This window comes from Natronorubrum texcoconense, assembly GCF_900100335.1.
GTDB lineage: Archaea > Halobacteriota > Halobacteria > Halobacteriales > Natrialbaceae > Natronorubrum > Natronorubrum texcoconense.
On sequence record NZ_FNFE01000001.1, the window covers coordinates 57,672 to 112,105 of the forward strand.

At 65.6% G+C, this 54,434-nt stretch carries 59 protein-coding genes (2 of these 59 cut by a window edge); 33 read left to right on the forward strand and 26 right to left on the reverse strand.

Annotated elements, in window-relative coordinates; all coding sequences use genetic code 11:
• Both folP and BLT08_RS00230 read left to right on the forward strand, forming a co-directional pair.
• Nucleotides 1-2,211 carry the 3' portion of a dihydropteroate synthase gene (gene folP, locus BLT08_RS00225; protein WP_090302805.1) on the forward strand. The gene continues 342 nt to the left of window position 1, outside the view, so 2,211 of the gene's 2,553 nt are visible here — the last part of the coding sequence; the start codon falls outside the window, past its left edge; the stop codon is at nt 2,209-2,211.
• 122 nt (nt 2,212-2,333) lie between these two features.
• On the forward strand, nt 2,334-3,116 hold the full coding sequence (locus BLT08_RS00230; protein WP_090302806.1) for a hypothetical protein: 783 nt from the start codon (nt 2,334-2,336) through the stop codon (nt 3,114-3,116).
• Nucleotides 3,117-3,197: 81 nt separating this feature from the next.
• Here the strand turns inward: BLT08_RS00230 and BLT08_RS00235 are convergent, their stop codons facing one another.
• Nucleotides 3,198-3,473 carry a hypothetical protein gene (locus tag BLT08_RS00235; protein ID WP_090302807.1) on the reverse strand — a complete coding sequence of 92 codons (276 nt, stop codon included), beginning with the start codon at nt 3,471-3,473 and terminating at the stop codon, nt 3,198-3,200.
• A 154-nt stretch (nt 3,474-3,627) separates the two neighbouring features.
• Between BLT08_RS00235 and BLT08_RS00240 the strand changes: the two genes are divergently transcribed.
• A complete protein-coding gene (locus BLT08_RS00240; protein ID WP_090302808.1) occupies nt 3,628-4,737 on the forward strand; it encodes an aldo/keto reductase in 1,110 nt (369 codons plus the stop codon).
• Between the two features lie 66 nt (nt 4,738-4,803).
• On the opposite strand, the gene BLT08_RS00245 is transcribed toward BLT08_RS00240, so the two are convergent.
• Together BLT08_RS00245 and BLT08_RS00250 are read right to left on the reverse strand one after the other, a co-directional pair.
• Nucleotides 4,804-5,073, reverse strand: coding sequence for a hypothetical protein (locus BLT08_RS00245; RefSeq protein ID WP_090302809.1), 270 nt, complete (start codon nt 5,071-5,073; stop codon nt 4,804-4,806).
• A gap of 163 nt (nt 5,074-5,236) precedes the next feature.
• The gene (locus BLT08_RS00250; RefSeq protein ID WP_090302810.1) at nt 5,237-6,025 is read right to left on the reverse strand and encodes an SDR family oxidoreductase; all 789 of its coding nucleotides are present in this window, start codon (nt 6,023-6,025) and stop codon (nt 5,237-5,239) included.
• Nucleotides 6,026-6,362: 337 nt separating this feature from the next.
• Between BLT08_RS00250 and BLT08_RS00255 the strand changes: the two genes are divergently transcribed.
• Nucleotides 6,363-6,503, forward strand: coding sequence for a DUF7560 family zinc ribbon protein (locus BLT08_RS00255; RefSeq protein ID WP_090302811.1), 141 nt, complete (start codon nt 6,363-6,365; stop codon nt 6,501-6,503).
• 138 nt (nt 6,504-6,641) lie between these two features.
• Nucleotides 6,642-7,100, forward strand: a complete 459-nt coding sequence (locus tag BLT08_RS00260) for an NUDIX hydrolase (protein ID WP_006089815.1) — start codon at nt 6,642-6,644, stop codon at nt 7,098-7,100.
• Nucleotides 7,101-7,132: 32 nt separating this feature from the next.
• Here the strand turns inward: BLT08_RS00260 and BLT08_RS00265 are convergent, their stop codons facing one another.
• The 3 genes from BLT08_RS00265 to BLT08_RS22770 form a co-directional block, all read right to left on the reverse strand.
• The gene (locus BLT08_RS00265) at nt 7,133-8,572 is read right to left on the reverse strand and encodes a ribonuclease FAU-1 family protein (protein WP_090302812.1); all 1,440 of its coding nucleotides are present in this window, start codon (nt 8,570-8,572) and stop codon (nt 7,133-7,135) included.
• A gap of 55 nt (nt 8,573-8,627) precedes the next feature.
• Nucleotides 8,628-9,005: a DUF7532 family protein gene (locus BLT08_RS00270; RefSeq protein WP_090302813.1), complete on the reverse strand. Its 378-nt coding sequence runs from the start codon at nt 9,003-9,005 to the stop codon at nt 8,628-8,630.
• Between the two features lie 115 nt (nt 9,006-9,120).
• The gene (locus BLT08_RS22770; RefSeq protein WP_175529199.1) at nt 9,121-9,285 is read right to left on the reverse strand and encodes a hypothetical protein; all 165 of its coding nucleotides are present in this window, start codon (nt 9,283-9,285) and stop codon (nt 9,121-9,123) included.
• Nucleotides 9,286-9,413: 128 nt separating this feature from the next.
• On the opposite strand from BLT08_RS22770, the gene BLT08_RS00275 reads away from it, so the two are divergent.
• The 3 genes from BLT08_RS00275 (at nt 9,414) to BLT08_RS00285 (ending at nt 13,211) form a co-directional block, all read left to right on the forward strand.
• Nucleotides 9,414-10,421, forward strand: coding sequence for a PrsW family intramembrane metalloprotease (locus BLT08_RS00275; RefSeq protein ID WP_090302814.1), 1,008 nt, complete (start codon nt 9,414-9,416; stop codon nt 10,419-10,421).
• 91 nt (nt 10,422-10,512) lie between these two features.
• Nucleotides 10,513-12,762 (forward strand): midas domain-containing protein, encoded by a 2,250-nt coding sequence (locus tag BLT08_RS00280; RefSeq protein ID WP_090302815.1) that lies wholly within the window; start codon nt 10,513-10,515, stop codon nt 12,760-12,762.
• Between the two features lie 98 nt (nt 12,763-12,860).
• Complete coding sequence (locus BLT08_RS00285; RefSeq protein ID WP_090302816.1) at nt 12,861-13,211, forward strand: hypothetical protein; 351 nt, start codon at nt 12,861-12,863, stop codon at nt 13,209-13,211.
• A gap of 9 nt (nt 13,212-13,220) precedes the next feature.
• Here BLT08_RS00285 and BLT08_RS00290 read toward each other — a convergent pair whose 3' ends face one another.
• Nucleotides 13,221-13,826, reverse strand: a complete 606-nt coding sequence (locus BLT08_RS00290) for a riboflavin synthase (RefSeq protein WP_090302817.1) — start codon at nt 13,824-13,826, stop codon at nt 13,221-13,223.
• 136 nt (nt 13,827-13,962) lie between these two features.
• On the opposite strand from BLT08_RS00290, the gene BLT08_RS00295 reads away from it, so the two are divergent.
• Nucleotides 13,963-14,217: a DUF7533 family protein gene (locus BLT08_RS00295; RefSeq protein ID WP_090302818.1), complete on the forward strand. Its 255-nt coding sequence runs from the start codon at nt 13,963-13,965 to the stop codon at nt 14,215-14,217.
• Between the two features lie 281 nt (nt 14,218-14,498).
• Nucleotides 14,499-15,956 carry a sodium/proline symporter gene (locus tag BLT08_RS00300; protein WP_090303882.1) on the forward strand — a complete coding sequence of 486 codons (1,458 nt, stop codon included), beginning with the start codon at nt 14,499-14,501 and terminating at the stop codon, nt 15,954-15,956.
• An 81-nt stretch (nt 15,957-16,037) separates the two neighbouring features.
• Here BLT08_RS00300 and BLT08_RS00305 read toward each other — a convergent pair whose 3' ends face one another.
• The 4 genes from BLT08_RS00305 to BLT08_RS00315 all read right to left on the reverse strand — a co-directional run bounded on the left by BLT08_RS00305 (nt 16,038) and on the right by BLT08_RS00315 (nt 19,721).
• Entirely contained in the window at nt 16,038-17,186 is a 1,149-nt protein-coding gene (locus tag BLT08_RS00305; RefSeq protein WP_090302819.1) for a M24 family metallopeptidase, read from the reverse strand.
• Nucleotides 17,183-19,054 carry a UvrD-helicase domain-containing protein gene (locus tag BLT08_RS00310; protein WP_090302820.1) on the reverse strand — a complete coding sequence of 624 codons (1,872 nt, stop codon included), beginning with the start codon at nt 19,052-19,054 and terminating at the stop codon, nt 17,183-17,185. The genes BLT08_RS00305 and BLT08_RS00310 overlap by 4 nt, the downstream gene beginning before the upstream one ends.
• A 105-nt stretch (nt 19,055-19,159) precedes the next feature.
• Nucleotides 19,160-19,318 carry a DUF7563 family protein gene (locus BLT08_RS23800; RefSeq protein WP_440770752.1) on the reverse strand — a complete coding sequence of 53 codons (159 nt, stop codon included), beginning with the start codon at nt 19,316-19,318 and terminating at the stop codon, nt 19,160-19,162.
• Nucleotides 19,319-19,535: 217 nt separating this feature from the next.
• The gene (locus tag BLT08_RS00315) at nt 19,536-19,721 is read right to left on the reverse strand and encodes an HVO_0416 family zinc finger protein (RefSeq protein ID WP_090303883.1); all 186 of its coding nucleotides are present in this window, start codon (nt 19,719-19,721) and stop codon (nt 19,536-19,538) included.
• Between the two features lie 168 nt (nt 19,722-19,889).
• On the opposite strand from BLT08_RS00315, the gene ubaA reads away from it, so the two are divergent.
• Entirely contained in the window at nt 19,890-20,732 is an 843-nt protein-coding gene (ubaA, locus tag BLT08_RS00320; protein WP_090302821.1) for an SAMP-activating enzyme E1, read from the forward strand.
• Between the two features lie 44 nt (nt 20,733-20,776).
• Here ubaA and BLT08_RS00325 read toward each other — a convergent pair whose 3' ends face one another.
• Complete coding sequence (locus tag BLT08_RS00325; protein ID WP_090302822.1) at nt 20,777-21,733, reverse strand: hypothetical protein; 957 nt, start codon at nt 21,731-21,733, stop codon at nt 20,777-20,779.
• A gap of 155 nt (nt 21,734-21,888) precedes the next feature.
• On the opposite strand from BLT08_RS00325, the gene BLT08_RS00330 reads away from it, so the two are divergent.
• Both BLT08_RS00330 and BLT08_RS00335 read left to right on the forward strand, forming a co-directional pair.
• Nucleotides 21,889-22,668, forward strand: coding sequence for an endonuclease/exonuclease/phosphatase family protein (locus tag BLT08_RS00330; RefSeq protein WP_090302823.1), 780 nt, complete (start codon nt 21,889-21,891; stop codon nt 22,666-22,668).
• Between the two features lie 76 nt (nt 22,669-22,744).
• Entirely contained in the window at nt 22,745-23,401 is a 657-nt protein-coding gene (locus BLT08_RS00335) for a phospholipase D family protein (RefSeq protein WP_090302824.1), read from the forward strand.
• 5 nt (nt 23,402-23,406) lie between these two features.
• Here the strand turns inward: BLT08_RS00335 and BLT08_RS00340 are convergent, their stop codons facing one another.
• The 3 genes from BLT08_RS00340 to BLT08_RS00350 form a co-directional block, all read right to left on the reverse strand.
• Nucleotides 23,407-24,192 (reverse strand): SDR family oxidoreductase, encoded by a 786-nt coding sequence (locus tag BLT08_RS00340; protein WP_090302825.1) that lies wholly within the window; start codon nt 24,190-24,192, stop codon nt 23,407-23,409.
• A gap of 85 nt (nt 24,193-24,277) precedes the next feature.
• Nucleotides 24,278-25,753 (reverse strand): sodium:solute symporter family protein, encoded by a 1,476-nt coding sequence (locus BLT08_RS00345; protein ID WP_090302826.1) that lies wholly within the window; start codon nt 25,751-25,753, stop codon nt 24,278-24,280.
• Complete coding sequence (locus BLT08_RS00350) at nt 25,750-26,046, reverse strand: DUF3311 domain-containing protein (protein ID WP_090302827.1); 297 nt, start codon at nt 26,044-26,046, stop codon at nt 25,750-25,752. The genes BLT08_RS00345 and BLT08_RS00350 overlap by 4 nt, the downstream gene beginning before the upstream one ends.
• A gap of 175 nt (nt 26,047-26,221) precedes the next feature.
• Between BLT08_RS00350 and BLT08_RS00355 the strand changes: the two genes are divergently transcribed.
• The 4 genes from BLT08_RS00355 to BLT08_RS00370 all read left to right on the forward strand — a co-directional run bounded on the left by BLT08_RS00355 (nt 26,222) and on the right by BLT08_RS00370 (nt 29,903).
• Nucleotides 26,222-27,082, forward strand: coding sequence for an ArsR/SmtB family transcription factor (locus BLT08_RS00355; protein WP_090302828.1), 861 nt, complete (start codon nt 26,222-26,224; stop codon nt 27,080-27,082).
• 221 nt (nt 27,083-27,303) lie between these two features.
• A complete protein-coding gene (gene dnaG / locus BLT08_RS00360) occupies nt 27,304-28,731 on the forward strand; it encodes a DNA primase DnaG (RefSeq protein ID WP_090302829.1) in 1,428 nt (475 codons plus the stop codon).
• 140 nt (nt 28,732-28,871) lie between these two features.
• A complete protein-coding gene (locus tag BLT08_RS00365) occupies nt 28,872-29,153 on the forward strand; it encodes a hypothetical protein (RefSeq protein WP_245724121.1) in 282 nt (93 codons plus the stop codon).
• Nucleotides 29,154-29,507: 354 nt separating this feature from the next.
• Nucleotides 29,508-29,903 (forward strand): hypothetical protein, encoded by a 396-nt coding sequence (locus BLT08_RS00370; protein WP_090302831.1) that lies wholly within the window; start codon nt 29,508-29,510, stop codon nt 29,901-29,903.
• 450 nt (nt 29,904-30,353) lie between these two features.
• On the opposite strand, the gene BLT08_RS00375 is transcribed toward BLT08_RS00370, so the two are convergent.
• Nucleotides 30,354-31,706 carry a DUF92 domain-containing protein gene (locus BLT08_RS00375; protein WP_090302832.1) on the reverse strand — a complete coding sequence of 451 codons (1,353 nt, stop codon included), beginning with the start codon at nt 31,704-31,706 and terminating at the stop codon, nt 30,354-30,356.
• A gap of 256 nt (nt 31,707-31,962) precedes the next feature.
• On the opposite strand from BLT08_RS00375, the gene BLT08_RS00380 reads away from it, so the two are divergent.
• Complete coding sequence (locus tag BLT08_RS00380) at nt 31,963-32,568, forward strand: undecaprenyl diphosphate synthase family protein (protein WP_090302833.1); 606 nt, start codon at nt 31,963-31,965, stop codon at nt 32,566-32,568.
• Between the two features lie 75 nt (nt 32,569-32,643).
• Here BLT08_RS00380 and BLT08_RS00385 read toward each other — a convergent pair whose 3' ends face one another.
• On the reverse strand, nt 32,644-33,090 hold the full coding sequence (locus BLT08_RS00385) for a DUF7344 domain-containing protein (protein WP_090302834.1): 447 nt from the start codon (nt 33,088-33,090) through the stop codon (nt 32,644-32,646).
• Nucleotides 33,091-33,180: 90 nt separating this feature from the next.
• Nucleotides 33,181-34,137: a polyprenyl diphosphate synthase gene (gene uppS, locus BLT08_RS00390; RefSeq protein ID WP_090302835.1), complete on the reverse strand. Its 957-nt coding sequence runs from the start codon at nt 34,135-34,137 to the stop codon at nt 33,181-33,183.
• A 145-nt stretch (nt 34,138-34,282) separates the two neighbouring features.
• On the opposite strand from uppS, the gene BLT08_RS00395 reads away from it, so the two are divergent.
• The 4 genes from BLT08_RS00395 (at nt 34,283) to hemA (ending at nt 37,965) form a co-directional block, all read left to right on the forward strand.
• Entirely contained in the window at nt 34,283-34,687 is a 405-nt protein-coding gene (locus BLT08_RS00395; protein ID WP_090302836.1) for a DUF5778 family protein, read from the forward strand.
• 115 nt (nt 34,688-34,802) lie between these two features.
• Nucleotides 34,803-35,906 (forward strand): siroheme decarboxylase subunit beta, encoded by a 1,104-nt coding sequence (gene ahbB / locus BLT08_RS00400; RefSeq protein WP_090302837.1) that lies wholly within the window; start codon nt 34,803-34,805, stop codon nt 35,904-35,906.
• 29 nt (nt 35,907-35,935) lie between these two features.
• On the forward strand, nt 35,936-36,592 hold the full coding sequence (locus BLT08_RS00405; protein WP_090302838.1) for a precorrin-2 dehydrogenase/sirohydrochlorin ferrochelatase family protein: 657 nt from the start codon (nt 35,936-35,938) through the stop codon (nt 36,590-36,592).
• Nucleotides 36,589-37,965 (forward strand): glutamyl-tRNA reductase, encoded by a 1,377-nt coding sequence (gene hemA / locus BLT08_RS00410; protein ID WP_090302839.1) that lies wholly within the window; start codon nt 36,589-36,591, stop codon nt 37,963-37,965. Before BLT08_RS00405 ends, hemA begins: the two co-directional genes overlap by 4 nt.
• Nucleotides 37,966-38,046: 81 nt before the next feature.
• Here the strand turns inward: hemA and BLT08_RS00415 are convergent, their stop codons facing one another.
• The gene (locus BLT08_RS00415; protein WP_006089840.1) at nt 38,047-38,226 is read right to left on the reverse strand and encodes a hypothetical protein; all 180 of its coding nucleotides are present in this window, start codon (nt 38,224-38,226) and stop codon (nt 38,047-38,049) included.
• Nucleotides 38,227-38,346: 120 nt separating this feature from the next.
• On the opposite strand from BLT08_RS00415, the gene BLT08_RS00420 reads away from it, so the two are divergent.
• The 4 genes from BLT08_RS00420 (at nt 38,347) to BLT08_RS00435 (ending at nt 40,059) form a co-directional block, all read left to right on the forward strand.
• Nucleotides 38,347-38,628, forward strand: a complete 282-nt coding sequence (locus tag BLT08_RS00420) for a 4a-hydroxytetrahydrobiopterin dehydratase (RefSeq protein WP_090302840.1) — start codon at nt 38,347-38,349, stop codon at nt 38,626-38,628.
• Between the two features lie 19 nt (nt 38,629-38,647).
• Nucleotides 38,648-39,031, forward strand: coding sequence for an LWR-salt protein (lwrS, locus tag BLT08_RS00425; RefSeq protein WP_090302841.1), 384 nt, complete (start codon nt 38,648-38,650; stop codon nt 39,029-39,031).
• Between the two features lie 72 nt (nt 39,032-39,103).
• Nucleotides 39,104-39,751, forward strand: a complete 648-nt coding sequence (locus BLT08_RS00430; RefSeq protein ID WP_090302842.1) for an HAD family hydrolase — start codon at nt 39,104-39,106, stop codon at nt 39,749-39,751.
• A gap of 104 nt (nt 39,752-39,855) precedes the next feature.
• Nucleotides 39,856-40,059, forward strand: coding sequence for a hypothetical protein (locus tag BLT08_RS00435; protein WP_006089844.1), 204 nt, complete (start codon nt 39,856-39,858; stop codon nt 40,057-40,059).
• 91 nt (nt 40,060-40,150) lie between these two features.
• Here the strand turns inward: BLT08_RS00435 and BLT08_RS00440 are convergent, their stop codons facing one another.
• The 5 genes from BLT08_RS00440 to BLT08_RS00455 all read right to left on the reverse strand — a co-directional run bounded on the left by BLT08_RS00440 (nt 40,151) and on the right by BLT08_RS00455 (nt 45,121).
• Complete coding sequence (locus tag BLT08_RS00440; RefSeq protein ID WP_090302843.1) at nt 40,151-41,710, reverse strand: glycosyl hydrolase family 28-related protein; 1,560 nt, start codon at nt 41,708-41,710, stop codon at nt 40,151-40,153.
• Nucleotides 41,711-41,712: 2 nt separating this feature from the next.
• Nucleotides 41,713-41,853, reverse strand: coding sequence for a hypothetical protein (locus BLT08_RS22775; protein WP_175529200.1), 141 nt, complete (start codon nt 41,851-41,853; stop codon nt 41,713-41,715).
• Between the two features lie 139 nt (nt 41,854-41,992).
• Nucleotides 41,993-42,256, reverse strand: coding sequence for a glutathione S-transferase N-terminal domain-containing protein (locus BLT08_RS00445; RefSeq protein WP_090303884.1), 264 nt, complete (start codon nt 42,254-42,256; stop codon nt 41,993-41,995).
• A 105-nt stretch (nt 42,257-42,361) separates the two neighbouring features.
• A complete protein-coding gene (locus tag BLT08_RS00450) occupies nt 42,362-43,015 on the reverse strand; it encodes a helix-turn-helix domain-containing protein (protein ID WP_090302844.1) in 654 nt (217 codons plus the stop codon).
• Nucleotides 43,016-43,138: 123 nt separating this feature from the next.
• Nucleotides 43,139-45,121 carry a molybdopterin biosynthesis protein gene (locus tag BLT08_RS00455; RefSeq protein ID WP_090302845.1) on the reverse strand — a complete coding sequence of 661 codons (1,983 nt, stop codon included), beginning with the start codon at nt 45,119-45,121 and terminating at the stop codon, nt 43,139-43,141.
• A gap of 189 nt (nt 45,122-45,310) precedes the next feature.
• Here BLT08_RS00455 and BLT08_RS00460 point away from each other — a divergent pair, with 189 nt between their 5' ends.
• From BLT08_RS00460 to BLT08_RS00470, 3 genes are all read left to right on the forward strand, one after another.
• Entirely contained in the window at nt 45,311-46,789 is a 1,479-nt protein-coding gene (locus tag BLT08_RS00460; RefSeq protein ID WP_090303885.1) for an MATE family efflux transporter, read from the forward strand.
• Between the two features lie 127 nt (nt 46,790-46,916).
• Nucleotides 46,917-47,240 (forward strand): hypothetical protein, encoded by a 324-nt coding sequence (locus BLT08_RS00465; protein ID WP_090303886.1) that lies wholly within the window; start codon nt 46,917-46,919, stop codon nt 47,238-47,240.
• A 104-nt stretch (nt 47,241-47,344) separates the two neighbouring features.
• On the forward strand, nt 47,345-48,472 hold the full coding sequence (locus BLT08_RS00470) for a serine hydrolase domain-containing protein (RefSeq protein WP_090302846.1): 1,128 nt from the start codon (nt 47,345-47,347) through the stop codon (nt 48,470-48,472).
• Nucleotides 48,473-48,483: 11 nt separating this feature from the next.
• Here the strand turns inward: BLT08_RS00470 and BLT08_RS22780 are convergent, their stop codons facing one another.
• Complete coding sequence (locus BLT08_RS22780) at nt 48,484-48,624, reverse strand: hypothetical protein (protein WP_175529201.1); 141 nt, start codon at nt 48,622-48,624, stop codon at nt 48,484-48,486.
• A 135-nt stretch (nt 48,625-48,759) separates the two neighbouring features.
• On the reverse strand, nt 48,760-50,082 hold the full coding sequence (locus BLT08_RS00475; protein WP_090302847.1) for a molybdopterin molybdotransferase MoeA: 1,323 nt from the start codon (nt 50,080-50,082) through the stop codon (nt 48,760-48,762).
• 102 nt (nt 50,083-50,184) lie between these two features.
• On the opposite strand from BLT08_RS00475, the gene BLT08_RS00480 reads away from it, so the two are divergent.
• From BLT08_RS00480 to BLT08_RS00495, 4 genes are all read left to right on the forward strand, one after another.
• Nucleotides 50,185-51,003 carry a GIDE domain-containing protein gene (locus BLT08_RS00480; protein ID WP_090302848.1) on the forward strand — a complete coding sequence of 273 codons (819 nt, stop codon included), beginning with the start codon at nt 50,185-50,187 and terminating at the stop codon, nt 51,001-51,003.
• Nucleotides 51,004-51,123: 120 nt separating this feature from the next.
• Complete coding sequence (locus tag BLT08_RS00485; RefSeq protein WP_090302849.1) at nt 51,124-51,486, forward strand: Hsp20/alpha crystallin family protein; 363 nt, start codon at nt 51,124-51,126, stop codon at nt 51,484-51,486.
• 73 nt (nt 51,487-51,559) lie between these two features.
• Nucleotides 51,560-53,248 (forward strand): ABC1 kinase family protein, encoded by a 1,689-nt coding sequence (locus tag BLT08_RS00490; protein WP_217636373.1) that lies wholly within the window; start codon nt 51,560-51,562, stop codon nt 53,246-53,248.
• 93 nt (nt 53,249-53,341) lie between these two features.
• Nucleotides 53,342-54,434 carry the 5' portion of an enolase-like domain-containing protein gene (locus BLT08_RS00495; RefSeq protein WP_090302851.1) on the forward strand. It continues 8 nt past the right edge of the window, so the window shows 1,093 of its 1,101 coding nt (coding positions 1-1,093); the start codon lies at nt 53,342-53,344; its stop codon lies off the right edge, out of view.

Genomic DNA, 54,434 nt, shown 5'->3' on the forward strand with positions numbered 1-54,434 from the left:
TCGCCGACGTTCTTCGAGACGATGACCGCGATGGCCATCTGGCACTTCGGCCGCGAGGACGTCGACGTGGCCGTCCTCGAGGTCGGTATCGGCGGCAAGTACGATGCCACGAGCGTCGTCGATCCAATCGCGAGCGCGGTGACGAGCGTCACGCTCGAGCACACGGGCATTCTGGGCGACACCGAGGAAGCGATCGCCCGCGACAAGGCACACGTCGCCCCGGACGACGCGCCGCTGGTGACAGGCGTTTCGGGGGACGCGCTCGAGGCGATTCGGGACGTTGCCGGCGACGTGGTGACCGTCGAGAGCGCGTCTGCCGCGCAGGACGGCGAAGCCGACCCCGACGTCACCGTCGAGTACGGGGGACGAGCGAACCACACCGAAGCCGCCGTCGCCATCGAGCGCGACGAGTGGCATCTCGAGACCAATATTCCGCTTCTCGGCACGCACCAGGCCGAAAACGCCGGTATCGCCGCCGTGATCGCGAGGCAGGTGACCGACATCGGGGACGACGACCTCGCACGGGGGCTGCGAAGCGCCCACTGGCCGGGCCGCTTCGAGGTGATCGACACGGCGCCGCTGGTGATTCTGGACGGCGCCCACAACCCAGGCGCCTGCGAGCAACTCGCGGAGACGCTTTCGACGTACGCCTACGACGACCTCCACCTCGTCTTCGGCGCGATGCACGACAAGGACCACCGCGAGATGGCCGCGACGCTCCCGACGCCGGATTCGGTACTCGTCGCCGAGCCGTCGCTCGATCGGGCCGAGGATCGGGACGTCCTCGCGACGGTGTTTTCCGATGCCGGTGCCGACGACGTCCGGACGAGCACGACGGTACAGGGCGCGCTCGAGACCGCACTCACGGACGCCGGAACCGACGACTGCGTGGTCGTGACCGGCTCGCTGTTCGCCGTCGCGGAGGCTCGCTCGCGTTGGACCGCTGCCGGCGTGCCGAAGCGGATTCGGAACCTCGCGGACGCCCGCGACGCGCTTGCGACGGCAAACGTCCCTGAAACCGAGAGCGATCGATCACAGAGCGACGCCGTCCATCGCGTCGTCACACTGACGGTCGACTCCAGTCAGGCGACCGCGCTGAAGACCGAACTGGTTCGCCTCGGCGGCGAGTGCGCTCTCTCGGGTCTCCAGCAGCACGCCGAGGCGGTCGAGGCGGTGCTGATGGGGACCGTCGCGCAGTTCGAGGCGCTCGTCGCGACCCTCGAGTCGGACGCGGACGGGCAGTCGAGCGGGCTGGGGGACGTCGCTCGAGAGATCCGAGAGATCCTCGAACTCGACGCGGCTACTGCAGCCGCGAACGAAGGGGAATCGGGCGATTCGGACTCGAGGGAGTCAAACGCACCGGTCTCCGACTCGACTACGGAACGCAGCGACGACCGCTATCCCTGGCACGACCGCACCGCCGTGATGGGCATTCTGAACGTCACGCCGGACAGCTTCCACGACGGCGGCGAGTACGACGCGCTCGAGGACGCTCTCGCCCAAGCCGAGGCGATGATCGAGGCCGGCGTCGACGTGATCGACGTCGGCGGCGAGTCGACCCGACCGGGTGCCGACCCCGTCTCGGTCGAAGCGGAGATCGACCGCGTCGTCCCCGTGATCGAACGGATCGCGGATCTCGACGTCCGGATCTCCGTCGACACGCGCAAGGCCGCCGTCGCGGAGCCGGCACTCGAGGCCGGCGCCGACATCGTCAACGACGTCTCGGGGCTCGAGGATCCCGAGATGCGCTTCGTCGTGGCCGACCACGACGCGGGGCTCGTGGTGATGCACAGCATCGACGCGCCGGTCGTTCCGGATCGGGACATCGAGTACGACGACGTCGTCGAGGACGTGATCGACCAGCTCTCCGAGCGCGTGCTGCTCGCCGAGAAGGCCGGGATCGATCGCGACGATATCGTCGTCGACCCCGGTATCGGGTTCGCCAAGTGCGCCCACGAGAGCTTCGAGATCCTCGGTCGTCTCGACGAGTTCCGCGCGCTCGGCTGTCCGGTTCTGTTCGGCCACTCCCACAAGTCGATGTTCGATCACGTGGACTCGGCGGCCGGCGAGCGCGGTCCGGCGACGGTCGCGGCGAGCGCGCTCGCGGCCGACCGCGGCGCGGACATCGTCCGCGTTCACGACGTTCCGGAGAACGTCGCCGCGATCCGGACGGCGCTCGCGGCGCGCGATCCGGACCGGTTCGAGTGGTAACGGGTACAACCGTTCTGTGCGCGTCCCGCCCCGTTTTCAACGAGCGTTCAGGTGCCGGTCCAACCTTCAACCGTCCGGCCCGTGTAGCTCCTCCGAGCGCAGCGTGCGCGACGGACCAACTCATGTCTGAGGAACACGACTCCGACCTGGCGGCGAACATTCCGACGGAGAAACTCGAAGAGTACGACGTCGAAAAACCGGTCGAGACGGCCACGTCGATCGTCGACAACCCACAGCGCGTGTTGCTGCCGTTGCTCGGCGGCGGTGCGTTGCTCCTCTCTGCGCTGCGGTCGCTCAAACGGGGGCAGTTTCGCGCGATTCCCAAGGGCGCCGTCGGTGCCGGACTGCTGAGCTACGGTCTCCGAAACCAGCGCTCGAGCGAGTCGCCCACGTTCGAACCGAGCACGGTCGAAATCGAAGGGGGAACCGATGGGAAGGAGACGTCGGACGAGGCCAGCGCCGCCGCCGAGCGCAACGACTCCGGACGAGAGTCACAGATCGATGCGGCGGGTAACATCGACGAGTCGGCACAGCTCGGCGAGGAGGGCGAGACGGGCTCACGGATCGAGTTCACCGACGACGCGGAACAGGACGAGCCGCGAACGAAACCCGAACACGGCGGTGACGAGGAGGACCCCCGTCGCAGTACCGACGACGATGACGGGCCGGTCGAGGTCGACGTCTCCGATACGGCGATGGCCGAAGAAGTGGCCGAAGCGACCGGGCCCGACCCCGAGCAGGCGCAGCCGTCCCAGACCGATGCGACCGAACCCGAGGAGACGCCCGAAGAGGACGCCTCGGACATGAAAGTCGAGCCGGACGAAGACGCCGACTCGACGAGCGACGAGTCGGAGGCCGGTGTAAGCGACGAGGACGACGAAACTGACGAAGACGACGACCGGTAGCCCCGGTACGGCTCCGACGGACGCTGGCTTCTCGAGGCGAGGTGCGATCGTTCGAGAGGCTCGAGGCTCTCGAGCGGTTCGTTATTCCGAGCGACGGGAACCGCTCTCGGCCGCCTCCTCTTGGGCCGACTGCCAGCCGGAGAGCACGTAGGCGGGCAGCGCGATGGCACCGACCACGAGTAGCGTGCCGGCGACGATCGTCCCGATGGTAACGTAGCGCGGACTCAGAGTTAGCGACGCCGGTAGGTCGAACTCGAGGAGCGTGAGGGCGCCGAGAGCGGCGACGCTCGCGAGGGCGACGACGGCGATCGCGAGCAACGGGAGTGGAGACTCGAGCTGACGAGACTGGTCGTCCATACGATGGCTCGTTAGCGACCGTGCATGAGTCATTCGCCTCGCGGACCGAATCCGCGCCGCGATCCAGGTTTCTGGACCCGATACCGAACACGTTCCCGTCCGGCCTTCGACGCGTTCCGGACGCAATAAGTCCCCTCGCTTCCAAGAGCCGGACATGCACTATCAGGAACTCGGCGACTCCGGCGTCGAGGTCAGCGAAGTCGGCTTCGGCGCGTGGGTCGTCGGCACCGACTGGTGGGGCGACCGCTCGGAAGACGACGCCCTCGAGATGGTCCGGTACGCTATCGATCAGGGAGTGACGTACATCGACACGGGCGACGTCTACGGTCACGGCCGCAGCGAGGAACTCATCGGCGAGGCAATCGCGGACGTCCGGGACGACGTGACGCTCGCCTCCAAGGTCGGCTACGACTTCTACAACAACCCCCAGGCCGGCCACGGCGAGTTGCCCAAGGAGATGGATCCCGACTATCTCCGGGACGCCGTCGAACAGAGCCTCGAGCGACTCGACGTCGACCAGATCGACGTGCTTCAGCTTCACAACGCCGACGTCGAGGAGATCACCCCCGACGTGCTCGAGTTGCTCGACGAACTCGAGGAAGAAGGGAAGGTTCGCGCGCGGGGTCTCGCGCTCGGTCCCTCGATCGGCTGGCTCGCGGAGGGCGACCTCGCCATCGAGGAGGAGTTCGACTCCCTCCAACTCGTCTGGAACGTCCTCGAACAGGAGGTGGGCAACCACTTCCTCGAGACGATCGAGCGGACGGGCTCGTCGACCAGCCTGATCCCCCGCGTCCCCCACTCCTCGGGCATCCTGAACGAGCAGGTCACGCCAGAAACCGAACTCGGCGAGGGCGACCACCGCGGCTTCCGACCCGACGCGTGGTACGAGACCGGCTGGGAGAAACTCGAGACGTTGCGGTTTCTGGAACGAGGCGGCGTCTCCGCGAGCGAAGCGAGCGGACGGCAGGGAGCGACCAGCGGGAGCGACCGTGAACGGACGATGGGGCAGGCCTCCATCGCGTGGCTCCTCTCCCACGACCCGGTCGCAAGCGTGACGCCGACGTTCCGCACGAAAGGCGATATCGACGAGTGGGCGGCCGCGAGCGACGTGCCGAAACTCTCCGACGAGGAGCTGGCTCGCGTCGAGGAGTTGTACGAGAACGACTTCGACATCGACCGCGACGACGGGATGGACTCGCTGCGCTCGTCGGTCGGCGGCGAGGACATCGAGTCGGCGGGACTCGACAAGCTCGCGGCCGACTAACGGATCGTCGGCCTCTTTCTTCGCGTCCGGCGGCCGATCGACGGATACGACGCTTCTGGTGGCGACTCACTCGGTATCGGTCGTCGTCACTCTGAACTCGAACTCGAGCTGGCCGCTCGTTTTTACGTTCACGCCGCCGAGTTGCTCCGAGATCTGTTCGCGCGCTCGAGAGCTCGGTTCGACGGTAACGGAGACGCTGTCGCTGTTCGTGTTGTAGGAGATGTTGCCCACCGTTACGTCGAAGTCGAAGAGCGTCGGCACCTCCGCCCTGAGCTGCTCGCGGACGTCTTCGACCTCGGACCGAACGGTTGCCATCTCCTCGTTTAACGTCGTCATCGGCGGAGGTAGCTGCTAGTCGCGCTTAACCGTGTTCCTTGCCCACGTGCCGCATTCATACGCTTGGGGTCGCTCGAGGTCGGCGGCCGTCGACTATAGTAACAACTGAAACGATTTACACACCGATCGCAACGCTATCCTGCGATCGGGTGCGCAGTGACTTTCAGTGGCTACGATACCCCCGCTGCGTCGCCAGCCACTCCTCCCACGTTATCGTTCCGACAGCTCGATCGGGACAGGTCGCTCCGCCCGCCCGAAACCCGGAGGCGACCGCACCCGGAATCGGAATCCGGACGACGGGACGGCAACTCCCTCGAGCGTCGCGGTACGTTCGAGCTAAACTCCCGACGGTTCGGCGCTCGGGACCGCCGACGTCGGGGACGCGACCGGACGCCTCGAGCGCCGCGTAGTCCACGATCGCGTCTGCGACCTCGCCGACGTCGATCGGTTGGAGCGGGACCTCGGCCGGTACCGGCCAGATCGGGAGCCAGGAGATCGTCTCGAGCAACTCGAAGACGAACGAGTGAAACTGCGTCGCGCGGACGACCGTCGACGGAACGGCGCTCGCTTCGACGGCCCGTTCGGCTGCCAGCTTGTGCTCGTAGTACGTGTACGGAATCTCGTCGACCCCGACGATCGAGACGTAGACGAAGTTTGTAACGCCGGCGTCGGCAGCCGCTTCGAGGAGTCGCTCGGTGCCGCGGAGATCGACGCTCTCACTGTCGCCGCGGGGAGCGGTTGCCGCGTGGACGACCACGTCGACGTCCGCGAGGGCTGCTCGAACCCCCGTTGCGTCCGCGAGATCCGTCGCGACCCACTCCACCTCGTCGTCGGTGTCCTCCGGTGGGGATCGACTCGTCGCGCGAACCTCGCGTCCCGCACCGAGCAGTCGGGACCGAAGGGCGCTGCCGAGCGTTCCGGTCGCGCCGGTGAGGAGAGTCCTATGAGTCATTCTGTGTGACACTTCGAACCTCCCGTTCAAATCTGTGTTGGCGGATTCGTTCGTGAAGTTACGTCGGGCGAAGGGTGACACGCGCGAAACATGCGGCCCGCAACGGTGACGGGGACGAGACCGGTACCCACCCAGACACACCGCCCTCGTTGGCGGGCGGGACCTCAGTTGAGTGGGTACCAGATGCCGAATTTTCCGGCGGTAACACTCCACGGTAGTGAGGACCGTCTCGAGCCGTTTCGGGCGGTGATCCGATCACTCCGTATATACGTCCCTCTATATCTGGGTACTTCCCCTATCCTGAGCAAGTGCGTACGTTGTAACAGGAGCGAGACCCATGTCCACCCAAACCTACGAGTTTACCTGTCCGGACTGCCAGCGAGCGATTCCGGTGACCGGCCCGATGCGCGACGCGACGCTGTCGAGCGGGTGTCCGATCTGTGGTCGATCGGTTGCCGACGTTCACTTCGGAACGTGACTCCCGACGCGTTCGACTCTCCACGACATATTCGGGGAGAATCACGGCCCGATCGAATCGGAGCGGAAAGACCCTTAGTCCCATTTAACACCTTTTGGGAGTGGCTTTTTATATGGCGTCGATGTGTATTTCTACGTCATGAATAACGTTACGTACGTCCAAAAAGCGTGTGCGTACATCACGCGCCAGACGGGCGAACTACTGGTCTTCGACGGACCGGGCCACGACGGGTTACAGATTCCAAAGGGAACGCTCGAGCCCGGCGAATCGCCGCGTGAGGCGCTGTTTCGGGAGGTAATCGAGGAGAGCGGTCTCGGAACGCTGAGTTCGACGAGCCATCTGACGACCGACGTCTGGACGCGCCGCGAGTCGCCGCCGAAGCGCTACGTCCGCCATTTCTTTCACTCGACGGTTCACGAACCTCGAGATCAGTGGACTCACACGGTGACCGACGGCGGCGAGGAACACGGGGCCGAGTTCGATCTCCACTGGGTCCAGCCGACGACCGCCCGGGAGTTCGCGCTCGACCTCGACGACTACGTCCACCTGCTACCGAACGTGACGCCGGCCAACGACGTCGCGACGGTCTCCGACTGAGGTCGTTCTGTCTTTCGTTTGCCCGTTCTCCGTCACTTCGAGAGCGCACGCTCGACGGCTTCGGCGACGCTCCTCGCTTTCTCGGCCAGTTGCTCCGAAACCTGCCCGTCCGCTACTGCGGCCTCGAGTTCGTCTGCATCGACGATCTCGACCGTCCCGTTGGGGGTCCGGACGACGTCGATGTAGAGGTCGACGTACCGCGCCGCGTCGGGGAAGAGTTCGACCGGCGTACAGACGTTGACGTAGGTGCCCTTCGCCGAGCCCTGTTCGTCTCTGTACGTCGTTGGATACCACCACCGACCCTCCCGGAACTTCGTGACGGCGACGTCGCCGTCCTCTTTAGGGACGCCGAGCGCGTCGTACGTGCCGCCGCCGCGCATCGAGCGCTCGAGGGTCACCGAGCCGTCGCCGTCCCAATCGGTCACTTCGCCGCGACCCAGCGAGATCAGTCGGCCGTCGGGCTTCCCGTGGCCGATCCCGATCCGATCGCCCGCCACCGGGCCGAACTGTTCGGCGACGGCGGCGAACGGGAACTCGCCGTCGGCGAGATCCGTCTCCGAGCCGGTGGAGCCGCAGACGGCCTCCGCGAAGTCGACCGCCGCGCTCGCGGCTCGATCGGCAGCTTTGGTTCGGTGGTGGCCCGGCATCGTCGTCTCCACCTCGCGGCGAACGGCGTCCAGCGCAAAGCGCGTTTCTCGGCCGAACCAGCACCACGTCGTCGTCCGCGGTGCGGCGAGTTCCTCGGGCTCGCCCGGTTCTTCGGACGTCTCCGCGAGCGCGCCCTCGAGCGCCTGCACCCGTTCGACCGCCTGCTCGAGCGCGGTTTTCATCGCCTCGAGATCGGCGTCGGCGGCCGCGCGCTGCCAGCGCAGGCCCCAACCGTCGGGAATCTCGACCGAGAGCAGGTCGGTCATACCGACGAGTTCGTCGGCTCGCTCACCCCGGAGTGCCGCAGAAACGCCGGTCCGATCCCGCGAGAGCGTACAGAGTCCGCCTCGAACCTCGAGCGTCGGAACGACTCGCGGATCGTCGTCGCTCCACGGCGGCGTGGGCTCGCGGACCTGCACGCGGTAGCGGTTTCCCGCATCCACGTAGCCGTCGACGTCGTCGTAGTGGAGGTAGCCGCGTCGACCGTCTCCGAGGTCGACCGTCGCGCCGCCTCCGCCCCCGGCGTCGAGCACCTCGCAATCGAAGACCGCGCCGCGCGAGACGGCGTCCGCCCAGCGGAAGGTGTCGATCGCGAGTTCCTCGAGTTCGTTCGCGACCGCATCGACGGCGTCGGACTCGCCCGATAGTTCGACGCCCTGTCTGTCGCGCGTCGTCTCGATTCTCACGTTCGCCGGTGCGGCGTCGAACGAGTCGTCGAATCGCTCCCGAATCGGCTCCGAGGCCTGTACGACCTCGAACCCGTTCTCGCCGAGCAGTCGCGTGATCGCGGTGGTGTAGATGCCGCGGACTCGGACGGTCGTCATCGATTCGTCCCCCCGTACGGTGTGTCGAAAGATTCCTCACGTGCAGACACGGGGATCACTCCAGCGTCTCGCGGTCGGGTGCGAACCGAACTCGAGCGTTGATCGTCGGTCCCAGCGTCAGTTCGACCGTTTCGTCCGGCAGCACTCGGCCGTCCTCGACGGAGACGCCCCACGTGTCGAATCGGAGCCAGCCGCGCATCTCGTTCGCGTGCGTCGTGAGATCGAGGTAGTCGACCGCGTGCTCGGGGTACTCCGAGGCCGAGTGGGCCATGTCCATGTCCGAGTAGACGGTGTCGTGAGCGTCGAAGAACTCCTCGAGCGCCGTCGCATCGGTTTCGACCGCTTCGACGACCGCCTCCGAGGCGGCCCGAAGATCGTCGGTCTCGAGGCCGACGTCCCGGAGCGCCTGCTGCGTTCGCTGATCGAAGTGCATGGCCGTCGGTTGGGCGGGGAGGCCTTTGTGGATTCCGAGTCCGCGCCGGCGCGACGGCTCGGCGGGAGTTCGGCTTCGGGTGGCAGAAATACGTTGCTCGAGTTCGGTAATCGGCTCAGTCGTCGGCCGCGAGACTCTCGGTGCTCTCGGCGGACAGCACGGCGTCTTCGGCCTCCGTGCTGGCGTTCGGGGCTGTCGCGTCGGCTTCGGATGTATTCTCGTCCGTTTCGTCCGGTCCCGGCGGCGCGGTGTAGAGGATCCCTCGGCTCGAATTGTACATGGTTGTCGGTCGAGTATCGCAATCGGACACTGATAAGCACGATCCTTATATGGATCTTGACAGTGAATATCATACTAGGTTCGTTTCCCCGCCGAACGCTTACCGGAGCGGACGTCGTAGCGACGCGCATGGATCAGCGACGAGATCTGGTCGAACGGGCTGACGAGAAGTCTCGAGACCTCCAGGAGGTCTCGACGTGGGAACCGCGAACGGTAGTTGATCGACTCGCGTGCGTGATCTACGACGCGATCAACTACGGGTTACAGACGATCGTGCTCGCCGTCGCACTGGGGATCACCCTCCTCTTGCTCGTTCAGCCGGCGGTCCTCGTCCTCGAGGATCCGTCGCTCTCGCTCTTCTTCGGGCTATCGGTGGTCCCGGCGGCGTTGCTCGCGGGATTCATCTGGTACACGGACATCACCTCGAGCGAACCGCTGTCGCTGTTGGTCGCGACGTTCGTCCTCGCCGTGCTCTTCGCGACGTTCGCGGCGGTCGTGAACTCCACCGTGGGACCGGTTCTGCAGGCGATACCGGTGATCGGCACCGTCCTCTTTTTTTACCTGATCGTCGGCCCGGTCGAGGAGGCGGTGAAGCTCCTCGCGGTTCGCGTCTTCGCCTACCGTAGCGACACGTTCGACGCGGTCATCGACGGCGCGGTGTACGGCGCGATCGCCGGACTCGGATTCGCCGCGATCGAGAACGCGATCTACATCGCCAGCACGGTCGCGACGGCCGAGGTCGGAACGATCACCGCCGCGACCGGCATCGCGACCGTCCGGGCGCTCGTCGGTCCCGGTCACGTCATCTACTCCGCCATCGCGGGCTACTACCTCGGACTCGCGAAGTTCAACCCGGAACACGCCGGGCCGCTCGTCGCGAAGGGCCTCTTGATCGCCGCGTTCGTCCACGCGACGTACAACACCACGGTCGGCATCGTTCCCGGCCTCGTCGCGGAGACCTACGCCGTCTCATTCGAACTCGCGTTCGTCGGCTACGTTATCCTGTTCGACCTCGTCGTCGGCTACTATCTCTACCGGAAGATCGCGCGCTATCGTCGGACCTACCGCGCGGTCAGGGACGACACGGGTGCACCCCCGAATCCGGAACTGACCGAGTTCGACCCGCCACGCCGCTGACGGCCGATTTCGGCCGCAATATCGTCTGCCGCGCTCGTTGCCCGCTGGTGCAGGCAGCACCGGCTTGTCTCGCAGTGGCGCACTGTCCGGTATGAGCGCGACCTTTACAGACGACGATCTCGAGAAGTCCGTCGAGAACGCCAACGGCGAGGTGATCGGGACCGTCACGGAGATCGAAGCGGATACCGCCCACGTCGAACCCCGCGCCGGGCTCGTCGACTCGATTAGAGCCGCACTCGGCTGGAACGAGACCCACGAGGACACGCTCGAGATCCACGAGGAGTCGGTCGACGAAATCTCGAGCGAGGCGATCCGACTCGAGTCGGAGTCGATGGCGGATCTCGAGAACGACCGCTCGACGGAGGAATCGACCGGAATCGACGAAACAACGTCGACGGATGCCGACGCTCGGGACGCGACGGCGTCCGCTTCGGCCGACGAACCGGACGGGCGGACGAGCCAGAACGCGGCCGAGCGCTCCCCGGAATCCGACCGGACGGTTCCGATCGAAGAGATGGACCAGCCCGCGCTCGACGAGCAGCGCTCAGAAACGAGGGCGGGACAGACCGAGGAGACGCCCGACGATCCGGATCAGGGCGATCCAACTGACGCGTTCAAGGACCCCGAGGAGATTCCGTCGACCGGAATAACGGGTGAGGACGGAAGCGACGGCGAGAGCGACGCACTCGACGAAACGGCTGGAGCAGCCGAAGTGGAATCATCGGCCGAAGCGGACGACTGGGGCGACACTGAGCCGGCGACCGGATCGGCGGGATCGAACGACCAGTCCTCGGCGGATTCGATGAGCGGCACTCGATCGGTCGAGTCGCCCGGCGAGACGGACCGATCCGGCGCCCAGGATGTGCCGGCGAGCGAGACTCCGGAACCGATCGACGAGGAGGAGTTGCTCGATGATATGGGAGCGAGCGAGGATTCGGGCATCGATGTCGCCGACGATGCCGACAACGCCGATAGCGCTGCTGGCGGTCCGAGCACGGAACGGGCCGCGGACCTCGAGAGCGCGGACGACGTGAGCGTCAAGGATCCGAACGCCGACGACGTGAGCGAGGCTTCCGGGTCCGAATCTGAATCCGAAACCGTAGCCCGAGATTCGACCGACGAGACGGGTTTGATCGACGAGTCCGACGTACCCGACGAACTGGACACCGGAACGGACCTCGAGTCGGTCGCAGACGCCGACGAGTTCGACGGGTCGGACGACGGCGAGACGGAGGGTCCGACGGAAACGGACGACGTGGCCGACGAGATGGATCCGGGCGTCGATCTGGCGGCGGCCGCGGAGCTGGACGACACCGACGACCTCGAGGCCGCCGGCGGAGGGAGCGAAACCGGCGAGATGAATCTGGCCGACGAACTCGACACCGGAACGGACCTCGAATCGGCATCAGAGCCGGAATCCGGTGGGGCGAGCCCGGGGACGGAATCGAGTGCGGACGGGCGGCCGGAGACGGAACTCGATCCCGACGTCGACGACCACGCCTCGAGCGAGGCGGACCCGCGGCCGGAAACCGAACTCGAGTCGGCTGCGAGCGACGAGTCGGCGGAATCCGCTGTCGGCGAGACGACAGCGATCGAGGAAAGCGAGGAGGCGGCCGGCGAGATCATCCCGGGAGTCGATATCGAATCGGCCGTGGAACCGGACGACCAGCCGGCGGCCGAGATCGATCCAGACGCGCTCGGCGGTCGAGACGCCGGTGAGGAATCGACAGCCGACGACGTCGCTCGACGGCGAGTCCCCGACGACGAGGCCGACTCGGACACGCTGGTCGATCGGGTCGCACGAGAGCGAGTGGACGACGATGAAACGACTACCGCGACCGACGCAGAGAGCCACGATCGAGATCGGTCCCGATCGAGTACGCCGCTCGCAGCCACGCTCGCCGCACAACGGGCGGCGATGACGAGCGGACAGGAACTGGTCAAGCAGGGTCTCACCGCCCAGCAGCGAGCCGCTCGAGCCGCGATCGAAGCGCCGCTGCTCGCCCAGCGTCGGGGCGTCGAGAACGTCCAGTCGGCCACGCAGCGCTACTTCGACACCGTTGGCGAGTTGATGAATGCAGAGTCCGGTGACTCCCACGAGCAGCAGTCACTGAGCGAGGCGATCGACGAACTCGAGGCGGCACACAGCGACCTCCCGGACGAGGACCTCGCCCAGCAGCTCGCGGATCACCTCGAAGAGCTCCGATCGCTGCAGGAGCAGTTCGGCGACGACGTCGAACGCGAGAGCGAACGGATAACGGAACTGCTCGAGCGACAGGCCGACCTGCTCGAGCGCTGTCGGGACTCGCTCGAGACGGACAGCGAGCAGACGGAGCGATAGCTCACTCGCGGTCGGCCGAGTGCAGGACGCGATACGACTCGCGGTCGTCGCGGACCGGAGCGCAGTCTATATCCCAGCAGGAATGGTACGATTCCGTGATGGTCGCAATCATCGGATCGGTCGTCGCGTTCGTCGTCGCACTGCTCGTCGGTGGATTAGCGATCTACGCCGGAGCATCGATCGTCGCCGACGTCGACAACTACTCCTACGCGGTCGTGACCGCACTCGTCGGTGCGATCGCGTGGGCGCTGACGGTCTGGATTCCGCTGTTCGGGCCGCTGTTCGCGCTGCTCGCCTGGATCTGGGTCATCAACTGGCGGTACCCCGGCGGCTGGATCGACGCCGCTCTCATCGGGCTCGCAGCCTGGATCTCCGCCCTGGTGATCCTCTTCGTGCTCAACAGCGTCTTCGGACTCGGCGTCAGCGCGTTCGGCGTTCCGGGCGCGTAGAACCGTTTCTCAGTCGAACCGCGCCTCGAGCAGCCGTTCGACGTACTTCGCGAGCACGTCGACCTCGAGGTGGACGTGATCGCCGATCTCCTTCTCCGAGAGCGTCGTGAGATCGTACGTCGTCGGGATGATCGCGACGGTGACGCGATCGGTCTCCTCGTCCAGGTTCGCGACGGTCAGACTGATTCCGTCGAGCGTGATCGATCCCTTTTCGACGACGTAGCGGCCGTACCCCTCGGGGAGTTCGAACTCGAAGAACCAATCCTCTTCGACGGATTCGATATTCGAGACCGTCGCGACCGCGTCGACGTGGCCCTGCACGACGTGGCCGTCGAACCGGCCGTCGGCCGGCATCGCGCGCTCGAGGTTGACGGCGTCGCCTTCCTCGAGATCGCCCAGATAGGTCCGGTCGACCGTCTCGGTCGCGAGGAAGACCTCGAACCACGCTCGTTCCTCGAAGCGCTCGACGGTGAGACAGACGCCGCTGACGCTGATACTCTGGCCGTGCTCGAGTCCCGCCGCGACTTCGTCGGCCCCGATCCGAAGCCGCAGGCCGTCCACGGTGCGCTCCCGCGCGACGATCTCGCCGGTCTCCTCGACGATTCCCGTAAACATACTCGAACGTACCAGCCGACGGATAAAGGCGTTCTGAACCCGTCATGCGTCTCAGTTCTGATACGCCATTCTCCCGACTACCGATGGACGAATTCAGTCGCCGTCCTTTTGTCCGCACCCGCGCTATCACCGCGCAATGACCGGTATCATCGACACGATCAAACTCGCGGGGACGCTCGTGCTCGCGATTCCCGCCGCGCTCGCCGGCCTCGAGTTCCTGCTCGTTCGCGGGGAGACCGCGACCGGGGGGATTCTGCTCGTGCTCGCCGTCACGCTCGTGATCGTCCAGCACCGCGTGACGCTCCCGACCGATCTGCCGGGCATGGCCGCCAAGCGAGTAATCGGATCGATGGCGAGCGAGCCGGAATCCGAACCGGACGACGACGAGTAAGGGCCGTTTCCGCTCGCGATCGAGCGGGAAACAGCGTCGGCGCGGAAGACGCGTGAGGATAACGGGTTTCCTCTCCCCCTTCCATGGTCGACTTTCGGTTTATGCAGATTGACACTCACCAGTATGGATATGGTTCACATTGCCCTGTCCGGACTGCCGATTGGCACGACACTCGCAGTATTGGTAACGATGCTGATGCCAGTCGTAGCGTACCTGTTGTATCGAATCGACGCTCAGCGCGGAGACGGGCGCGTAACCGTCTTCGGAAAACGGTGATCGCGATGGCGGAATTTCAACTGCAGTTGACGTTCGGGCTGTTCCTCCTGTCCCTGATCGCGATCGGCATCTACTTTTTCGTGACGACCGAGACGAAGCAGCTCTCGGAGTACATGCTAGCGGATCGAGACGTCGGTACGTGGCCGATCGCGATCTCCGAAGTCGCGTCGGTCGCCAGCGGTTGGACGTTCTTCGCGTGGGTCGGCGTCGGCTTCACAGTCGGCCTCAGCGGGCTCTGGTTTTCGATCACGATGCTCCTGATCGTCCTCTTCATGTACCGATACATCGCGCCGACCTTTCGGCGCGAATCCGAGCGCATGAACAGCCAGACCGTCGCCGACCACCTCGCGTTATTTTTCCGTGACAACTGGTACGGGTCAGCCATTCGCCTTGTCGCGACCATCTCGGTTGTCGTGTTCATGGTGTCGTATATCGGCGCCCAGATCATCGCCGTCGGCGAGGCGATGGATATCGCTCTCGGCATCGACTACACGACAGCCGTGTTAGTCGGCGGCGTCGCGGTCGCGCTCTACACTACGCTCGGTGGATTCAACGCGTCCGTTTGGACGGACATGCTCCAGGGCGGACTCGTGTTCTTGGCGGTCATCGCACTCCCGATTGCGATGGTCGCCGAGATCGGCGGCTGGTCCGCATTCGTTACTGAGACAACAGCGACGGACCCGTCCCTCCTATCGATGACGGCTGGAGACACGGGGATGGCCCTCACAGTTGCGGCGCTCGCTTGGATCACATTCGCGTTCGGCGCGATCGGGCAGCCCCATGGATTAATGCGATTTCAAGCGATCCGATCCGAGCGCATCGTTAGTGCTGCGTCGGTCATCGCGGTCACGTTTCAGGCCCTGCGACTGACCGTTCCGCTCATCATGGGAGCTGCTGGTCGGGTCCTCTACGAGGGAGTGATTGACGACCCAGAACTGGTCGCGATGCACGCTATCGTCGACCTCTTTCCCGGCTGGTTCGCCGGCCTGCTGCTCGCGGGGATCATCGGTGCGATCCTCTCGACGTCGGATTCGATGATGCTCGTTACGTCCGCGGACGTCACACGGCTGTACGAGGAGTACGCTGACTCTGACGTCTCGGAGCGCACGTTACTTCTCCTCGGGAGGGGAGTCGTCCTCGCAGCCGCGGCCGTTGGTATCGGGCTCGCGTACGTCCGTCCGGGAACGATCTTCGAAATCATTGAATTCGCGTTCGTCGGACTCGGCGTTTCGCTGGGGCTGCCGCTGTTCGCGCTCGTGCTCTGGGAGCGGACCACTGCGGCGGGCGTGCTCGCCGCCATCGTCGTCGGCCTGGTCAGTTCGATCGGGAACCTGTATTTTCTTCCGGAGTACTTCCCGATCTTCGTCTGGCCGGTAACGCTCGCGGTACTGGTGATCGTCAGTCTCCTCACGGCCGGAGAGGAGACGGCGAGAAAGATGGACGCGGCCGCCTCCGGCGACTGACGATCGATGACAATATCGACCGCATAGCACGCTCATTTTCGGCTCCAAACCGAACCTCGGCGCTCCGGGAGACAACTGGCCTCACTCGAGCAGTGCCGACGGTTCGAGCGACCGCGACGGAGCCTCGAGATACGTCGCCCGCTCGCCGTCCTCGGCTTTGACCAGCAGGTCGGCGATTCGAAGCCACGCCCCGTCGCCGACGCGGACGGCGGACTCGAGTCGCACGACGCTTCCTGGCTCGATCGCATCGCCGCCCTCGAGCGGGCGTTCGCAGGGCTCGAGACCGACGCCGGACGCACGCGTCCGGATGTCGTCACCCTCACCGAAGCCGAACGCGCGTACTTCGGCCTCGAGGTCGGCTTCGACGGCAGTGACCGACTCCGTGTCTGCAGTCAGCATCGCGGCCGCGGAGCGAAACGACTGCGTCGCGCCGACGTGGGCGCGGCGCTCGCTGCCGCCGTCGCCGTCGACGACGAGCGTGCGGACGAGCCCGGCGTGGTAGCCGTCGGGGCCGCGAGGGGCCGTCTCGATGACGATCGGTTCGCCCGCTCGAAGGGGCTCGTGTTCCGTATCCGGTGTCGAGGGCGTATGCTCGGGATCGGGGTTAACGACCGTGTTTCCCGCGGGAAACGCGCCCGCCGAGACGATGGCTCGGTCGATCGTCGTTCGGAGTCGGTTCGACGTCACCGGGTCGCCGTCGACCACGAGCGTGCCGTCGTCGAGCGCTGCGTCTGCGAGTAGCGACGCTGCGCCTCGAATGCCGGCGCTCGCGGCGGCCTGTGCATCTGCGATGCGGTCGCGCTCGGCGTCCGTTTTCCTCGCTCGAGCGCGCTCGAGAGCGTCCGTCGAGGCGAGGGCGAAGCCGGCCTGCTCGAGGTAGAGCGCGGCGTCGTGTGGCACTCGTGTGGGCGTGAGGGCCGTGCCCGATTCGGTCCGTTCGGCCAGTCGAGTCGCGAGCGCGTTAGCGGGGTGAGTCGCCGCGTTCTGGCTCGACTCGAGGACCCACTCGTTCCCGTCGAACGCGACTGCGACCGTGGACGTGCCACAGTCGGTGCGCAAATCGTGCTCGAGGGTCGACAGGCAGTATCGAACGGCTGCATCGTCGTCGGTCCCGACGTGAACGAACGCATCCGCGTTGCGGCGCTCGAGCGTGTCGCGAATCGTCGACTCGAGGTGCGAGTCGAGAGTCTCGCTCTCGAACCCGCCTGCAGGTCGTTCCGCGTCAGTCACGGCGCTTCGGCTTCGATCTCCTCGCCGTCGGCGTCGGTGTCGACCGGCTGCTGGGCCTCCTCGATCAGGTCCTCGAGCGGCGTCTCGAGGCGTTCGTTGTGGAGCAGGACGTCGATCGGAAGCGTCGGCGCGCCGTCGACGAGGTTCTCGAGCAGGACGAGTCGTTCACGAGCCCGGGACATGCCGACGTAGAAGACGCGGCGTTCGTTGTCCGTGAGGACGGGAACCGGCGAGGTCGTCTTGGTAAACTCCTTGCAGCCGGGGATGGCCGTCGGATCGTCGACGGTCGCGACCATCTGCTCGACGACCTTCTCGGTGAGGTCGGTGCCGACGATGACGTGGTCGGCCTCACGTCCCTTCGCGGAGTGGATGGTGCCGACGCGGACGCGGTCGGTCTCCATCTTCGAGTACTCGCCGATGGCGAAGTAGGACTTGACGCTCTTCTTTTGGAAGTTGGTGACCTTTCGGAGCATGTCCGAAGCGGATGCTGGGCCGGGCATGAACGGGACGTGACCCTGGATGACCTCAGCGGGGATCATGAGCTCCTCGAGATCCTCGATGCCGGACTCCTCCTGGCGCTCGTCGATCTCGTCGAAGAGCGCGTCGCGGTCGTTGGTGCCGAAGGCCGACTCCTGGAGCATATCCGCGAGGCGTCGGGCCTGCAGGCCGGTGACGTCCTCGCCCGCGTCGATCGCCTCGATGGCTCGGACGTACTGGGTGAGTCGGTCGGTCCACATTCGCTGGTCGGTCAGGGACGTAAACGGCATCCCCTCGGTGATGAACTCGTCGATGAACTGGAACATCTGGTAGCGCGCTCGGAAGAGCACCATGACGGTTCCCTCTTCGACGATGGATCGCCGAACCAGGCGCACGACGTCGAGCATGGAGGCGTTGCGTCGAGCCTCGACGGACCCGCCCTCCGTGCGCGGTTTGAGGTCCTTGTCCTGGCGCTTGTCGATGTGGCGGATCTCCTTGTTGACCGCGTTGAGCACGTTCGAGGGGAGCCGATAGGAGTTCGGCAGAATCACGTCGTCGTCGACCTCCTCGTCGAGCAAGAGCGCGGGGTCGGCGCCCTGCCAGGAGTAGACGACCTGATCGTCGTCGCCGGCGATCAGGACCTGCTTCATGTGGGGTTTCCACTCCTCGTAGACGTCGTACTGCAGCGTCGTGATGTCCTGAAACTCGTCGATCACGAGGTAGTCGACGCTCGGGAGGAGAGAGCGCTGTTTCACGCGCTCGAGCATGTCCGCGAAGCCGATCTTCCCGTTCTCGCCCTTGTAGGCGCGCCAGGCGCGGATCGCTTCGGGGACGTCGATGCGGTCGTCGTCGGAGGGCCACGTCGGCGTGTACTTGTTGCCCTCCTGGGCGTTCGGATCGATTTCGGGCGGGAGTCGAACCTCCTCTTCGTCCCACTGGAAGGGGACGTCGTACCAGTCGGCGACGTCGCGACTGGTCCGCTGGAGCCACTGACTCGTCGCGATAACCTTGTTTCCGATCGTGGTCGATCGGGCCGTCCGCCGGCCGGCGCCGCTGTACTCGTCTTCGTACTCGATGCCGAACTCGTCGCAGAACTCCTCCTTGTCGGACTCGCCGATGACGTCGCTTCGAGAGAGATCGAGCAGCTCGTAGGCCTTCGCGTGCATCGTACAGACGTTGCCCTGCAGCGCGCGCGGACTCTCGTCGAGTCGCTCGGCCAATCGTTCGCGAACCTCCTGTGCAGCCGCTCGCGTGTACGAGACGACGAGGATATCCCGGAACGTCACGCCATCCTGTTCGAGGATTTCTTCGACGTGGTCGAGCAGGGCAGTCGTCTTGCCGCTGCCCGGACCACCGAACAACCGGGTCACCTTCGTCTCCGTGGTAGCCATTGTAGCTGTTCAAGGGCGCAATACCCATAAGTCACGTGGATTTTCGTCGGCAAAAATGCCGATGTAGGTACCGATTTCGACTGCGAGCGACCGAAGCTAACCGTTTCAGGGGTTTCGCGGGGAGCGGGCGGTTCGTACCTCGGCACCGTCGCGAATTTTGTCCTGGCAGTCCGGACAGACCCGCGGATTCTCGACACCGCGTGGGGTGAACACGCGAGCGTACGCGTCGGTGACGAACGCGTCGCAGTTTTGGCATTCCGGCATAGTGGTTCTCACTGAACTGTTGGCAATTCATACATTATAATTCTATCGTGCGTTCGGGAAGGAAAATACCGCAGGGCAGCCGATAATCGCTGGCATGCTGGTACCACGGTGGCGTCGACGAGACCGTTTTCGAGGCCGTGGTCTCGTGGGCCGAGCGACGGCGTCCGCTCTGGGGCTCGAGTGCGCTCGATACTGCGTGAAAACGAGCTGCGGTCGTTCAGACCGTGGGCTCCCAGCCGCAGACGGTGCAGGTGCTGGCGGACGTATCGTGGAGGCCGCCACAGTCCGGGCACTGCTTCTTGTTATACTCTTGGTCCCACCCGACCCGTTCTACCGTGTGACCGCGGTCCGTAAGGAATTGGTCGATGACGTCGTCACCGGCGTCACTGGGTGAGGTTGCCATAGGTGTGTCAATAGCACCCACACTATTAAACTGTGTGGTCGCCCCATATTTCTGCCTCGACCCGATCGATACCCGCTATCGGGTGGCTGTTTCTATCGATCCTCGGTCGGTTCCAGCGTCGCTGTGCCGACCAGCGGACTTTTCTCGGTCTCGGCCGAATAGCTACCCATGAGCGACCTGCGCCTCGATGCGACCCAGCTCGATCGCTACTCGAGACACGTGATCATGGACGAAATCGGGCCCGAGGGCCAGCAACGGCTGCTCGAGAGTTCGGTGCTGGTCGTCGGCGCGGGCGGACTCGGCTCGCCGGCGATCCAGTACCTCGCGGCGGCCGGGATCGGCCGCCTCGGCATCGTCGACGACGACGTCGTCGAACGGTCGAATCTGCAACGACAGATCGTCCACGGCGACGACGACGTCGGCCGGCCGAAAGTCGAGAGCGCGGCCGACTACGTCGGCGCACTCAACCCCGACATCGACGTCGAGCCACACGAGACTCGCCTCACGGCGGACAACGTCGCGACACTGGTCGACGACTACGACGTCGTCCTCGACGCCAGCGACAACTTCGGGACACGCTACCTGCTCAACGACCACTGCGTGCTCACCGGCACGCCGCTTTCCCACGGCGCAATCTACCGCTTCGAGGGCCAGGTGACGACGTTTACGAACGAACGCGGCACGGAATCCGATACCGACTCGCCGTGCTATCGCTGTCTCTTCCCAGAGGCGCCCGAGCCCGGCACCGTCCCCGACTGCGCGACGACGGGCGTTCTCGGCGTCCTCCCCGGCACCGTCGGCTGCATTCAGGCGACGGAGGTCGTGAAGTACGTCCTCGGCAAGGGCGAACTGCTCGAGGGACGGCTCCTCATGTACGACGCGATGGACATGACCTTCGAGACGGTCGACGTTCTGTCGAACCCGTCCTGTCCGGTCTGTGGCGACGAGCCGGCTATCGAGTCGGTCGAAGACGTGAGCTACGAGGGCAGTTGCGAAATTTCGGCGGATTAGTCGGCCGGTTCGCCGGTTCGGCCGCCTCTTCTCGACTCAGTTCGTTATCGGAACCGTTCAACCGCGACCTCCCGAAGCTCGAGTGCGCCGAGAAGCCCGATACAGGAAATGAACGCGATCGTCCCGAGTTTCCCGCCGGAACCCTCGAACGCCGGTGCGACCAGCAGGAAGACGACTCCGGAGAGCCCGCCGGCGATGCCGATCGCGAGCGCTCCGTCCAACCGATCCGCGCTCGACATTCCGACGAAAGAGGCACAGAAGGCGACAGCTGCCAGCGTCGCCCCGACTTCCGGAACGGCGAGCGGAAACGCGACGCCCGCGACCACGCCGACGACGCCGGAGCCGACGACGGCACCCCACTCGAGGCGGACGCTCAGGACGACCGTCGCGACGGCTCCGGCGACGGCCACCGGGACGATGAGGTGGGCGAGCTCCCACTGCGGGGCTCCCGCCTCGGCGAAGTCGAGCCCCAGCAGCGCCGCGGTCGCGAGACAGCCGAACATCGCGAGCGTCCCCAGCTTACCGCCGACGCCGCCGAACGACTCCGTCGTCGCGACGAATCCGAGTCCCGCGACGACGCCCGCGACGGCGACCGACTCGAGCGACCCGAACACCGCCGGTGAGGCCATGCCGACGAACGACCCGCAGTAGACCGGCGCGCCGACCTTCGGGACGGCGAGTCCGGCGGCCAGCCCCACCAGCGCGGAGGCGAGCACGGGCCCGACGCCGGCGTGGACGCTCAGGGCGTAGGTGACGACGGCACCGATCACGACGGCGACGGCGTCGACGGCGTCAGTTCGGCCGAAGGCGGCCGGTTCGAACGCCTCGAGTTCGCGTCGGTGTTCGATCGCGCCGGCGACGGCGGCGGTGAGGATGATTCCGAGCTGGATCCCGATCGTTCCACTCGGCATTTCGGCCGGAGCGAGGACGGACCCTACGAGCAACGCGCCGGCCGTCAGAAGCAACGCGAGGTAGCCCGCAAGCTGTGCCGGACGGTACACGAATCGAAAGACGAGAAGGTGAACTGAGAGGGTTACGGTTCGACTCGAGACCAGCGCCGGAGAACTCGACGCTAGTATCGTCGGAGAAATAGTTATATCGGATACCCCCTGAGTACGACCGAACGAGCGGTCGATACGTCCGACGCTCGACGCCTATGAAAATCCTCTCCTGTAACGCCGGCTACCTGCTCGGATACCAGAACGTCCTCTGGGGGTACGTTCCGCCGCCGATCACCTCGCTGCTCGGCGACACCGACGTGGAACGGCGGAAACTCGACCAACTCGTCTCGCTCGTCGAGCGCGAGCGTCCCGACGTGGTCTCGCTCGTCGAGCTCGACCGGGGCTCACACCGGACGGAGACCGACGGCCAGTTTCGCACGCTCGTCGAATCGCTTCGCGACCGGAAGCTCGCCTACGAGGGCGACGTCGCCAACAAGTACGGCAACGGCGGGATCGTCGACTCGCTGCCGTTCTACGGTCACCTCGGAAACGCCGTGCTCTCCCGTTCGGGCCGTCCGACCACCGCTCACTACCTGTCGACGGGACGAAAACGACTCGTCCTCGAGGTGTCGCTCGCGTCCGACATCGTCCTCTTCGTGGTCCACCTCTCGCTGCGCGCTCGAAGCAGGACGCTGCAGTTGCGGGAACTCGCTGCGCTGATCGACGAACGGGCCCGCGGGCGGGACATCGTCGTGACCGGCGACTTCAACACGTTCGACGGCACGGACGAATTGACCGAACTGACCGATCGAGCGGGACTCGAGCCGCGAGTTCCCGGCGAGACCGTCCCGTCGCGCCCGCTCGACGAACTGTTCGTCGACTCGCGAAGCCTCGACCTGTTCTGTTGTTCGCCGACGATCGACGTCGCACGTTGTGACGTACTCGACGTCCAACTCTCCGATCACCGCCCAGTCGTCCTGGAAATCAACCGGTAGCCGGGTCGCGAACCGCCCGTTCTAGGGTCACCCGGCGTACCCGCCATTCAATAGCGACTCGATAGTGTACCCACCGATGAGCGAGTTTCAGACCGAACCGGCCGTTTCGTTGTTGGGAACCACCGACTCCAACCGGCGGGTTCAGGAGGCGCTGGCCGATCTGTTCGCCGGCGACGGAACGATCTACATCGTCAGCGGCTATTTCACCTACCAGGGGTATCTGGCGATACGGGACGAGGTCGTCTCGTTCCTCGAGCGCTCTCGCGAGAACGAACTGGTGGCGATCGTCGGCCCCGCCTCCGACCAGTTTTCGGCCCGGATCGCCCACGACCTCTGGGCGCTCGACGACCACGATCAGGTGCGGCTGTACAAACAGCCGCGAGGACTCCACGCGAAACTCTACGTCCGCGACGGTCCGAACCCGCTCTGCATCCTCGGCTCGGCGAATATCACGCAGGTCGCCTTCGAGTACAACATCGAACTGGGTCTCGAGATGACCAGAGAGAGCTGCGACCACCCGGACCTGCGGCCGTTCCTCGAGTGGGTCGACGAGATCGTAGCGATGTCCGAGCCGTTGCGACGACGAGACCTGTTCGTTCCCGTGCAGATCGGCTGCTCGTTCGTCAACTGGTCGCACAAGGCGCGGTTGCTTCCGACGCGTAACGTGATGCTCAGAGTGGTGCCTGTGGTAATCGGTATCGTGGTGCTCGCGACCCTCTTTCGACTCGTTTGATGCGGTTAACTGCGCAACAGCCCGCCGTCGATGGGGACGGCGACACCGTTGACGAAACTCGAGCGCGGACTCGAGAGCACGGTCACGATATCGCCCAGCTCCCGGGGATCGCCGATACGATCCATCGGAATCTCGCTCGCGAGGTCGGTCAGTCCCTCCTCGTAGTCATCGTAGACGCCGCGCTCGATGTTCGCCTCGATGAGCTCCTCGATACGGGGCGTCTCGATCGTTCCCGGCAAGACGGCGTTGACGCGAATTTCGGGAGCGAACTCTCGCGAGACCGTCTTCACGAGACCGATTACGCCTCGCCGGACGGCGTTCGACAGCAACAGGCCGTCCGCGACTTCGCGGACCGTGCGGGACGTGATACAAGTGATCGAGCCGTACTCCGACTCGAGGAGGTGCTCGTGGGCTTCCTCGATCGTCCAGACCGCGCTCATCACCAGCAGGTCGTAGGCCTGGTACCAGTCCCGTTCGTCGGTCTCGAGGAAGGTCGTACTCGGCGGGCCGCCCGCGGACGTGACGAGGTGGTCGAGTCCGCCGAACGCGTCGACCGTCTCGCTCACGAGATGGGACACGTCGTCCGGATCGGTGATGTCGGTCGGCGTGGCCCGGACCTTCCCTGCGGCCGTCTCGCTGATCGCCTCGCGGGCGTCCTCGAGACGTTCCTCGTCGCGACCGCAGAGCATCACGTTCGCCCCCTCTTCGGCGAGCGCCTGCGCGCTCGCGAAGCCGAGTCCGCTCGAGGAGGCCGTTACCAGTGCGCTGTTTCCGCCGAGATCGAGATCCATGCTCGAGTGCACGACGGCGTGCTACTAAGTCCCGATGTCACTGGCAAGGTGCTCGTTCGGGTCCGATATCGGTGAAAACCGTCGATCAGTCCGCGCCCAGCCCGTCGAAGTAGATCGTCCGGCGTTCGTCGTCCGCGGGCGTCGTGATCAGCGAGACGGCGACGGTGACGAGCAGACCGAGCCCCATCCCGACGAGTCCGGCCGTCCAGCCGGCGTACGCGCTCGGGACGGTCGCGAAGAAGAGACTCGAGAGGTAAAAGCCCTGGCTGCAGACGATGCCGGCCGTGATGCCGGCTCGAGTCGTCCGTCGCCAGTAGAGCGCGACGAGAACGGGCAGGGCGAGTTGGGCGAAGCCGCTGAACGCCGCGTCGCCGAGTTCGAACAGCGTGGCTGGGTTCCAGAGGCTGGCGACGAACGCCGCGGTCGCGAAGACGACGACGCCGACTCGGGCCAGCAGGTCCTCGCGGCGATCCGAGACGTTGCGGTCGACGAACGGTCGGTACAGGTCCCGCGTGAAGTAGGACGACCCCGACAACAGCATCGAGTCCGAGGAGGACATCATCGCGGCCATCGCCCCGGCGATGACGAGCGCGGCGAACCAGACGGGCGTGTACTCGGCGAGGATCACCGGCAGCACGTTCTCGCCCTCCGGAATCGCCACGTCGAGCCCGCGGGCCCACGCGCCGAGCATGAACGAGGGAACGAACAGCAGGACACAGAGAATCGGCCACAGCGCGAACGAGCGCTTGAGCACCGTTCTCGAGCCCGCGGCGAAGAAGCGCTGGTTTACCTGCGGGAACATCGCGACGCCGAAGCCGATCGTGATCGCCGTCGAGAGCATCCACTGTGGCGTGTAGTAGGCGCTGCCGAGCGAGAGGAACTCCGCGGTCGCCTCGTTGGACGCCAGTGCGTCCGTCGCGGCGCCGGGACCGCCGACGACGGCGAGCACCCAGAGCAGGGCGACCCAGGTCGCGACGAGCATGAACGCGCCCTGGAGCGTGTCGGTCCACGCGATTCCCCGAAAGCCGGCGACGACGACGTAGAGGATCATGAACACGGTGATCAGTCCCGCACCGGCGGCGTAGGGGACGGCACCCTCGGTCAGGGCCTCGAGTGCGGTGCCGGCGCCGACCTGCTGGAGCATGACGTACGGAAAGAGCCAGAGCAGGCTGACGCCCGCGACGAGACCGCGGAGGCGCCTCGAGGCGAACCGGTCGCCGAGCATCTCGCCGAGCGTGACGTACTCGTAGCGCCGGCCGAGCAGCCACTGTTTGTAGCCGATGACGTACCAGAGGACGGCGAAGATGATGCCGTCCATCAGCCCCATGACGAGGATCCACTCCGGGCCCTGGGCGTAGGCGATGTTCGGTCCCGCGAAGAACGTAAACGCCGAAAGCAGCGTCGCGAAGGTCGTAAACAGCAGCACGACCGTTCCGACCGTCCGACTGGCGAGGTAGAAGTCCTCCGCCGTCCGGTCGGTCAGCCGGTAGGCGACCAGCCCGACGGCCAATGCCAGGAGCAGATAGCCGACGATAATGCCGAGTTGGAGGGCGAGGCTCACGGCCGATCACCGTTAGTTGCCGATCGAGCCGAGCGGTTCGTTCCGCCGTTCCCGTTCGACGTTCCGTCCCCGCTCGAGTCTCCCTCCGGTTCGGTTTCGATGCCGATCCCCCACGCTCGCCGGGTGAACAGGTAGAAGACGACCGACGCGAGCCCCATCCAGCCGATATGCCACCAGAGCCACACCGGCAATCCGGCGACGACCGTTGCGTCCCCCCAGAGGAACCACGGGATCGCGAGCGCGCTGAGGACGACCGCGACCGCGATCCAGCCCACGAGTTCTAGCCGGCGCATATCCGGAGGTTGGGATCGACGCTGATACTCGTTTCCATTCAACAGCCCCGATTGAAGAGAATCCGTTATCGATCCCTCGAGCCCCGCTCAGTCGCACGCTTTTCCAAGGTAAAATCGCTCTTTCAGGGAGGAGAAAACGTATAGGTACTGCCAGACGAATGCAACTCGAACTGATATGGCCCGGCTGTTCCCGTTCCGTTCCGAACCCGCAGAACACGAGGGCCAGCCACGCATCGTCGACCTCGAAGGCGAGGACGCCGATGCCGTCTTCAGCGCGCTCTCGTCGACGACTGCGCGACAGATCTACGCCCGACTGGACGAGGAGCCCGGAACGCCGAGCGACGTCGCCGAGGCGATCGACTCTTCGATTCAGAACGTTCGCTACCACTTGGAGAAACTCGAGGACGCCGGTCTCGTCTCGGTCGTCGATACGTGGTACTCCTCTCGCGGCAACGAGATGAGCGTCTACGCGGCGACCGACGGCCCGCTGATCGTCACGGGCGACGAGTCGGCGGCGAGCCGAATACGGGAGGCGCTATCCCGGTTCGTCGGCGGTATCGGCGCACTGGCCGGCGGGAGCCTGTTAGTCCACCACGGACTCACGCGGTGGGCCGAGTCGGCGACGGACTCCTCGGGGGCGGGGACGGCTCCTGCAGGGACGGAACCTGACGACCGCGACGGAGCGGACGCCGGCGAATCGGCCGATTCGACGGACGACGCTGGAACGGACGATTCGGCGACGGACGAGGACGCGTCCGACGACTTCGGCGCCCAACAGACGGATTCGGAAGACGAGGAGATGGATGAGGCCGCGTCGGACGATGCCGACGTCGCGTACGACGACGAAGACGCCGGCGAGACGATCGACGCCGACCCGACGGCCGGCGACGGCGCCGTCGAACCCGCCGACGGTACGGCCGAGGTCGCCCAAACGCTGTTCGAGACCGTACCACCTGGGCTCATCTTCTTCCTCGGCGGCCTGCTCGTGTTGACTGCAGTCACCCTCTACTGGTACTGGTACCGGCCGGCGTACTGACGGCGTCCGCCGGCGACCGGGCGCTTCCGGCACTCAGCGGCGCCCCGCTGACCGACTACGGTGGTAGTCAACGTCGCGCCGTCGGTCAGCGAGCGTGGTACGAAACACCGGATCGCAGGAACGGGGCTCCAACAGGTCAACAGCTATTTCCCCGTCACGATCCAAAATCTACATAACCGACCGCGGCACCGCGTCTGCGGTGCCCCTCGAGGGGATTCCCCATGGAAGACACGTCGAAATACCTCATCCACGCGAACGTTACGGCTGACGGGGTCGTCGAGCGGAGCGACGTCGTCGGCGCGATCTTCGGCCAGACCGAAGGCTTGCTCGGCGACGAACTCGACCTCCGCGACCTCCGCCAGTCGCAGAAAGTCGGCCGTATCGACGTCGAGATATCCAGTACCGCCGGCCAGTCACACGGCCACCTCACCATCGCGACCAGCCTCGACAAGGTCGAGACCGCGACGCTCGCCGCCTCGCTCGAGACCATCGACCGCGTCGGGCCGTGTCGGGCCGACCTCGAGGTCACCGAGATCGAGGACGTCCGCGCGGCCAAGCGAAAGGAGGTCGTAAATCGAGCGAAGGAACTCCTGCAGACGGGGTTCGACGACAGCGTGATGAGCTCCGAGGAGATCCTCGCCGAGGTCCGCCAGCACGTCCGCGTCGAGGACATCACCGAGTACGAGGGACTGCCGGCCGGCCCGCGGGTCACCGACAGCGACGCGATCATCGTCGTCGAAGGTCGCTCGGACGTGCTCACCCTGCTGAAGTACGGCGTCAAGAACGCCATCGCGGTCGAGGGAACGAACGTCCCCGACGCGGTCGCGGAACTGACCCGACACCGCACGGTCACGGCCTTCCTCGACGGCGACCGCGGCGGCGATCTCATCTTCGAGGAGCTCTCGCAAGTGGGCGACATCGACTACGTCGCGTTCGCACCCTCCGGCACCTCCGTCGAGGATCTCGACCACCACCAGCTGTTCGCGTCGCTGCGCAACAAGGTTCCCTACGACAACGTCTCCGGATTGAACGAGCCTCGGGAGGCCGTCGCGGCGACCGACGGGAGTTCGACCCCCGCCCCGGCGCCGGACGCCAGACGCACGCACGGATCCGAAGCCGCGTCCCCGACGTCGATCGACGAGTCGTCCGGTTCGGCCGACCGATCGACGGGGGCCTCGAACGCGGCTACCGACGCGACGGTCGCTGGCGAAGCGGCGACCGAGAGCGAGGCTGCTGGTCCGGCAGACGGCTCCGCGAGCGCGCAGTCGGCCGCGAGCACCGACGCGGGGTCGACACCAGCGGCGGACGCCGACGCGACGACCGAACCCGCGGACCCGGAGACCGTCTACGGCCACGCGTCGGCGGTCATCCGAGACGGCACCGACCGCGTTCGATTTCTCGACGCCGACGGCGACACTATCGACGAAACCGACGCGAACGACGCCTACGACGCCCTCGACTCGCTCGAGCCGGCACCGACGACGGTCGTCTTAGATGCGATCCTCAGCCAGCGACTGCTCGATCTGGCGGCCGACCGCGGCGTCGACCGAATCGTCGCGCGCTCGCTCGGTCAGTTCACCAAGCGGCCGACGGGCGTTCGAATCCACGCGATCGACGACGTAGCGGCGGAACGTCCCGATTCGGGCTGAGCGGAGACTGGCTGACGGACCGATTTCGAGTCGTGGGGAGGCGGTTCCGCAGCACTACGTATTGACGTGAGTGCGTTCCACTCGCAAACGCGGCTCGGACCGAGATGTTGATAATCGGCTCCCCTCGAGTTCCGCTCGAGATGTCACCACCACCAATGGCCGCGCTCGTCCTCCTCGCCGGCTGGGTGCTCGTGTTGTTCGCCGCGACGAACGCGGCGGCGTACAGTCAGTGGCGAGCGACCCGCGACGATGCTGTCGACTCGACGGGTCCGTCGTGTGACGACGCGGCGGATCCGTCGTCCGACGGTTCGCCAGGTCGGATCGGTATCGACTCTCAGCCACCAGAGTCGGCGGAGCGGGCTCGAGACGATCGACGGGCGTACGGGAGGCGGGACGATGTCGGTGCGGTCGCGGACGATTAATTGTCTAGTTGTCGCCGCTTTGAATCTAGTCGGTGTAGGTTGTTCGGTTACTTTGTGAGCGAACTGACGGCTCTACTAGTTACTAAGGTGTCAGTAGTGTTCGAGACCGTGCTGAATACAGGGCGCGAACGTGGCACGAGCCGAGGGTCAATCTCCCAAGGGCGGTGACGGTCAGTACGGGTAGTACAGTTTCCGCACCCCGCAAAATGAGCTACGGCTGAACGAGACGATTGCGAACGCTACACCGACGTTGCAGCTAGAACTACGAGATATTTTGAGAGAGACCGTTGCAAACATGAGGTCGGCTTGCGCTACGAGAAAAAGTTATCCGAGTAGACCTGTTACCGTCGAGTAATGATCACCGGTTTGTCGGAGGGGTGGAACCGGCTGCGGATTCGGAGCCCACGGACGACCGACTGGATCATCAATTTTTTCTGGGCGTTTGTGTTTTTAAGTGCCATTAGCTGGATCCCACAGGGAAGTACTGCGTTCCGAGGCGACGTTCTGGGTGCGGTTTACTTGCTCGGTGTGTTGTTCGGACTGGGAATGAACGTCCTCATTCACCGTAGACAACTACTTGGGTTAATTGGAGGATTACTTTTCATCGGCGTTAGCTTCGCAGAAACCACAGTAACCAACCCTGAATATTCGACAGCGGGTGAGTTAGCCGGTGTCATCACCCTGTATCTCGTCGGCTGTGGCGTCGTCCTTCTGTGCCGTGACGAGTTTTCACCTGATGACGGTCAGTGAGTCAGCCGTCGGTTCGTCGAAATTTGTGTCAACTATCAACAACGAATACTAGTGTGGTTTCGTTATTCAGAGTTACCTGTGAAAGGCACGTTCAGTATGGAGTTATCTCACTCGATGCATCCTTCAACATCGACGGATACCGTCCCTGGGATTCCGCGTTTTGTGTCAGTAATTCTGATGAGAGGCGAGTGAGTGATATGAGTATCATCGACACCAAACCTCGGAGAAGGTATTGATATTCCAATCTTGATTCATCCCAATGGGTATGATTGCACCTAACTCGAGGTCTGTCTCTGATCGTATTCCACTTGAATCGTCGCGCTGCATCCATCCTCTGCATTCAGCAGGCCGTTTCTGACGCCTCGCCTGGGAGCAGGTGGCTACTCCAGTAACGCCTTTCCCGTACGTACCGCCGGTCGTGATCTCTCACAACGCGGTCAGCAGCGCCAGTTACCCGAATAGTGTGAACGACAGCACCACGAGGGCACAGAACAGCGCGCCCGACAGCGTCGCGAGGAAGTTCACGCCCTGATTGCCGAGCACGTGGCCCTCAAGCGTCGCCCCTAACAGGCTGTCGACGGTCATACCGACGATGCCGGCGGCGACGATGACGGCCGCGCCGACGACGCCGACCTCCGGGAAGAGGACGTAGGAGATGCCGGCGACGACGGTGGCGCCCGCGATACCGGCGATCTCCCCCTGCCAGGTGACGCCGCCGTCGGTGCCAGGTTCGACGGGCTCTAGGGTGGTGATCAGCCGCGGCGTGTCGAAGACGCTCCCGATCTCGCTCGAGAGCGTGTCGCTCATCGCGGTCGAGACGGAGCCAGCAAAGGCGAACAGGAAGAGCCCCGGCTCGGGATTACCGGGCAGTATCGTCGCCGAACTCGCCGCGTAGCCCAGCACGGCGACGATCGCGACGGCGGCGTTGCCGAGCACGTTGCCGCTGCCGCGGGCGCCGTTGTTATCCTCGGCGACGCCCAGTTCTTCCTTCTCTTCGTAGCGGAACTTCGAGGAGAGGCCGCCGATGGCGAAAAAGGAGATGAGGACGACGAACCAGCCGTAGCCGCCGAGGACGATGGTCAACAGTCCCAGCAGGATGCCGGTGAGCATCCCCGCGATCGAGGCCGTCTCGAGGGCGTACGAGGCGTAGCCGAGGGCGATGGTGATCCCCAACGCGGCGACGATCTCCACGCCGTCGAGCGTCAGCGCCGGTTCGAGTTCCGCGAGCAGCCAGCCCAGCAAGCCGACCGAAAGCATGACGATGGGGTCGTCGCGGGCCAGCAGGACGTCCCGGAGCAAGGCCGCGAGCAACGCGGCGCTCGCGCCGAGGAAGAGCATCGTCGGGACGGTGGTTCCGATCGACTCGAGCGAGTCGGCGCCGTCGGTCAGCGACTGCGTGATCGCCTGCCCGCCGACGGCCGCGACGGTCGCGACCAGACAGAAGACGGCGACGAGGACGACGTCGTGGTCAGTCCGACGGCTGGCGAGTTGCTCCGCGGCGTTTCCGTAGCCGACGAGGAGTACGGCGGCGACGAAGACGGCGACCGACATCGAGGCGGTGACCGCGATGAGACCGAGCGTGACGGCTGCGAGGACGAACGTGATGAGTCCGTAGAGGCGACCGTCCTCGTAGTCTCCCGGATACGCGAGGAGGTCGAAGAGCGGACCGTCGGTCACGGCGAACGCCCCTCCGATCACGACGGCCGCGATCGCGGCCCCGACCCAGGGGCCGCCGAGGGGCACGGCGAGGACGAGCGTACAGAGGAGCGCGAACGCTCCTGCTCGCCGAACGGGTGCTGTCACGATACCGAGTCCTTTCTGTGGCGTTTACTTGAAGGTTCGTGAACCACGCCGCGGCCGTTCTCACCGGCGTCAACGGCGCTACCCGGAAAACGTGTAACTGAACAGAAAGGCCGTCAACTCCGTACAACCGACTGTCTCAGGCCGAATACACTCGCCGTAACCGGCAGGAAACGTGAGCGCCAGCGGTCCCACCGAAGCGGGGCGATTCCGCTGACGCTTCGTAACCGGTATACCAACGCACCGGAAACGCAAGGCCGTGGGTCTGTACGAACGGTACCTCGCGTTGCGAATCCGCCGCCACGACGGCACGCTGCCCGACCACGTCGCGCTCGTCATCACCGAGCGCGACCTCCTCGAGCGCGGCGCCTACGAGACGCTCACCGAGTTTTTCGCGTGGGCGTTCGAGTACGCCTCGCAGGTGACGGTCTACGTGAGCGTCCTCGACGCCGCTGCGGTTCCGGCGCTGCGACGCGAACTCGAGACGATCGACGCGCCGCGAGCGGTGGCGGTTCGAGGGCCGGACGATCAGACCCGTGCGGACGCGCCGATCCGGATCGGCATCGGACTCGGCGGCAAACACGAGTTCACCAGCGCCGTCCGGACGCTCGCGGAACGCGTCGACGACGGCGAACTCGCTCCCGACGAGATCGACGACGAGCGGGTCGAGGAACACCTCATCTTCCCGACCGAACCCGATCTCGTGATCAAGACCGGCGCCGAACGACTCTCGGACTTCATGATCTGGCAGTCGGTCTACTCGGAGCTCTACTTCACGGACGTCAACTGGCGGGACTTCCGCAAGCGAGACTTCTTGCGGGCGGTCCGGGAGTACTGCAACCGGTCGCGACGCTACGGTCAGTAAACTGCTCTACCCCGTTCTCCTGCCCGACAAATCCGAACCCCCGTCTCGGCCACCGGTAGTGGGACGACCGAACGGCTATTTTTTCGGGTCGCGGGCGTCGATCGATCCGGGTCCGTCGCTGCCAGTCGTCGGCGTGCGAGTATCGGTCCTCGTCGTCGGTCCGCGACCGTCCTCACCCGTCGCGTCCGGCGCCGTCCCGATGGGCTCTTCGAGACCGACGATCGGGCCGTCGAGGTGGACGGCCTCCTCCCCCAATTCATACTCGAGAATCCCGTGAGCCTCGAGTTTCGGCAGGACGACGTGAACGAGCGAGATCCGGGCCGACGTCGGCGAGGCTTCGGGATCCAATCGAGCGACCGCCGTCGCCAACCCCTCGAGGGAAGAACGCGGTCCTGACGTCGAGAGGACGTGCAGGACGATCCGAGTACGGGTACTCGCGAGGAGCGCGTAGGCTGTCTCGGTCGAAACCTCAGCGACTCGCGTGAACCGATCGACGTCGACAGGGATGCGGGGCGTTGGCATACCAACTACAAGTGCGAGAATGACCGATAAAATCCTTGTGGTGAGTAAACATGTTCGGCCGACCCCGTCGTCGGATGCCGGTCGTCGCGCTCAGTCTGCGGCCTGTCCGCTCGAGTCGAGGTCGTCCACCTGTCCAGTGTCGACGCCCTCGAGGTCGTCGGGATCGGGCTGTTCGGCCGTCGGGAGCGAGTCCCGGAAGCGCTCGACGACCGACTTGGCTTCGACGAGTTCGGGATCGCTGACGGCGCCGAGCAGGGCCATCGCCCGCCGGGCGCGGGTTCGTCGCCAGGACTCCTCGCGGTGTTCGTACGTTCGAATCCCTCGAAGGAAGTCGGTCTTCGAGAACTCCGGCCAGTAGGGCGTACAGAAGAAGACGGCGGCCTCGTTACCGTTGGCGTGCCACGGGAGGAAGTTCGACGTTCGCTCGTCGCCGCCGGTTCGGATGATCAGGTCGACGTCCCGAACCGGCTGGTCGTAGAGTCGGTCCTCGATCGTCTCGACCTCGATCGCGCCCGGCTCGAGGGTTCCAGTTTCGACGTCACTGGCGACGCCTTGTGCGGCCTCGAGCAGCTGCGAGCGTCCGCCGTAGGCGAGCGCGATGTTGAGGACGAATCGATCGTAGCCGCGGGTGCGGCGTTCGGCGTAGTCGACGGCGTCGCGAACCCGTTCGGGAAGACGTTCGACCTCGCCGATCACCCGGATGCGGACCTCGTTCTCGTGGACTCGTTCGGCGTCGGCGAACTCCCGGAGCTTCTCACAGAGGAGGTCGAACAGCGCCTGATTCTCCTCGTCCGGGCGATCGAAGTTCTCCGTCGAGAACGCGTACAGCGTCAGCTCCTCGACGCCGATGTCCTGACACCACTCGAGGACGCGCTCGGTCGTCTGGGCCCCCTCTCGGTGGCCGCCGGACCCGTAACAAACAAAGCGGCGAGCGTATCGCCGGTTTCCGTCCTGGATCACCGCGACGTGCGTCGGTGCACCGGAAATCTCTCTCGAGAGCACCTCCTCGTAGACCGCGTCGACGCGCTGCCGGAGCCACCGCTTCATTGCTCGGCAAAAGGTCACCTATCCCTATGTGTCTTGTGTGGTGTGTACCACCATGAGAATTCGAGTGTCACGCCGCGAGCGTGGAGTTCGGTCGGTCTCCCGGAAATCGTGACGGCTATCCGTTCGGACGCCGTCGGCTCGACCAATGGCAGACGCGATCGACGACGACCTCTATCAGCGGACCAAACGGCTCCTCGAACCGGGCGAGATCGAACTCAACGGCGCGATCGTCCACACCGATCACGACGGACAGGAGGACGTTCAGATGATGCAGGCCACCCTCGACGTCGGCGATATCATCGCCGAGCACTCGGGCCACGAGCCGGAGGACTGCTACGTCTACTCGGGCAACGACGACCCCGACTTCTCCTCGAACCAGCACCAGGGGCTCACCCTCGAGGACGAGTCGTTCGTCTGGGAGTGCCAGCAACTGCTGCGCCAGGGCAGTTTCGACATCGTCATCTACTACCGAGCGAGCGCCGACCACGAGGCGATTCTCGAGGACGTCCGCGAGCTCGGCTACGAGGTTACGGGCGTCGAGGGCGACTGAACGGCCTGTTTCTGCGGAGGAAACGGCCATCGGTTTCGGCAGTCCGACGTTCGGATACCGCGCTCGAGCGCCCCGTCCCGGTTCGCTTATGCCACGGGACTTCCGAACGACTAGTATGAACACGGACGTCGACCTGTCGGAACGCGAACGGGCGGTCGTCAACGCCTTTCAGGGCGGCTTTCCCGTCGTCGAACGCCCCTTCGAACCCGCCGCCGCGGCCATGCGCGAACGCGGGGTCGACATCGACGCGGCCGAACTACTCGAGACGATTCGCGACCTGGACGAGCGGAGCGTCCTCTCGCGCTTTGGTCCGCTGGTCAACGCCCAGGAGATCGGCGGCGCGGCGACGTTGGTCGCCATGCACGCCCCCGAGGACCGCTTCGACGAGGTCGTCGACGCCGTCAACGCCCACCGGGAGGTCGCACACAACTACGAGCGCGAACATCCACACCTGAACGTCTGGTTCGTCGTGAGTGTGGCTGAGGAGGAGCGAGTCGAGGAAGTATTGGCCGAGATCGAGGACGAAACCGGCCAGGAGACGTACAACCTCCCCAAAGAGCAGGAGTTCCGCGTCGAGGCGAAGTTCTACGTCGACGGCCCGCTCGACGGCAGTGAGAACGATTCGAGCGATGCACCTGACGACGCGGCCGCCGGCGTCGACTGCACCGATCTCGGTCCCGACGTTACCCCGACCGACGAATCGACACTAACGCCGGCCGAGCGCGACCTTATTCTCGAGATCCAGGACGGACTGCCACTGACCGAAACGCCGTACGCGGACGTCGCAGCGGCGATCGATCAGGATCTCGAGTGGGTCCTCGAGACGATCAAGCGGTTCGAGCAGGAGGGCAAGATTCGGCGCATCGGCGTCGTGCCGAACCACTACGCGCTCGGCTACACGGAAAACGGGATGACGGTCTGGAACGTCCCGGACGACCTCGTGAGCGAGGTTGGTCCCGAAGTCGCGGGGCTGTCGTTCGTCACGCACTGCTACCGGCGGCCGCGCCACGAGGGCGTCTGGCCGTACAACTTCTTCGCGATGACCCACGGCCGCAGCGAGGAAGAGAGCCAGCGACGGATCGAACAGGTTCGCGAAACGATGGCCGCCCACTGGGACGTCGGCGACGACGACTGGGACTCGCTGTTCTCGACGCAAATATTGAAGAAAACGGGTATCCGTATGGCGGAGCGCGCCGAAGCCAACACCGAATCCCGGTAACCAACGGCGTTTGCAATCCAACTCACAGGATGATTCCACTCTTGCACGATTTTACGGGCGCGACGGTGCTCGTCTTCGGCGGCGGCCCGGTCGGGGCGCGGAAAGCGCGTCGCTTCGCCAGCGAAGCCGAGGTACTTGTCGTCAGTCCCGCGTTCGCCGATCACGAGTTCGGCAGCGCTGAACTGGTGCGGGCTGCTCCCCAGCCCGACGATATCGACGACTGGCTCGAGCGAACCGCACCCGCGCTGGTCGTCGCCGCGACGAGCGACGAAGCGATCAACGAGGCCGTCGCAACGTCCGCTCGAGACCGCGGCATCCTCGTCAATCGCGCGGACCGATCGGGCGAGCGCGACCCGGGCAGCGTCGTCGTCCCGGCGACCGTCCGCGAGGACCCCGTCGTTGTCTCGATCTCCACGGGTGGGACCGCACCCGCGCTGAGCAAGCATCTCCGGCAGGAACTCGAGGAGACGCTCGCCGGAGCGGGTGAGATGGCACGCGTCTGTGGCGAACTGCGGACGGAGCTGAAATCGCGGGACGTCGATCCCGACCGACGACGCAAGATCGTCGTCGATGTCGTCAATTCTCCGGCCGTTTGGACAGCTTTACGTACGGGTGCTTCCAACTGTGGTCAAGTGATCGAGGACGTGCTGGACGAGGAACTGCCTGCCGGGGGTGACCCACCGTGATTCCGGCAGGGGTCGTGACTGCCGGACGAGTAACGCACGAAAGCGGGAGCGTCGACGATCTCGCCGACGCGAGCCCCGAGAGCCAGCGGGCCGGCGTCGCCGACCTGCTCACCGTTCCGGCGGTCGAAGAGGCGTACGTCCTCTCGACGTGTAACCGAGTCGAGGCCTACGTCGTTGCGACCGACGCCGCCGTCGGCCGGGCTGCGCTCGAAGAGTTTTTCGCGAACGTAGCCGACGACGCGGTCGTCGTTACCGACCACGACGAGAGTCTGCGCCACCTGCTGTCCGTTGCGAGCGGCCTCGAGTCGGTCGTCCTCGGCGAGGATCAGATCCTCGGACAGGTTCGGACCGCCTACGAGGATTCTCGGAGCGCCGGCGGCATCGGTGAGATGCTCGAGGCCGCCGTCACGAAGGCGATTCACGTCGGCGAACGCGCCCGCACCGAGACCGAAATCAACGAAGGCATCGTCTCGCTGGGCTCGGCGGCGACGAAACTCGCTGCCGAGAGTATCCCGCTCGAGAACGCGACCTCGCTCGTCGTCGGCGCCGGCGAGATGGGGCGACTCGCGGCCCGCAGCCTCGCCGACGCCGGCGTCGAGGAAGTCGTCGTCGCGAACCGAACCGTCTCCCGCGCCGAACACCTCGCGAGCGAACTCGAGACCGACACCGACGCCGCACCGTTGTCGGCGCTCGACCAGTTCGCGAGCGACGCCGACGTCGTCGTCACGGCGACCGGTAGCGAGGATCCGATCCTCGATGCGCAACACTTCGAATCGGACGGCGGTGTCGACGCGCCCGGCCGTGGAGACGTGGACGGGACCGACGGTGATTCCACCCGAGTCGTGGTCGATCTCGGCCAGCCACGCGACGTCGCGCCGACGGCAGCCTCGCTTCCGACCGTGACCGTCTACGATCTGGACGATCTCGAGTCGATTACGGCCGAAACTCGCGAACAGCGCGCCGACGCGGCCCGCGAGGTCGAGTCGATGATCGACCGCGAGTTCGACCTGCTCTGCGAGCAGTACAAGCGCGCTCGCGCCGACGAGGTCATCGCCGCGATGTACGAGTCCGCCGAACGAATGAAAAAACGGGAACTCGAGACTGCGCTCTCCCGACTCGAGGGGGAGGAGTTCTCGGCGGAGCAACGCGAAGTCGTCGAGTCGATGGCCGATGCGCTGGTCAGCCAGTTGCTCGCCCCGCCGACCAAGAGTCTGCGGGAGGCGGCCGCGGAGGACGACTGGAGTACGATCAGTACGGCGCTTCAGTTGTTCGATCCCGACTTCGGCGGCGACGACGGGCCGATCGCACCGCCGCTTCCCATCGGCGGCGCGACGGCCACCGAGACCCACCTCGAGGCGACGGACGACGATTAGTCGGCTCGAACGAGCACGGAACGTACGTCATCACGACCGTTTCTGACGACGCTCCCCGACGAGTCAGTGATAACGACGGCGTCAGTGCCAAAGCTTCGTCGCGTCGACGACCTCGAGGTCGTCGTCGGCTTCGACTTCCCAGATCCGGACGACGAGGTGTGCCTTGCAGTAGTACTCGGTGGTCTCGATCCCGGTGTGCCCGTTTCTGAGGACGAGCTGGCAGGTATCGTCGTTCGAACAATCGCCTGTCCGATCACACATTACACTGCCAGCACGTACTCCGCTCGTCGATAAGTCCCTGTCGGTGGTGCAGGTCCGTGTTCCGGCCGGACGACCTCGCGCGGCACAATCATTATTTAATTGGGTTGCGTTCGGCCGACTATGGCCGATCTGCTTTCCGACGACGAAATCGACGACCAGCTCCCCAGCGGGTGGACTCAGGAGGGCGACGAAATCGTTCGACAGTACGGGTTCAGCGACTACCTCCGCGGCGTCAACTTCGCCCAGATGGTCGGCGAGATCGCCGAAGCGCAGTTCCACCACCCCGAGATCATCATCCGCTACGAGGAAGTCGAGATCCGGCTCACCTCCCACGAGGAAGGCGGTATCACGGACAAAGACACCGAGATGGCGGAGCTGATCGAGTCCGAGAAGAACGCCTGAGATGCGGACACGGTGAGCGATGGAAGCCCGATACGTCTTCCGCGCGACGATTCGCCTCGAGCCCGACCAGCCCTCGGTTCGGCTCGACCCGTCGACGGCCGAGACGACGGTTACCGTCTTTCACGAGGCTCCCGAGCCGGGGCGCGAGGGATGGCTGTTCTTCCGGGACACGCTCTGGCGGGGCGAGGTGAGCGACGCGGCGTACGGTCGCGGACTCGTCGAGGAGTGGCTCGACGAGCCGGTCGAGTCGGTCTCGTTTCGGGAACTCCAGGTCGACCAGGAGTACTTCGCGGCCATGAAAGACGCGATCGCGGCCGATCTCGAGACGTTCAACGCCGAGAACGTCTCGGAGGCGCTCTCGAAGTATCTGGGCTCGAGTATCCGAGTTACCGACAAGGAGTGAACGAGTAATTCCGTGACCAACGAACACACAGCCGACACATCTTTAGCCGAGACGCACGTATCTCGGCGTCCGATGGACGGCGAGATGGACGACGACGATCCGTACGATTTCTGGCTGCTCGACCTCGACGGGACGCTCGTCGACGTCGAATGGTCGTACACCCGCGACGTGTTCGACCGGGTCGGCGACCGGGTCGGCCACGAGTTCACCGACCGCGAAGCCGATATCATCTGGAGCGGTCTGACCGGCTCTCGAGACCGCCAACTCCTAGAGTGGGGCCTCGATCCGCAGGCGTTCTGGGAGGCTTTCCACGACGAAGAGGATCCGCTGGTGCGGGCCGAACAGACCTACCTCCACGAGGATGCCGAGTTCGTCACTGACCTCGACGTGCCGGTCGGTCTCGTCACGCACTGCCAGCAGTTCCTCTGTGAGCCGGTGCTCGACCACCTCGACATTCACGACTGGTTCGACGCGCGCCTGTGTTGTACCGAACAGACCGGCTGGAAGCCCGACCCGGCGCCCGTCCAATCCGTGATGGACGATCTCGGAGTTGCGAACAACGGTCATCGAGGCGTCCTCGCGGGCGACGGCGCCAACGACGTCGGTGCGGCCTGGAACGCCGGCCTCGACGCTATCCACGTCGAGCGCGTCGGCCACGACCGGCGCGGGCTGTGCGTCCTCGGCGATTACCGAGTCCGGTCGTTCGACGAACTGTTCTAACGTCGGCCGTCGACTCCCGTACGTCTCGAATCGGGTCGATTCTCGAGTCATGCAATACCAAAAAAGATTCAGGAGGCGACTCTAAGCTGGAAGCAGAGACGCGAATGAAATACTGCCTCACCTGCGACTGGCACACGAGCGAGACCGACGAGCCCTCCAGCAGCGCTCGCTCGCGCCGAGCGATCGAACACTACGTCGAGACGGGGCACACGATCGACTCGAGCGACGGCGTCGTCCCGCCGCAGCTTCCCGACCTCCCCGACGAGGTCTTCGTTCGGGATCTGCTCCCCTCGCCCTCGAGCGACTGATCGACGGCGTATCGGTCGCGCTATCTGCGACGGTTTTTCGAGCGACTAGTACGGAGCCGTGCCCTCGAGGCGACAGGGCGATCGCCGACGATCACGACGACTTCCACTCCCGTAGCTCGCCGTCGACGACGACCTCGCTGCCGACGTCGTCGAACGTGACGCCGCCGTAGGCGACGCGACTTCCGGGACCCGAGTAGATCCCTGCAGTGCCACAGTTGGCCGCGCGAGCGGTCGTGAGCGTCGCGTCGACGTTCTCTCGGAATCGGAACGACTGGTGTCTGGCTCCCGTCGTTGTAACAGTGCTCAGCTTCAGATCGTCCATATCGTCGAACACCATCGCGTTCGTAAACGCGCCATCGACGATGACGTTCGTGATTTTCGCGCCGTCGAACCCGCTCGCGTAGAGCCCCGATCCGGCGGCCAACCCGCCGTCGTCGGTCCTGATCGTGACGTTGTCGATGGTCAACTCCCGTCGACCGCTCTCGACGTGACCCAGCGAGATCCCCCTCGCGTTTTCGATACAGGAGACGCGGTCGATCGTCAGATCCGCGATCAGATCGCCGGTGTCGGCCCTGATCGCCGAGTGCTGGCAGCCGGTGACGTAGCCGTCGCTGACGGTGATCGACTCGTTTCCGTCGCGGTGGATGTGAACGCCGTAGTCGGGCTCGTTCTCCGGATCGATCTCGAAGTTCGTCAGCCGGCAGTGTTTCGTCGGCGTGTCGTCGGCCGTCGCTGGGCTGTGATCCTTGCCGTTCCACACGCTGTTCCAACCCGTTCCCGCGTTCTGGTTGTCGAACTGAATCGGGGCGTCCGAACTCCCCTCGCCGCCGCGGGTCGCCCGGTAGCCGTCGACGACGACGTTCTTCGAGGAAACGATATCGATGTGGTGGTAGTAGACCGCGTCGCCGTAGATGTTCTCGAGTCGGACGTTTTCCGCGTGCGCGGGCATGATCCCGTTCGACTCCGGCGCGTCGATGCGGACGTTGCAGACGCCCCAGTTCGACGCTCCGTCGTAACCGGTCGCGTCGTACCCCCTGTTGGAGAGAAGCGCGCGTCCCTCCTCGCCGTCGGGGCGCACCCCCTCGAGGACGGTCGATCGACCGGCACCCAGCAGGAGCGTATCGTCATCCACCAGCGGCGTTCGCTCGAGAAGATACCGGCCCGGCGGGAAGTAAACGATCCCGCCGCCGGCGTCTCCGACGGTCTCGAGGAGGTCGTGGACGGCCTGCCCGACGTCGGTCGTGCCATCGCCTGCGATGCCGTGTGCCTCGACGTTCCAGACGGGAGTCTCCTCAGTGCGTGCGTGGACGAGGGTCGCTGCGTCGACGCTCGCCGTATCGATACTCGCCGCGCCGATGGTTGCTTCGTCGACGTGCGTCTCCTCGAAGTGACTGGCTCCCGGCACCGGCTGATCGGCACTGCCCCGGCCGCCGAAGTACACCCAGTCCTCGCTCGAGTCGTCCCAGCGCCAGGTGATTCCCTGGTCGGTCGCGTGGAACAGTTCGTCGTCGTACTCGCCCGCTGCCGGACGGTCGGCGATCGGGCCGCGGACGATCGCGTGCTCGTCGAGCGCCTCGACCGTGTCGGTGTGATCCCACTCGTCGCCCGGTTCGTACGTCCCCAGTCCGAGTCGCGGCGTTTCGTCCGCCATGGTCAGTCGGTTCCGTAGCCGTAGCCGTAGGCCGTCCCGTATCCGGAGCGGGCGGCGCTGATCTCGGAACAGCCCGCGAGCGTGACGCAACCGCCGGACACTGCGACGAGGAGGTCCCGCCGTCGCAGCGCTGTACCATTCATACCACCCGACTATCCCGATACCGTATAAAAATGGTCATGCAGCGAGCAGATATGTGAATTGTCAATTACGTTCCGCGTAGAACGGATCGTCTGTACCGTACCGACGCTACGAGAACGAACTGTCTGTATCGCACCGACATCACGCGTAGTGTGCCTCGAGGTAGTCGACGATCTCCTCGCTCTCGTAGAGCGCCTCCTCGCGGGCGGTGTCGACGAGGAACGGGATCGAGTCCTCGCCGCCGATCGCCTCCATCGCCTGTTGGGTCCCGTCGTTGAGTACGTCGCCGCCCTCGCTGCCGGGCCGTCGCGGATTGTGGATCACGTACGAAACGCCGAGATCGGTTAGCTTCTCGCGAACGTCGGCGCTGTGCGGACAACCTTCCGCCTGGTACAGTTCGAGCATGCCACGAGGATCGTCGCCGCTGGCGGGCATAACCGTTGGCCGCGCACACTCAGCCGTCGATCTCGTTCGACGACTCGGCCGTGCGGTGGTGGTCCCGGAGTGGGCTCACCGAACGTTCGATTGCTCGCTCGCGGGCTGTAACTCGTCGTCGACCAGCGTCTCGTAGGCGCGTCGGAACCGTTCGGAGAGCGCCTGGTGGGAGATTCCCAGCTCTTCGGCCAGCTCCTCCATCGAGATGCCGCGGGGAATCTCGAAGTAGCCGTGCTCGAGCGCCGCCTCGAGCGCTTCCTGTTGCTGTGGGGTTAGCCGCGTCTCGTCGCCCGTCACGCCGCTAACGTCGCTCACCCGGCGCAGATCGACCGAGATTCCGGACGCCTCGAGGCGGTCGTACGCTCCGACGAGCGTCTCCCGATCGGGGAACCGGACTCTGACCTGCCACCAGCCGTCGGTGCCCCACATCTCGAGGACGGAGCCGCCGTTTGCGAGCAGTTCGTCGCGGAGTCGCATCGTCCCCTCGACGAACGTTACGTCGAACAGCAGCCGCGACTGGGTTTCGACGAGTAGTTCGTACTCGGCGACGGAGGGATCCGTCTCGAAGGCCGCCGCGGCCGTCTCGCGGTCGACGTCGGAGACCCAGAGCGAGGGGCACGTCTTCGAGACCGACGACTCGAGCTCGAACGTGGCTTCGGGTGCGTATTCGAGTGCCGTTCCCAGTGTCGTCTGCGCTGCTGGTAGCCGGAACTCGGCTATCGTCGACATCACAACTTGTACACCACACTGACGTAAAAATCGCTATTCTGGCAGTATTGACTGTCTTCCGGGTTGATATCGACCGAATCGTCGATAGTTGTTAGTGGCCAGCCTCCGCCGACTCGGCGAGCGTCAGCGCTCGGCGTCGGTTCGAGTCTCGTCCTCGAGCACCGCCTCGAGTTCACGAACGCTCGCCTTGCCCGTTCGATCTGGGTTTGCGAGCACTCGAACGGGTTGCTCGCCGAGGGAGACGAACGCGAGATCGAGTCGCTCGGCGGTCTCGCGCAGTCCTAGCCCGACGTCCGCGTCGCCAGAAATCACCTTTCGCGCGGGACTCTCGTGGGCGCGAAGCCCCAGGTCGAAGCCGTCGATCGCCTCGCGAAGGTCGTGGGGGGAACCGTCGCGATCCGCCGCGAGGTCGTCGACTGCGGCCTCGAGACTCGAGCGCAGCCCGGAGTCGGTCGTGCGGTTGACGAAGCGCAGATCGCGATCGACCAGATCGGCGAGTTCCTCCACACCGTCCGGATTGCCGGGCCGGACGACCAGCCCCCACTCGCGGCTCCAGACGCCGAGTTCTTCGGCCTCGAGTTCGCGATCGGTCGGTCCCGCGACGACCGCGACGTCCGGCACGCCCTCGCGCAGCCGGCGCAGTCCCGGCCGGGAGCCGACCGACAGATAGCGCGGGTTCTCGAGGCGGTCGAGCAGCCGATTCAGCGTCGGATCGTCCTCGCCGACGCCGAGCAGCGTCGGCGGGCGGACGTCCGGCGAAAAGAGCTGAACGGTGACGGGTTCGTCCTCCTCGAGGTAGTCGGTCTCGGGACCGACTTCGACGACGCCGTCGGCTTCGGCGAGACTGGTCGTCGCGCCGGAGCCCTTGTCGACGGGATAGACGAGCGGCTCGTCGTCCGCGTTCTGAACCAGTCCGACGGGCATCAGCCGAAGCCGTCCTTCGCCGTAGCGTTCCTGTCTGGCCATCCATCCCGAAACGGTCGCCGCCTTCGGCTCCGGCAGCCCCGCGGCCGCGCGGATCGCGGGCGCGACGAACGTCCGGAAGACCATCATCGCGGAGACGGGGTAGCCGGGGAGACCGATGTAGGCGGAGCCCTGCAACCGGCCGACGAGCATCGGCTTCCCCGGTTTGACGCTGACGCCGTGAAGCAGCAGTTCGCCCTGTTCCTCGATCACCCGGTAGATGACGTCGACTGCGCTCGCGCTGGTCGACCCCGAGGAGAGCACGAGGTCGCAGTCCTCTGCCGCCTCGCGGAGGATGCGCTCCATTTCGTCCTGCTCGTCGCCGGCGTGGGGGTAGAGCACCGCCTCGCCGCCGGCGTCCTCGACTCCCGCAGCGATCGTGTAGCTGTTGACGTCGTAGATCTCGCCGCGCTCGCTCTCGAGATCCCCACCCGGCCGAACGAGTTCGTCGCCCGTCGAGACGATGCCGACCGTGGGCCGTCCGCGGACGGGCACCTCGTCGATCCCGAGCGCCGAGAGCAGTCCGATGTCCCGCGGCGTGATTCGGGTCCCGGGACCGAGCGCTCGCTCGCCGGCCGCGACGTCGGCACCCGCGAACATGACGTTGTCGCCGGGGGTGACCGAGGTGCGGACCAACACGTCGTCCGCCCCATCGCCGTCGGTTTCGTCCGTGCTCGCGGTTTCACCGTCGTCTCGCGGCTCAGCCGCTCGATTGTTCGCGGAACTTCGTTCCGCGCTACTCGCTCGTTCCGTCGACATATCGTCGACGCGATCCGTGCGTTCGACAGGGACCATCGCGTCCGCGCCGTCGGGCATCACCGCACCGGTCGAGATTTCGGCGGCCTGCCCATCCTCGAGTTCGACGTCGGGGTGCTCTCCCGCGTGGACTGCGCCCACGACCTCGAGTCGCGCCGGGTCGGCTTCGTCCGCGCCGAACGTGTCTCGTGCCCGAAGGGCGTAGCCGTCCAGACTCGCCCGATCGAATCCCGGGACGTCGAGTTCGGCGTCGAGTCGTGCCACGAGCACCCGTCCGCGGGCGTCCTCGAGCGAGACGCGGTCGATGCCGGCCTCGAGCGAGAGCGAGTCGATCGCCTCGCGGGCCGCCGCGGGGGAGGCGAGGTCGCGAAACTCCTTGCGTTCCATACGCGCCGTTGGCGGGCCGGGGCTAAAAACGTCGGTCGACCCGATCGCGGCGTGTGAGTGCCACGCACGACATCGGACGGATGGGTATCCAACGAACGATAATGGTGTACTATTTCGAGAAAATGAGAGTGACTGGCGGTGTACCTGCCGATATCAAGCCCTTTACCGCCAGAACCCAAACCCGTGTTCGTGTCTTTTCGATGGAGTGATCTCCCGAATCCGTTCCGGTGGCTGCTGCTCTCGGTCGGCTCGCTGCTCGCGCGATTCGGGGTGATCGAGCCCCGACGCGTCGAGCGGACGACCGACCTCGCGTGGCCGCGGATCGTCACGGGACTCGCCCGGATGTCCAAATCCGCGGCGGACATCGCGATGGTCGGGATCGCCCTCGGGCCGGCAGCGATCGCCGGCATCGGACTCGCGGCCCCGTTCTGGGGACTGGCGTTCGGGATCGGCGGCGGTATCGCCGGCGCGACGATCGGGCTGGTCTCCCAGCGCTACACCGGTGGCACCGCCGAGCAGGTCTCGCTGGCGGTGACGACGAGCGGACTCGTCGTCGCGGCGATCATGCTTCCGCTCGCGGCTCTCTACTGGATCGCTCCCCACCAACTGATCGCGCTCGTCGGCAACGACGCCGCGTCGATCGCCTACGGCGCGGAGTACCTCCAGGTCGTCGCGCTCGGCGTCCCGTTTGCGGCGCTGAACCTCATCGGTAGCCGAGCGCTCGTCGGCGCCGACGACGCCTGGACGCCGATGATGCTCCGAGCGGGCGGCGCCGTCGTCAACGTCGCGCTCAACGCGGTGTTCATCTTCGCGCTCGGACTGGGCGTCGTCGGCGCGGCGATGGGAACCGTCGTGGCGAACGCCCTCGTACTGGCCGCGTTCGTCGTCGGCTTCGCCGTCGGCCGACTGCCGCTGATCGGCGAGTTTCCGGTCACGCTCAGCCTCGGCCGGCCCCGCACGACGCTCGAGGACGTCCGCGACGTCCTCAGTATCGGCACGCCGCTGGTGTTTACGAACGTCGCCCGACGAGGGGCTCAGTTCCCCATGCTCGCCATCGTCGCGCTCTTCGGGCCGAACGTCCTCGCCGCCTACGTCGTCGCTCGACGGGTCCGGGATCTGATGGACACGCCCGGCTGGGGCTTCTCGCTGGCCTCGAGCAGCCTCGTCGGACAGGAACTCGGCACCGGTGACGAACGAGCAGCGGACAGTTACGGCCGTCAAGTCCTCTGGTTCGGCGTCGGCGTCTACCTCGTCAGCGCGGCGGTCGTCTTCGTCTTCGCCGAACAGATCGGCCGCGTCTTCGTCGACGACCCGTCGATCCTCCCGCTCGTGACGACGTTCATCGCCGTCGCCTGCGTCAGCGTCGTCTTCCGCGGCGTCAGCGGCGGCGCGACCGGCCCGCTGCGTGCCAGCGGCGACACTCGCTGGCCCTTCTACGGCCAACTGCTCGGGCTCTACGTCTTCGCGCTCCCCGTCGCGCTCCTCGGTGCCGTTGCGGTCCCGATCCCGGGTCTCGAGGCCGTCACCCCGCTCGGGATCGAAGCGCTGTACGCCGCCTTGGTCCTCGAGACGCTCGTCCCCGCCGTCGTCACCTACTATCGGTTCGAGACGGGAACCTGGAAGGTCGTCAGTCGGTCCTACCGGCCCGACTCACAGCCGAGTGACTGAGCGCTCGAGCGAGGTGACTGCCGTGGCAGTTCGTCCGAATCCGTTTCGATCGTCGACGGAATCTTCGTTTAGTTATAAGTCGCGTCGGATGAGTGGCTTTTTCCGCTCGAGCGTCGAGAGTCGTGGTATGGCCACACATGGCTTCCAACGGGATGCCGACGCGGGCGTCTCCCTTCCTGACGCCGTCCCGTTCGATCCGTCGCAGTCGTCGCGATTGAGCTGGGAACTCGGGTCGCAGGTGGTCGACGGCGACGACGCTTCTTTGTACGGTGAATGGGCACGACCGGGACGCACGTGGCATCTATCGATCTTTCGGGTGCTGACCAACACCGCGGTCGTCTGCGTCCGCACGCCCGTCGGCCGGGAGCGATTCTACAGCCTTCCGAGACGAGACGTCGAATCCGCGATGGCGCGTCTCGAGTCGGCGAGTCAGTGGCACCGACTCGAGTAATCTCTCGCACGCCATCCGCGCGGTTCGATCGGTCTGACTCGCTCGTCCTTCACTGAGCCGCACAGACAGCAATGCCTACAAGTTTGGCGCTGGAGGATGGTGGTATGTCACGACTTGCCGAATCCGATCGGGAGCGGATCGCCGCGTTGTTCGACCGCCACCTCGAGGTTGGCCTCCACCACGGCGCCCAGTTGAGCGTCTACGTCGACGGCGAGCAGGTGCTCGACCTCGCGGGCGGCGTGACGGGTCCGGACGGCGACGACGAGACGACGGACACGCGCCACGTTCTCTTTTCGTGTACGAAGCCGTACGCCGCCGTGACCCTCCACGCGCTCGTCGACGAGGGCGAACTCGCCTACGACGATCGCGTCGTCGACCACTGGCCCGAGTTCGCCGACGACGGAACCGAGAAGGCTGATATCACCGTCCGACAGGTGCTCAGCCACACGTCGGGGCTCAATCGCGGCGAGATCGACGACCGACCCGACCTCTGGGGCGACTGGGACGCCGTCGTCGAGCAGCTCGAGTCGATGGAGCCGAACTTCTCGCCGGGCGAGCAGCCGGCCTACCACGCGCTCACGTTCGGCTGGCTCGTCGGCGAGCTCGTCCGTCGGGTGTCGGGGACGCCCATCGAAGATGCTGCTGCGGAGCGCGTGTTCGACCCGCTTGGCATGGCCGACACCGGCATCGGCCTTCGGGAGGACGAAGACGACGACGTCGCGACGCTGGTCGGTTTCGAGCCGTTCGACCGCTGTCGCGACCCGGGCGAGGGGCTCGGCGACCACACGGCAGTTGCCGCGCCGTTCAACACCGAGGCGATCCACCGCTCGGTGATTCCGGCGGCGAACGGCATCGGCACCGCGAACGATATGGCCCGGTTCTACGCCTGCCTCGCCAACGACGGCGAACTCGAGGGCACCCGGCTCCTCTCGGCCGAAACAGTCGAGAACATGACCGCCCTCGAAGCCGAAACCGATGCGGACGGCACGCTCGGTCGCGAAGGCCGGTTCGCCCTCGGCTTCTGGAAGGGGGGGACGACGGTCGCACCGTACGGAACGCTCTCACCCGACCGGGCGTTCGGCCACGCCGGCCTGGGCAGTAGCGTCGGGTGGGCGGATCCCGAGGAGAATATCGGCTTCTCGTACGTCACGAACGGAGTTCGAGACGGCTCCTACGAACACGTCGCTCGCGTGAACGCGCTCGCGGACGCGGTTCGACTCGCGCTCGAGTAGGGTCGACGGCCCTAGACGGCGAACCAAAAAACGTCTCTGAGCGCCACGAGGAGTATCCCCGCCACGATCACCAAAACCAGAAACGTAAAGAAGATGATTGCGGCCTGTCGTCCGGTAAGCGACTCCCCTTCGAGGAGTTCGGTCAGTCCCATACGTACAGAGTAACCAGACAGTGTTATTAATGATGGTGGTCGCGGGCGTGCCGTTCATACGGTCTGCTGTTCGTCATTTCCGGTGCAACCGCGACGTCCTGCGGTTACACCGGTAACTCGGTACAGCAAACCGTCTCAGCCGTTCGGCTCCCAGTCCTGTACGGCGACCGTCTCTCCAGCCGGGATCCCCTCGCGCTCGTCGTCGACGACCACCCAGCCGTCGGCGAGCGCGACGCTCGAGAGCACGCCCGAACCGCTCGCTCTGGTCGGCGTCGCGGCGTATCGCGGCTCGTCGGCCGCGAGCTCGTTCGCGTCTCCCTCCCACGACTCGAGTTGCACCCGCGCGAACGTTCGCGTCCCGGGTTCGCTCGGGATCTTGCGCTCGAGTCGCGCCCGTGTCGCGGGATGGGGGTCGGGCTCGGTGCCCTCGAGCCAGCGCAGCACGGGGCGCAGGAACTGGACGGCGTTGACGATACAGGCGACGGGGTAGCCGGGTAAGGCGAGGACGGGCGTGTCTTCGACGATCCCCAGGCAGACGGGGTGGCCGGGTTTGAGACCGACGCCGTGGACGAGCACCTCGCCCAGATCGTCGATCACCTCGGGGAGGAGGTCGCGCTGGCCGACGGAGGAGCCCCCGGTCGTGACGACGACGTCCTTCGTCAGATCTCGCTGGATCGCCACGCGCAGCGATTCGGGGTCGTCAGTGACGACGTTTCGGTAGGTCGCACGGCCGCCCCAGCGCTCGACCAGTCGGGAGACGGTGAGTCCGTTCGTCTCGACGACCTCGCCCGGCTCCGGATCGCTCGTGACGAGTTCCTCTCCCGTCGGCACGACGCCGACCGTCGGCCGCTTCGCGACCGGGACCTTCGCGTAGCCCGCGGAGCGCAGCAGTCCGAGATCCGACGGTCGGAGCCGATGACCCGCATCGTAGAGCCGTTGGCCCTCCGCGACGTCCTCGCCGATCGGCGCGACGTTTTCCCCCTCCGCGACGGCGTCTTCGACCTCGAGTTCGCCCGCGGACTCGACTGTCGTCACGCGTTCGATCATCACGACGGCGTCGGCGCCCTCCGGCAGGGCGCTCCCGGTGTGGACGCGGGCGGCGGTATCGGGTCCGACGCTGGCGTCGCCGCCGGTTCCCTCGGCGATCCGGAGCACCTCGGGCGAGCGGTCGCTGGCACCGAAGGTGTCCGCGGCGCGGACGGCGTAGCCGTCCATCGCGGCCCGCCGGTAGTGGGGGACGTTCTGTGCGGAGACGACCGGTGCGGCCAGCACGCGTCCGTCCGCGCGCTCGACGTCGATCCGTTCGGTGCCCGTCTGCGGCGGGCTGGCGTCGCTGTAACCCTCTCCGTCGCCCCGCTCGCTCGCCGCGACGGCGTCCCTGAGTATCCGACGCGCCTCTGCCACTGGGGTCCGCACCTTGAACCCGGACTCCTTGCGCTCGCTGTCGGCTCCGTCCATACCCTGACTCGGGGCGCCGGGCGTCAAAAGCGTAGGGTCCGCCGCCCGCCCGACGTATCGTACATGTTTATATTGGGTGTCGCATTACTGTCACGGCCACAGATGGTCCTCCAATTCGAGCCGCTCTCGGCCGCGGTCCTCGCGATCGGCGGGGCGATCGCACTCGGCTGTCTCTGGTACGGGATCGCGGAGCTTCGACTCGCGAACCGCGTCCTTCGATCTCGGCCGGATTCGGTCCTCGATACGCCCAACGGCGGGCGAGTCGAACTTCGCGGGACCGCCACCGCCGCCGGCCGAGTCGTTCGGTCGCCGTTTACCGACACGCCGTGTCTCGCTTACAGCTACGCCGTCGAGGAGCGACAAGATTCGAACAACGGCACGTCGTGGACGACGATCGCCTCCGGCGACGACTACGTCCCGTTTCGACTCGAGGACGAGACGGGAAGCGTCCTGATCGAGCCGCCGGGTGCGGACTTTCGGCTCGAGAGCGACACTCGAATCGACGTCGACGGCGGCACGGAGCCACCGCCGCGAGTCGCCCGGTACATCGAAGACAGCGAGGACGTCGACTGTCAGAACAGCGTCGTCGATCTCCGGCTGTTCGAGCTCAAAACGGGCACGGACCGTCGATTTCGCGAGCGGATCCTCGAGCCCGGCGAAGAGATTCACGTGCTCGGCGTCGCCCGATACGACACGACCGTCTCGCGAGACGCCGGCCAGGTCAACGCCGCCGTCGGGATCGACGAGGCGGCGCTCTCGGAGAGTCCCCTGCTCCGGCTGCGACACCACCTGTTCGGCGATCCGTTCGTCATCTCCGACAGCACCGAACGTCGCCTCGGGTTGCGGGCCGGTGCGTACGGCCTCGGCGCCGTGATTCTCGCCGTCGTCGCCGTGGCGCTCGCCGTTCTGTTGGCCGTCTGAGCACGGCTACCGTTTCCACGATTTGCGGCTCGTTGGTACTCCCCACCATCTCCGATTTTGGTTCCGCTCGAATCGACCGCTACCGCGGGCTTTTTCGTATCGGCGTTCGAACCAGTAGCTATGTCAGCGCTTCGCGACGCACTGCGGGACCTCTCGGACGACGTCTTCTTCGATCTGCTCGAGAGCGAGGACGCCTACCTGCTCGTCCTCGACGTTCCGGGAGTCTCCGCCGACTCGCTCGAGCTATCGGTCGACGACGGCCGAATCTCCATCGACGCCCACCGCGAGAAAGAGCCCGAGGACGACTACCGCTATCTCGAGGAGAACCGCTCGCTGTTCCTGGACGTCGACCTCCCGCTGCCCGCCGACGCCATCGAGACGGAGGCCGAGGCGGCCGTCGAGCGCGGCGTCCTCGAGTTGACGCTCCCCAAAACGCGGGACGGAGAGATGACGATCGACGTCGTCGAAGAGGACGCCGACTAACGTGAGGTGACCGAGACTGGTCTCCCTCCGCGCCTACAAGCGGTTCGTCCTCGTCGCGTGGCAGTTCCTCCCGCTGCTCGTCGCCTTCGCCCGTGACCGGCGACGATTCCTGCTGTTCGGCCGGTCGCGGCGCGTCGACCCCGAGACTCACCGCCATCGCGCGGAGGTTCTCCTCGAGTCGCTGTTGACCCTCGGGCCGACGTTCATCAAACTCGGCCAACTGCTCTCGACGCGGCCGGACGTGTTACCACCGGCGTACATCGAGGTGCTCTCGGCGTTACAGGACGACGTGCCGCCCGCGGAGTGGGACGAGGCGAAGGTCGTGCTGGAGGACGAACTCGGCGGGCCGCTCGAGGACTATTTCACCGAGTTCGAAACGGACGCGATCAGCGGCGCGAGTCTGGGACAGGTGTACCGAGCGCGCGTCGATCCCGACGCCGTAGCGAACGACGAAGCCGCCGTCGGGGCCACCGAACGGGCGACCGATGTCGATACCGCCGCCGACGCTGGCCGCGAGGTCGCCGTCAAGATTCGGCGGCCGAACATCGAGGAACTGGTGAACGCCGACCTCCGCGTAATCAAGTGGTCGCTCCCAATCTTGCTCACCTTCGTCGACGAGTCGCGGTCGTTCTCGCTCGAGAACCTCGCCGACGAGTTCTCGAAGACGATTCGCGAGGAGATGGACTACGAGCGAGAGGCCGAAATGCTCCAGGAGATCCGCGGAAACTTCGCCGACGACGACCGATTCGTCATCCCCGACGTGATCGAGAGCCACTCAGGGCCGCGCGTGCTCACGATGGAGTACGTCGAGGGTACGAAGATCAACGACGTCGAGGAACTCGATCGCAGAGGGATCGACCGAACGCGAGTCGCAGAAAATTTGGAGCGATCGTACCTCCAGATGATCATCGAGGACGGCGTCTTTCACGCCGACCCGCACCCGGGGAACCTCGCGGTGACCGACGACGGACGGATCGTCTTCTACGACTTTGGGATGTCCGGTCGGGTCGATTCGTTCATCCAGGAGAAGATCGTCGACTTCTACGTCGCCGTCGCCAACCAGGACATCGACGGCATCCTCGACGCCCTGATCGAGATCGGGACGCTCAGCCCCGACGCCGACCGCGGGGTGATGGCCGAGGTGATGGAGATCGCCATCCAGGACGCCCGCGGCGAGGACGTCGAGCAGTACCGGATCAACCAGATCGTCGGGCAGATCGAGGACTCGATCTACGTCTTCCCGTTCCGACTCCCGAAGAACCTCGCGCTGGTCCTCCGGGTCGCGACCGTCGTCGAGGGCGTCTGCGTCACCCTCGATCCGGAGTTCGACTTCATCGACACCGCGACCGACTACCTCACCGAGCGGGGCTACCGCGAGGAGACCGCCCGCCAGTACGTCCGCGAGACCGGCCAGCAACTCCGCCGTAGCGGCGAGTCGCTGACCCGACTGGCACCCAAAACCGAGCGGGCGCTCGACAAACTGGACCGCGACGACCTCTTCGTCCGGATCGGCGTCGAGGACGAGGAGAAGGTGTTCGCCACGTTCGCCAAACGGCTGATCTACGGCATGTTACTGACCATGTCGCTGTTCTCGATGGGCGTGCTGTACGCCCTCGAGGCCCCCGAGGCCAGCGTCGTCGCCGCGGTCTTCTCGTTCGTGGTGGTGATCCAACTCTACCGATCGTTCCGCGAGCGGCGAACGACCCGCGTCAAACCGCAGTTCACCCGCCAGAACCTGCGCCAGCGACGAGGCGAGGAGTGAGTTCTCCGCCGTTTGCGGTTGCGAGTCCCGTATCGCCGTCGAACCGAGGTCCTTGTCTGCAACCTTCATTCCCTTGGCTCACGTCTAGCGGGTATGGACTACGACCGGATCGCCGATCTGTCGCTGTCGATCGACGCGGTGTCGACCGAACGGCTGGAACGGGAGACCTCGAGCGAATTCACCCGCGTCACGACCGAGTTTGCACTGACCGGACCCGGATCGAACGACGACGGCGGTCGCGATGACTCCATCGTCGGCCGCGGCGAGGACGTCACCTACGAGACCGACGAGCACGACGCGCTGGCCGAGTCCGGGTTGCTCGACCTCACCGGCGAGTACAGCATCGACTCCTTTTCCGCCCGCCTCGAGTCGGTCGATCTGTTCCCGGCGGGCCCGCCTGACCGAGAGGTCTTTCGAAACTACCGCCGATGGGGACTCGAGAGCGCCGCGCTGGACCTCGCCCTTCGACAGGCCGGTACCGATATCGCCAGCGCGCTCGGTCGCTCGCTCGATCCCGTTCGGTTCGTCGCCAGCACGCGGTTGGGTGAGCCGCCGACGACCGACCGACTCGAGCAGTTGCGCGACCGGGTTCCCGACCTCGAGTTCAAACTCGATCCGATCCCCGAGTGGGACGACGACGTCGTGAGGGCGATCGACGAGAGCGTCGGCACCGACACCGTCCGGATTCTCGACCTGAAAGGACAGTACGAGGGGACCGAGGTCGACGTCCCGACGGACCCGGCGCTGTACCGGCGCGTTCTCGAGGCCTTCTCCGACGCCGTAATAGAGGACCCGGCGCTGACCGACGAGACCGACCCTCTGTTCGGGGAGGACGCCGTTCGAAGCCGCGTCTCCTGGGACGCGCCGATCGACGGGCTCGAGGACGTCGAATCGCTCCCGTGGGAGCCCGACTGGCTCAACATCAAACCCTCTCGGTTCGGCTCGCTCGAGTCGCTGCTCGAGACGATCGCCCACTGCGAGGAGCGCGATATTCGGCTGTACGGCGGCGGCCAGTTCGAACTCGGCGTCGGTCGCGGCCACATCCAGACGCTCGCGTCGCTGTACTATCCGAACAGTCCGAACGACGTCGCGCCGCGGGCGTACAACGAGGCCGTCGCCGGGACCGAACTGCCGTCGAGCCCGCTCGAGCCGCCCGCAGCGTCGGTCGGCTTTCGGTGGGACCACG

What these genes read in the sequence shown, in the direction of transcription:
- BLT08_RS00230 (WP_090302806.1), top strand. Translation starts at nt 2,334, where the DNA reads ATGTCTGAGGAACACGACTCCGACCTGGCGGCGAACATTCCGACGGAG.
- BLT08_RS00235 (WP_090302807.1), bottom strand. Translation starts at nt 3,473, where the DNA reads ATGGACGACCAGTCTCGTCAGCTCGAGTCTCCACTCCCGTTGCTCGCG.
- BLT08_RS00240 (WP_090302808.1), top strand. Translation starts at nt 3,628, where the DNA reads ATGCACTATCAGGAACTCGGCGACTCCGGCGTCGAGGTCAGCGAAGTC.
- BLT08_RS00245 (WP_090302809.1), bottom strand. Translation starts at nt 5,073, where the DNA reads ATGACGACGTTAAACGAGGAGATGGCAACCGTTCGGTCCGAGGTCGAA.
- BLT08_RS00250 (WP_090302810.1), bottom strand. Translation starts at nt 6,025, where the DNA reads ATGACTCATAGGACTCTCCTCACCGGCGCGACCGGAACGCTCGGCAGC.
- BLT08_RS00255 (WP_090302811.1), top strand. Translation starts at nt 6,363, where the DNA reads ATGTCCACCCAAACCTACGAGTTTACCTGTCCGGACTGCCAGCGAGCG.
- BLT08_RS00260 (WP_006089815.1), top strand. Translation starts at nt 6,642, where the DNA reads ATGAATAACGTTACGTACGTCCAAAAAGCGTGTGCGTACATCACGCGC.
- BLT08_RS00265 (WP_090302812.1), bottom strand. Translation starts at nt 8,572, where the DNA reads ATGACGACCGTCCGAGTCCGCGGCATCTACACCACCGCGATCACGCGA.
- BLT08_RS00270 (WP_090302813.1), bottom strand. Translation starts at nt 9,005, where the DNA reads ATGCACTTCGATCAGCGAACGCAGCAGGCGCTCCGGGACGTCGGCCTC.
- BLT08_RS22770 (WP_175529199.1), bottom strand. Translation starts at nt 9,285, where the DNA reads ATGTACAATTCGAGCCGAGGGATCCTCTACACCGCGCCGCCGGGACCG.
- BLT08_RS00275 (WP_090302814.1), top strand. Translation starts at nt 9,414, where the DNA reads ATGGATCAGCGACGAGATCTGGTCGAACGGGCTGACGAGAAGTCTCGA.
- BLT08_RS00280 (WP_090302815.1), top strand. Translation starts at nt 10,513, where the DNA reads ATGAGCGCGACCTTTACAGACGACGATCTCGAGAAGTCCGTCGAGAAC.
- BLT08_RS00285 (WP_090302816.1), top strand. Translation starts at nt 12,861, where the DNA reads ATGGTCGCAATCATCGGATCGGTCGTCGCGTTCGTCGTCGCACTGCTC.
- BLT08_RS00290 (WP_090302817.1), bottom strand. Translation starts at nt 13,826, where the DNA reads ATGTTTACGGGAATCGTCGAGGAGACCGGCGAGATCGTCGCGCGGGAG.
- BLT08_RS00295 (WP_090302818.1), top strand. Translation starts at nt 13,963, where the DNA reads ATGACCGGTATCATCGACACGATCAAACTCGCGGGGACGCTCGTGCTC.
- BLT08_RS00300 (WP_090303882.1), top strand. Translation starts at nt 14,499, where the DNA reads ATGGCGGAATTTCAACTGCAGTTGACGTTCGGGCTGTTCCTCCTGTCC.
- BLT08_RS00310 (WP_090302820.1), bottom strand. Translation starts at nt 19,054, where the DNA reads ATGGCTACCACGGAGACGAAGGTGACCCGGTTGTTCGGTGGTCCGGGC.
- BLT08_RS23800 (WP_440770752.1), bottom strand. Translation starts at nt 19,318, where the DNA reads ATGCCGGAATGCCAAAACTGCGACGCGTTCGTCACCGACGCGTACGCT.
- BLT08_RS00315 (WP_090303883.1), bottom strand. Translation starts at nt 19,721, where the DNA reads ATGGCAACCTCACCCAGTGACGCCGGTGACGACGTCATCGACCAATTC.
- ubaA (WP_090302821.1), top strand. Translation starts at nt 19,890, where the DNA reads ATGAGCGACCTGCGCCTCGATGCGACCCAGCTCGATCGCTACTCGAGA.
- BLT08_RS00330 (WP_090302823.1), top strand. Translation starts at nt 21,889, where the DNA reads ATGAAAATCCTCTCCTGTAACGCCGGCTACCTGCTCGGATACCAGAAC.
- BLT08_RS00335 (WP_090302824.1), top strand. Translation starts at nt 22,745, where the DNA reads ATGAGCGAGTTTCAGACCGAACCGGCCGTTTCGTTGTTGGGAACCACC.
- BLT08_RS00340 (WP_090302825.1), bottom strand. Translation starts at nt 24,192, where the DNA reads ATGGATCTCGATCTCGGCGGAAACAGCGCACTGGTAACGGCCTCCTCG.
- BLT08_RS00350 (WP_090302827.1), bottom strand. Translation starts at nt 26,046, where the DNA reads ATGCGCCGGCTAGAACTCGTGGGCTGGATCGCGGTCGCGGTCGTCCTC.
- BLT08_RS00355 (WP_090302828.1), top strand. Translation starts at nt 26,222, where the DNA reads ATGGCCCGGCTGTTCCCGTTCCGTTCCGAACCCGCAGAACACGAGGGC.
- dnaG (WP_090302829.1), top strand. Translation starts at nt 27,304, where the DNA reads ATGGAAGACACGTCGAAATACCTCATCCACGCGAACGTTACGGCTGAC.
- BLT08_RS00365 (WP_245724121.1), top strand. Translation starts at nt 28,872, where the DNA reads ATGTCACCACCACCAATGGCCGCGCTCGTCCTCCTCGCCGGCTGGGTG.
- BLT08_RS00370 (WP_090302831.1), top strand. Translation starts at nt 29,508, where the DNA reads ATGATCACCGGTTTGTCGGAGGGGTGGAACCGGCTGCGGATTCGGAGC.
- BLT08_RS00385 (WP_090302834.1), bottom strand. Translation starts at nt 33,090, where the DNA reads ATGCCAACGCCCCGCATCCCTGTCGACGTCGATCGGTTCACGCGAGTC.
- uppS (WP_090302835.1), bottom strand. Translation starts at nt 34,137, where the DNA reads ATGAAGCGGTGGCTCCGGCAGCGCGTCGACGCGGTCTACGAGGAGGTG.
- BLT08_RS00395 (WP_090302836.1), top strand. Translation starts at nt 34,283, where the DNA reads ATGGCAGACGCGATCGACGACGACCTCTATCAGCGGACCAAACGGCTC.
- ahbB (WP_090302837.1), top strand. Translation starts at nt 34,803, where the DNA reads ATGAACACGGACGTCGACCTGTCGGAACGCGAACGGGCGGTCGTCAAC.
- BLT08_RS00405 (WP_090302838.1), top strand. Translation starts at nt 35,936, where the DNA reads ATGATTCCACTCTTGCACGATTTTACGGGCGCGACGGTGCTCGTCTTC.
- BLT08_RS00415 (WP_006089840.1), bottom strand. Translation starts at nt 38,226, where the DNA reads ATGTGTGATCGGACAGGCGATTGTTCGAACGACGATACCTGCCAGCTC.
- BLT08_RS00420 (WP_090302840.1), top strand. Translation starts at nt 38,347, where the DNA reads ATGGCCGATCTGCTTTCCGACGACGAAATCGACGACCAGCTCCCCAGC.
- lwrS (WP_090302841.1), top strand. Translation starts at nt 38,648, where the DNA reads ATGGAAGCCCGATACGTCTTCCGCGCGACGATTCGCCTCGAGCCCGAC.
- BLT08_RS00430 (WP_090302842.1), top strand. Translation starts at nt 39,104, where the DNA reads ATGGACGGCGAGATGGACGACGACGATCCGTACGATTTCTGGCTGCTC.
- BLT08_RS00435 (WP_006089844.1), top strand. Translation starts at nt 39,856, where the DNA reads ATGAAATACTGCCTCACCTGCGACTGGCACACGAGCGAGACCGACGAG.
- BLT08_RS00440 (WP_090302843.1), bottom strand. Translation starts at nt 41,710, where the DNA reads ATGGCGGACGAAACGCCGCGACTCGGACTGGGGACGTACGAACCGGGC.
- BLT08_RS22775 (WP_175529200.1), bottom strand. Translation starts at nt 41,853, where the DNA reads ATGAATGGTACAGCGCTGCGACGGCGGGACCTCCTCGTCGCAGTGTCC.
- BLT08_RS00445 (WP_090303884.1), bottom strand. Translation starts at nt 42,256, where the DNA reads ATGCTCGAACTGTACCAGGCGGAAGGTTGTCCGCACAGCGCCGACGTT.
- BLT08_RS00450 (WP_090302844.1), bottom strand. Translation starts at nt 43,015, where the DNA reads ATGTCGACGATAGCCGAGTTCCGGCTACCAGCAGCGCAGACGACACTG.
- BLT08_RS00455 (WP_090302845.1), bottom strand. Translation starts at nt 45,121, where the DNA reads ATGGAACGCAAGGAGTTTCGCGACCTCGCCTCCCCCGCGGCGGCCCGC.
- BLT08_RS00465 (WP_090303886.1), top strand. Translation starts at nt 46,917, where the DNA reads ATGGCCACACATGGCTTCCAACGGGATGCCGACGCGGGCGTCTCCCTT.
- BLT08_RS00470 (WP_090302846.1), top strand. Translation starts at nt 47,345, where the DNA reads ATGTCACGACTTGCCGAATCCGATCGGGAGCGGATCGCCGCGTTGTTC.
- BLT08_RS22780 (WP_175529201.1), bottom strand. Translation starts at nt 48,624, where the DNA reads ATGGGACTGACCGAACTCCTCGAAGGGGAGTCGCTTACCGGACGACAG.
- BLT08_RS00475 (WP_090302847.1), bottom strand. Translation starts at nt 50,082, where the DNA reads ATGGACGGAGCCGACAGCGAGCGCAAGGAGTCCGGGTTCAAGGTGCGG.
- BLT08_RS00480 (WP_090302848.1), top strand. Translation starts at nt 50,185, where the DNA reads ATGGTCCTCCAATTCGAGCCGCTCTCGGCCGCGGTCCTCGCGATCGGC.
- BLT08_RS00485 (WP_090302849.1), top strand. Translation starts at nt 51,124, where the DNA reads ATGTCAGCGCTTCGCGACGCACTGCGGGACCTCTCGGACGACGTCTTC.